We start from the raw sequence: 43084 nt of genomic DNA on the forward strand, positions 1-43084 counted from the left end.
GCTTGCCCTCGGTGAGCGCAAGCGCCGTGGCGGACAGCATCACGGCCATTCCGACGGCTTCCGGCCAGCCGAAGGCCTCGTTCGCGAAGGCGACACCGACGGCGACCGCCACGACGGGGCTGACGAACGAGTAGAGCCCGGCCCGGAAGGCGCCCCAGTCCCGCACGAGCCAGAGATAGATCGAGAATCCTCCGAGCGAGCCGCCGAGGACCAGGATGGTGAGGCCCATGATCGCCCGTCCGTCGGTGAGCCCCGCGAAATAGGCAGGATCATACCCTTCGACGAGAAGCGACACGGGGATTAGGCCAAGTGCCCCGATACCCGTCTCCCAGAAGGCGAGGCTGATCGGGTGCATCGTCCGCATCAGCGGCCGGCTGACCACACCGCCCCAGGCATAGCTCAGGGTTGCCAGGGCGACAGCAGCGAGGCCGAGCAGGGCGCCATTCTGCGCCGTGCCTGTTCGCCCGGAGAAGAGCATCACGAGCCCTAAGACGCCCAGGGCAATCGCTCCCAGCCTGCGGGGCGTAATCCGCTCCTGCCCGTAGAGTGCGCCGACCAAGATCAGGAAGATCGGCATGAGCGAGAGGTTGACGATCGACGACAGGCCGGTCGGTGCACGGGCTACGCCCCAGAACAGCAGGCTGTAGCAGCCGGTCGTGATCAGAAGCGACGCGACGATGACACGCCACGGCTGCTCCATCCTCAACGGCAGTCCCTTGACGAGAATGAACGCGAGGTAGCAGAGGGCCGCGAGCAGGAAACGCATCATCGCCAGAAAGATCGGCGGCACAGCCTCGGAGGCGATCTTCATGGGAAGCCAGGTCAGGCCCCAGATCAGCGCCATCGCGGTAAAGGCCGCGATATGTCCCGCTCCGCTGCCTTCACGCTGTCCCATCGCTCACTCCCGGCCGCACGCGCGTCAGACTAGTGAAGCGCAGCGCAGCGGGAAAGCTCCAAACGGCTCTTATTGTTGCGGGGCACCTGGCCCATAGGCTGCAAAGAAGACGCGCAGGGCATTCTCCACATTCTTCTGGATCTGCTCTTCGGTCGGCGGTTCGCCGACGGAGAAGAGCAGGCGGCGCAGCATGCCGGAGACGCAGAGGTCGAGGAAATGCTGGGCGGCGACGCCGGTGTCCTCGATGGACAGCCGCCCCGCCTCGACCTGCCGATCAAAATAAGCCTTGAGCCGGGCAATACCCTGGGTGGGGCCGGCTTCGTAGAAGGCTTGGCCCAGACGGGGGAACTTCTCGGCCGCGCCCATGACCATCCGGATCGAGGAGATATGCTCTGGCTTGCCCATGCGGCGCAGGTAGCTCAGGCCGAGGGTTCTCAGAACGCCGCGAACGTCGGGATTTTCCGGGTCGAGCTTGAACAGAACTTCTGCCAGACCCCGCTTCTCCTCCGTCGTCAAGGCTTCGAACAGGCTCTCCTTGCTGTCGAAATAGACATAGAGGGTGCCTTTCGAGACGCCGGCCACCTTGGCGATCTCGCCCATGCTCGCGCCGTCGAAGCCCTGCGCCAGGAACACCTTGCGGGCGCCTTCCAGGATTTGCCGGCGCTTGGCGCTCTCGGCACTCTCCTCGGTGGTTGGGGAGGGTTCTTGAGCCCGGATGCCGTCATGCAAAGCGGTCATGGCTTCCATAACTTCCTTTATTATCCATTGACCGAACGGTTCGGTCAACTCATATATGGCAGGCAGACATCGCAGATCAAGCCCTGTCCGGCCGTTCAATGCATACGGATTCTACAGGTCTTGCAGAGGTTTAACATGGCTTATCGGGAAGAGTTCGGGCAGGGCGGCAAGAGCGGCTCGGAAGGTTCTGTCGAGGCGCCGGCGGCCCAGGCGGGGCAGGGTGCTCCGGAAGCAGCTGCGCCTGAGGCCAGGAAGAAGGGCCTCGGCAAGACGCCGCTGATCCTGGCTGTTGTAGCCGGTGCGCTCGCCTTCGGCGGCTATGAAGGCCACGAATGGTGGACTAACGGCCGATTCATGGTCTCGACCGAGGACGCCTACGTGCAGGCGGACATCACGATCCTGTCGGCCAAGGTGTCCGGCTATGTGCAGTCTGTCGCCATCACCAACAATCAGAGCGTCAAGGCGGGCGACCTGATCGCCAAGATCGATGACGGCGATTACCGCTTCGCCCTCCAGTCGGCCAGGGACAAGCTCGCCACACAGCAAAGCGCCGTCACGCGCATCGGTCGCCAGATCGAGGCGGGCCGCGCTTCCGTAGCGCAGGCGCAAGCGCAGATCGCCGCCGCAAAGGCCGAGGCCGAGCGTGCCGAGAGCGATTATGCCCGCCAGCAGCAACTCGCTCGCTCCGACTTCACCAGCCGGGCCGCGCTCGAGAACGCCAAGGCCGCCCGCGATCGCGCGCAGGCCAATGTGCAGAGCACTGAGGCCGCGCTTGCCGCCGCCAAAGCCAATGTCGATGTTCTTGCCGCGCAACAGAACGAGGCCCAGCGCGTCGCCGCCGAGCAGCAGACTGCTGTCGAGAAGGCGGAGCGTGACCTCACCTTCACGGAAATCCGCGCGCCGGTCGATGGCGTCATCGGCAACAAGGCCATGGAGGTCGGCACCTTCGTGCAGCCCGGCGCTCGCCTCGCGGCCCTCGTGCCCATGACCAGCGTGCATGTGGACGCCAACTTCAAGGAGACGCAGCTCGCGTCCCTGAAAGTCGGTCAGAAGGTGCATATCGAGGTCGATGCCTTCCCGGATGCCGATGTGGTCGGAACGGTCGAAAGCGTCTCGCCGGCCTCCGGTGCCGTCTTCAGCCTGCTGCCGCCGGAAAATGCCACCGGCAACTTCACCAAGATCGTTCAGCGCGTGCCCGTGCGCGTCTCCGTCAACCCGGAGATCGTCCAGCAGGGCATCCTGCGCCCCGGCCTCTCTGTGGTCGTCGACGTGGATACGCGCACCTCGGCCGATACTGAAAAGACGGCCAGCCTGAAAGAGTAAGGAACCATGGCTGCATCGGCTGCCATCCCGAACAAGCTGCAAGGCTCCATGCCGGCCGCAAAGCCGGCGCCCACGAGCGGGCGCCGGACCTTTGCGTTCTTCTGCATGGTCTTCGGCATGTTCATGGCGATCCTCGACATCCAGATCGTCTCCGCGTCGCTTGCCGAGATCCAGGCTGGCCTCTCCGCATCGTCGGAGGAAATCTCCTGGGTGCAGACGAGCTACCTGATAGCCGAAGTGATCATGATCCCGCTGTCGGGAACGCTCTCCCGCGTGCTCTCCACGCGCTGGATGTTCGTGATCGCATCAGGCGGGTTCACGTTCATGAGCTTCATGTGCGCGACGGCCACCACCATCGATCAGATGATCGTCTATCGCGCGCTGCAGGGCTTCATCGGCGGCGGCATGATCCCGACCGTCTTCGCCTCGGCCTTCACGATCTTTCCGCCCGAAAAGCGCCCGGTGATCTCGCCGATCATCGGCCTCGTGGCGACGCTCGCGCCCACCATCGGGCCGACCCTCGGCGGCTATCTCACGGACCTGTTCTCGTGGCACTGGCTGTTCCTGATCAACATCGTGCCTGGGATCTTCGTCACGATCTCAACCTATCTGCTGGTGGATTTCGACGAGCCTGATCTCAGCCTCTTCAAGAGCTTCGACTGGGCGGGCCTCGGCTTCATGGCTGCCTTTCTCGGCAGTCTCGAATACGTGCTCGAAGAGGGGCCGCTGAACGACTGGTTCCAGGACGAGCTGGTGCTGATCCTTACCATCGTTTGCGTGGCCGGCGGCCTGGGCTTCTTCTACCGGGCCTTCACCGCAAAGCAGCCGATCGTCGACCTGCGCGCCTTTGCCGACCGCAACTTCCTCGCAGGCTCGTCCTTCAGCTTCGTCATGGGCATCGGGCTCTATGGCCTGACCTATCTTTACCCGGTCTATCTCGGCAGCGTGCGGGGCTATTCGTCCCTGCAGATCGGCGAGACCATGTTCGTCTCGGGCGCGGCCATGTTCCTGACGGCCCCAGTGGCGGGTGTTCTGTCGCGCAAGATGGATCCGCGCCTCATGATGGGCGTCGGCTTTGTCGCTTTCGCACTCGGCACCTGGATGATGAGCGGGCTCACAAAGGACTGGGATTTCTGGGAGCTCTTCGTGCCGCAGGTCCTGCGCGGCTTCGGCCTGATGATCTGCATGGTTCCGATCAACAATATCGCGCTCGGAACGCTGCCGCCGGACCGGATCAAGAATGCCTCGGGGCTCTACAACCTCACCCGTAACCTGGGCGGTGCCGTGGGCCTCGCGGTCATCAATACGACCTTGAACGACCGCCTGGACCTTCATCTCCAACGGCTGCGCGAGAGCGTCAACTGGGGTCGGTCGACCGCCGTTGAAACGCTCGATGCCATGACCCTGAAGTTCCAGTCGCTGGGCGCCGATGCCGGCACGGCTGCGATCAAGACCCTGTCCAACATGGTGCATCGCGAGGCGATGGTCATGTCCTTTGCGGATGTGTTCCTCCTGCTGACCGTACTGTTCCTGGGCCTGATCCTCGCCCTGCCGTTCATCAAGAAGCCCCGCCCGGCACCCGCCGGTGCCGGCGGCGGACACTAGATCAACCTCTAAAAACCTCAGCCCGGCCGCAAGCCGGGCTTTCTTTTGCGGCAGTGGAGGAATGTCCTCTACCGCATCGGCAAAAGGATGCCGGTGGGTGAGGGTGGGCGAACGGCGCAAAGTGTGGGGACGCGGGGATTTTAAGCTGTTGTTCTTGCATCCCAAACATCCTAGTTTGCGCCCTGGTTTTTCTCAGACAGGTGAAGTTCAAGCATCTTGCCTCCTCCAACCCGTCAATCCGCCTCCGTCGGTGCCGTGCGCCGCTCCTTCGCCCCGTGGGCGAACCCCGACGCCAAACCGCTCATCCGCTTCGAAAACGTCACGAAACGTTTCGGCGAGTCCACAGCGGTCGATCATCTCTCCCTGGACATCTTCGAAGGCGAGTTCTTCTGCCTGCTAGGCCCCTCCGGCTGCGGCAAGACGACCTTGATGCGCATGCTCGCCGGCTTTGAGTCCCCGACCGAGGGCACGATCACCTTAGGCGACCAGAACCTGGCAGGGGTGCCGCCCTACCGGCGACCCGTGAACATGATGTTCCAGTCCTACGCGCTCTTTCCACATATGAGCGTGGAGAAGAACATCGCCTTCGGCTTGAAGCAGGACGGGATGCCGAAGGACCAGATCGCCGACCGGGTCGGCGAGATGCTGCGCCTCGTCCAGCTCGAGAAGCTCGCCCGCCGCTATCCGAGCCAGCTCTCCGGCGGCCAGCGCCAGCGCGTCGCGCTCGCCCGCGCTCTCGCCAAGAAGCCCAAGGTCCTGCTCCTCGACGAGCCGCTCGGCGCCCTCGACAAGAAGCTGCGCGAGGAGACCCAATTCGAGCTGATGGACATCCAGCACGACCTGCACATGACTTTCGTGGTCGTCACCCACGACCAGGAAGAGGCTATGACCATGGCCGACCGGATCGCCGTCATGGACCACGGCCGGATCGTGCAGGTCGCCACGCCCGGCGAGATCTACGAGCAGCCCAAGACCCGCTTCATCGCCGAGTTCGTCGGCGACGTGAACATCATCGAAGGCCATGTCCAGGGGCAGGAGAACGGCCTCTGGCGGGTGAAGACGTCTTCGGCCGAAGTGCCGCTCACCATCGACGATCCCGACGAGGTGCTGCATTCCGGCCAGGCCGTGGCGATTGCCGTGCGTCCGGAAAAAATGGTGATCCAGCGCGACCTGCCGGGGCCAGGCGCCATCAACGTGCTCACCGGCGAGGTGTGGGACATCGGCTATCTCGGCGACTGGACCGTCTACCGGGTGAAGCTCGCCACGGGCGAGATCCTGCGCGTCACCCGCGCCAACGCCTCCCGCTTCGTCGAGAATCCCATCGAATGGGACGAGCAGGTCTATGTCACCTTCGCGCCGGATGCGGCGGTGATCCTAGCGGAATAGCCATGATGGAACGCTCCCTCACGCGGCGCCTCTCCGCAGGTCTCGTGCCTGCCGTGCCTTATCTCTGGCTCGGCGTGCTCTTTCTCGTGCCGTTTCTGATTGTCCTTAAGATCAGCCTCTCGGACCCGGCGGTGGCCCAGCCGCCCTACAAGCCGGTCTTCGAGTGGAGCGACATTGCCGGCTTTTTCGGCGGGCTCGATCTTGAGAACTTCACCCTGCTGATCGAGGACGATCTCTATTTCCGGGCGACGCTCTCGTCGGTGCGCATCGCCGCAATCTCCACATTGCTGCTCCTGCTCGTGGGCTTTCCCATCGCCTATGGCATGGCGCGTGCGCCGGAGCGCTACCGGGCACTTCTGGTCGCAGCGATCATCCTGCCGTTCTGGACGAGCTTTCTCATCCGCATCTATGCCTGGGTGGCGATCCTCAAGCCCGAAGGGCTGCTGACCCAGGCGCTCATGGCGGTCGGCCTGATCTCCGAACCGCTGGACATCCTCAACACCGAGACGGCGGTCTATATCGGCATCGTCTATGCCTATCTGCCCTTCATGGTGCTGCCGCTTTACGCGACGCTCGAGAAGATGGACGACACGCTGCTCGAGGCGGCGCTCGATCTCGGCTCCACGCCCTGGCGCTCGTTCTGGACCATCACCGTGCCGCTCGCCATGCCGGGTATCATTGCGGGCTCGCTCCTGTGCTTCATCCCGGCTGTGGGTGAGTTCGTCATTCCGGATCTGCTCGGCGGTTCCGAGACCCTGATGATCGGCCGCCAGCTCTGGAGCGAGTTCTTCTCGAACCGCGACTGGCCGCTGGCCTCCGCGGTTGCGATCCTGCTTCTGATCGTCCTCGTCGTCCCCATCGTGATCTACCGCGATGTGGAGGCCCGGCGCGTGGAGACACAGCGATGACGATGCGCCGCCTCAGTGTCTTCAACGTCACCTCGCTCGTGATCGGCTTCGCCTTTCTCTACCTGCCGATCCTGCTGCTGGTGCTCTATTCCTTCAACGCCTCGCGGCTCGTCACCGTATGGGGCGGCTTCTCCACCCAGTGGTACGGCGCGCTGTTCCGCAACGAGGCACTCATGGAGGCGGCCTGGGTGACGCTGCGCGTCGCATTCCTGTCCGCAACGCTCGCCACCGTTCTCGGCACGCTTGCGGCGCTCGCACTCACCCGCTATGGGCGCTTTCCCGGGCGGACGCTGTTCACCGGTATGGTCTATGCGCCCATGGTCATGCCGGAGGTCATCACCGGCCTGTCGCTGCTGCTGTTCTTCGTGGCGGTCGATTTCGATCGGGGCTTCTGGACCATCACGCTCGCCCACACCACGCTTACCATGTGCTTCGTGACCGTGGTGGTGCAGTCGCGCCTCATGACCTTCGACAGGTCACTTGAGGAGGCGGCCATGGATCTCGGCGCTCCGCCGCTGCGCACGTTCTTCTCGGTAACGCTGCCGCTGATCGCGCCTTCGATCGTGGCGGGCTTTCTGCTCGCCTTCACCCTGTCCATGGACGATCTGGTAATCGCGAGCTTCAACGCGGGTCCCGGCGCCACCACACTGCCGATCAAGATCTACAGCGCGGTGCGGCTCGGGCTCTCGCCGGAGGTCAATGCGGCCTCGGCCATCCTGATCGGGATCGTGACGCTGGGGGTGATTTCAGCGACCCTGCTGAGCAAGCGCTCGGTTTTGCGCTCGCGCAGGAATGCTCACTGAGCGGTGGCCTGCGGGCCCTGCTCGCCGGCCGGAACACGCTGCGACGGGAAGAGCGGCTTGGCAGCGCCCGAGCGTTCGATGAGTGAGCGGACCTGAGGCGAGATGGCGACATTGTCCCAGTCGCCCGTGACATCGAAAGCGAGGGCAGGGGCTTGCCCGGCCTGTGCATCGGCGGGCGTGATGCCCGCCGTCACCTGGAGCGTCCGGTCGACCAGCAGCACCTGACCGCGAAGCTGGGCCTGGACCGCCGACCCTTTCAGCTTGCCTTCGGCGATCTGGCCGATGCCGTCCTGCATCACGATCTGGGCTTCGGCTCTCTCGAAAGCCGTGCGGCCGCCTTTCCAGTTCAGGGATGCGAGGAGAGGCCGCTTGTCCACGCGGCGAAGGGCGTCCTCAAGATTGATCCCCATGAGCTCTCCGTCCGTCAGCTCGATCGAGGAGCGGCCTGCCGCCTGACGGACCACGTCGGCGGGGTTCCGGCCATGGCCGTCGAAGCTGAACTGTCCCCGGGCCCGGCCCGTGATCCAGCGTGGCTCCCCGACGGCTGTGAGGAAGGGGGCGATCTTCACGCCCGAGAACGTTCCCTGGCTCTTGAAGTCGACGAGGCCGTTCTCGGCCGCCAGCAAGAGCCTTCCTTTCAGGGTGCCGTCATAGAAGTCGGCCCGCCCGATGGAGGCCTCGATGCGGCCGGGCTGGATGAGAACGCTGGCAGCCATATCGTCGAGGCTCACGCGCCCGAGACTGGCGGTTGCAGCCGAGAGGCGAAGGTCGAGGTCGGCGCCTGTGGACCCAGCCAAGTCGATCGCCTCCTCGCTCCACGCGCCTGAGGAGGTGCGGGTCTGGTTGAAGGGGGCGAAGAGGTCGGACAGGTTGAGCGTATCGGCCGCAAGGGTACCGGCAATGACCGGCCGTTCCGTATCGAAACGGACGCCCAGGGTACCCTCCAGCTTGTCCGAGCCCAGGGTAATGGCGACGGCAGGCCAGGACAGGCGGCGGCGATCCAAGGAAAAATCGCCGCTGATCGAGAGACCGCCCAGCAGAGATCCGAAAGGAAGCTCCATTCCGCTCCAACGGGTGAAGTCGCGAACCGATGCGGTCTTGATGGTGCTTTCCCCCGTAATGCGAGGCCCGTCGCCGATCTGCGCCTCACCCTCGGCCGTGAGGCGGGCGCCGGGGGAGGACAGGGTCAGGGAGAACGGGCTGATCTTGTTGGAGGCCAGCAGGTCCGGGAAGATCGAGGCCTGCTCCAGGGAGACAAGCTCGTCGCGCCAGTGGGCGGACCCCGACACCGTCAGGGGTTCGGACGGATCCACCCAGCGGATCATGGCATTGAGCCCGTCAAGGTCGGCGTTCTTCAGGTCGGTCCAGCGCATCGAGGATTTCGTCACCACCAGCCGGCGGGCATGGTTTTCCGTCGCGCTATCCTTGAAGATCTCCGTCCATTTGACAGCCTGGAGCTTCTGGGCCGAGGCCGTGATCCGGGTTTCCGTCAGGTCGAAGTCGGAAAGGTCGATCCGCCCGAAGAGCAGCGGCAGGATGCGCAGCTCGCCCCTCAAGATGCCGCCTTCGGCCTTGAGGGCCCCATCGGGAAACTCAAGTACCACATCCTCGAACTTCACCCGCGGGATGGGCAGCACCGCGAAGGTGCTCCGGCCCCTGACCGTCAGGTCCAGGCCGTAGCGCTCTCTGACGTGCTCCCTCAGTTCCGCCGACAGGCCGCCTCCGGGCAATGTCCAGGGGGCGGCCGCCGTCCCGAGAACGGCAAGCGAAATCAAGGCGATGAGAAAGACAACGCGGCGGGACATGGAATGAATGTTGTAAACCTTGGGCGCTGCCTCGCAAGCGGTGAAGAGGGGGATGTCCTCAGGGCAGGGCCGACTTCATGAAACCTTTCCATATATCCATACGAAGGGATTGTCTAAATTGAGGCCAAGTTGCAGGGTGCCGCCATTCGAACCGCGACACTTCGAACGGGCACGCACCTGCCCAAGGAGAGGATTTGATGGATAAGGTTTACAGCGACGCAAGCTCGGCGCTGGCTGGCCTGGTCAAGGATGGCATGACCATCATGGCCGGGGGCTTCGGCCTCTGCGGCATTCCGGAGGCGCTGATCGAGGCGATTCGTGATTCGGGGGCGAAGGAGCTGACCTTCATCTCCAACAATGCGGGCGTGGACGGGGTCGGGCTCGGCCGCCTTCTGGAAACCCGCCAGATCCGCAAGATGATCTCGTCCTACGTCGGCGAGAACAAGCTCTTCGCCCAGCAGTACCTCTCCGGCGAGTTGGAGCTTGAGTTCAACCCGCAAGGGACGCTGGCCGAGCGCATCCGCGCCGGCGGCGCCGGCATCCCGGCCTTCTACACCAAGACCGGTGTGGGCACCCTCATCGCCGGGGGCAAGGAAGTGCGCGAGTTCAACGGCGAGAAATACGTCATGGAGACCGGGCTCTTCGCCGACATCTCCATCGTCCACGCCTGGAAGGGCGACACGGAAGGCAATCTCGTCTACCGGAAGACCGCCCGCAACTTCAATCCGATGATGGCCACCGCCTCGCGCATGACCATCGCCGAAGTCGAGCATCTGGTGCCGGCCGGCGAGATCGACCCGGATTGCATGCACACGCCGGGCATCTTCGTGAAGCGCATGGTGCATGTGCCGAACCCGGTCAAACATATCGAGCAACGCACGACCCGCAAGCGCGCGGAAGCCGCCGTGCCGGCGGCCGCAGGGGAGGAAGTCTGATGCCTTGGACCCGTGAACAGATGGCTGCCCGCGCGGCCAAGGAGCTGCGCGACGGCTTCTACGTGAATCTCGGCATCGGCATCCCGACGCTCGTGTCCAACTTCATCCCGAAGGGCATGCGCGTGCAGCTCCAGTCGGAGAACGGCATGCTGGGCATGGGTCCGTTCCCCTTCGAGGGCGAGGAGGACGCGGACCTGATCAATGCCGGCAAGCAGACGATCACCGAGTTGCCGACCACGAGCTATTTCTCGTCGGCCGATTCTTTCGGCATGATCCGCGGCGGCCATATCGACCTGTCGATCCTCGGCGCCATGCAGGTGGCCCAGAACGGCGATCTCGCCAACTGGATGATCCCCGGCAAGATGGTGAAGGGCATGGGCGGCGCCATGGACCTCGTGGCGGGCGTCAAGCGCGTCGTCGTGGTCATGGAGCACGTGGCGAAGGCCAAGGACGGCTCCGAGGACCCGAAGCTCCTGAAGGAATGCAACCTGCCGCTGACCGGCACCGGCGTGGTCGATCTGGTGATCACCGATCTCGGCGTCTTTTCCATCGACAAGAAGGGCGGCTCCGGCATGACCCTGATCGAGCTCGCTGACGGAGTGACGGTCGAGGAGATCAAGGCCAAGACGGCGGCAGACTTCAAGGTCGCGCTGAACGGCCGACAGTCGAACGCAGCGTGATCTGAAGCGAAAACGAAGATGAAGGCGGCCCCGACGGGGCCGCTTTTTTATGGGCTTGAACTGCCTGAAATGTTTATGGCATCCGCTGCCGCTTTCGGCCGGGCCTCGGCGCTGCGCACCAGCTGGAGCACGGGAACGAGTCCGACCAGCACGATCACGAGGGCGGCGAGCGACCCATCCTCGAAGCGCCCGCGCGACGCATAGGTATAGACGAGCGTCGAGAGCGTTTCCGTATTGAGGGGCCGCAGCAGCAGGGTCGCGGGCAGTTCCTTGATGCAATCGACGAAGATCAGCAGGGCGGCGCTGGCGAGAGCCGGCCGCATGAGCGGGATCTGAATCTTCCAGACCATCTCCCGCCGCGAGGCGCCGAGCGTGCGCGCTGCATCCTCAAGGCTTGGAGACACCCGGTCGAGGCCCGCCGACAAGGAGCCCGTCGCAATCGACAGGAAGCGGATCACGTAGGCGATGATGATGCCGCCGGCAGCCCCCATGAGCAGGAGGCCGAGGCGCTCGCCAGTGAGGTGGCGCCAGATCGTGCCGATCAGGTTGTCGAAACCTACCAGCGGCGTCATGAGGCCCAGGGCCAGTACGGTGCCCGGCAGGGCATAGCCGAGCCCCGCTGCAAGGAGGGCTCCCTTGGTTAGAGTGTTCTTGGATAGACGTGCCGCCGAAACCAGCATGACTGCTATGGCCAGCACTGCAATGGTCGCGATCACCGACAATCCGATGGTCGTCATGAAGTGAGCGAAGAAGTCCGTGTCGAACTGATCGAAGAGGCCGCCGCGAAGCGTTTCCCGCAGCAGGAATCCCGTCGGCAGGATGAAGCCCAGGAGGACCGGCAAGGCGCAGAGCAGGGACGCGGTCCAGGCGCGTCCACCTTTGAGGGCAACGGGATGCACCGTGCGATGGCGTTTCGGCGACAGCGCATAGCGCCTGTCCCGGCGGCCATAGCGTTCGATCAGGATCAGGCCGACGACAAAGGCCAGCATGACGCAGGCGATCTGCGCCGCGCCTGCAAGGCTGCCCCGGTTGAGCCAGGTGTTGTAGACCGACACCGTGAGGGTGCGCACGCCGAGATACTCGCTCGCGCCGATATCGTTGAGGGCTTCAAGCAGCGCCAGCGATAGGCCGACAGCCAGCGCCGGGCGGGCAAGCGGCAGCGCGATGATGCGAAAGAGCTTAATGCGGCTCGCACCCAGGGTGCGCGCCACCTCGAGCATGCTGGCGCTCTGTGTCAGGAACATCGCCCGCGCGGCGATGTAGATGTAGGGGTAGAGCACCGCCGACATGACGAGGATACAGCCGGGCAGCGAGCGGATTTCCGGAAACCAGTAGTCGGACCGCGACCGCCAGCCCATGACGTCGCGCAGGGCCATCTGCACGAGGCCGGCGGAGTCGAAGATCTCCACGTAGATATAGGCCGTGATGTAGGTGGGCACGGCCAGCGGCAGCGGCAGGAGCCACACCAGGATATTACGACCCGGGAAGCGATGCGCGGTGACGAGCCAGGCCGTCGTGATGCCCATGGAGCCTGCGACGATGGCGACTCCGATCAGCAGGGCGAGCGTGTCGATCGTGCTGGTCGGCAGCACATTGGCGATGAGATGCGGCCAGATCTCCGCATCGCCCTCGGCCGCAATGCCGAGAAGGGCGCCGACGGGCAGAAGCACGAGCAGACCGGCAGCCGCCACGGCGGCGGACAGCCACCAGGGGAGACGCCTTACCATCGTCCGGGGCGAAAAGCCGATTGCAGTCTGGGTTTTGGCGATCACGGTCAAAAGGAAACGGCGCCACCGTTGCCGGCAGCGCCTCTCTGAACAGGAAGAGGGCGGCTGAAGGAGCCGCCCTTTGTCTTATTGGTCGAAGCCAACCTTGTCGACCAGCTCGCTGGCCTTCTTGCGGAGCTTGGCGATCTCGGCGATCTGCACGTTGTCGGCCTTGAGCTCGCCGAAGGAGGCGATGGTCGGATGGATCTTGATGCCGGCCTTGATCGGGTACTCGGAGTTGGCCTCGGCATGAATGCGCTGGGACTCGTCCGAGACCATGTACTCCATGAACTTCACGGCGTTCGCCTTGTTCGGAGCGTTCTTAGCCAGCGCGAGGCCGGAGATGTTCACGTGCGTGCCGCCGCCCTCGAAGGTCGGGAGGATCACGTTGACCGCCTGGCCCCACTTCTTCTGCTCCTCGTCCTTGCCGTTGAGCATGAGCGAGACGTAGTAAGTGTTGCCGACGGCGATGTCGCAGACACCGGCCAGGATGTCCTTGGCCTGCTCGCGGTCGCCGCCCGAGGGCTTCTTGGCGAGGTTCGCCTTCACGCCCTTCAGCCATTCCTCGGCCTTCGCCTCGCCCTTATGGGCGATCATCGCGGCGATCAGGCTGATGTTGTAGAGGTTCTGGCCCGAGCGGATGCAGACCTTGCCCTTCCACTTGGGATCTGCAAGCTCCTCATAAGTGATCTTGTCCTGCTTCACGCGCTCCTTCGAGGCGTAGACCACGCGGCCACGCAGGGCGATGCCGAACCAATGGCCTTCCGGATCGCGGTAGGCTGTCGGAATGACCTTCTCCAGCGCTTCGGACTTCACGGCCTGTGTCACGCCGTAGTCCTTGGCGGCTGCCAGGCGGCCGATATCCACCGTGATGATCACGTCGGCCGGGCTGTTGGCGCCCTCGGTGCGGATGCGCTCCTCAAGGCCGTTGTTGATGAAGATCGTGTTGACCTTGATGCCGGTCTCTTTGGTGAACTCGTCAAGCACGGGCTTGATCAGGCCGGGCTCGCGGGTGGTGTAGATGTTCAGCACTTCCTCGGCCGAGGCGGAGAGGCTTGAGCCGGCCAGAGCACCAAGAGCAGCCGCCCCGCAGAGCAGACCGCGCGCAAACGAGATGTTCGCCATCATGAGTTCCTTCAGAATTGATCATGGGCGGCGTGGTGCCGTGTCCCATTGATGCTGCAAGAACCACGATCGCACTTTGCGGTCAATTAAAAAGCAGATAAAAAACAATAGCTTATAAGAATTCTAAACTGACATTTCTTGTAATTCTTCTAAGCTGAAGCGGCTTTCCGCACCGTCTCGACCTCCGGCAGGGCGGCGCGAAGACGGACGATCTCCTCCTCCATCTTTTCCATGTTGTTAAACAGCCGCTCGCTGGCGAGACGCAGGAAATAGAAGCCGAACTGGGGATTCTGGAAATAGAGCTGGCGCACCTCGTCGTAGGAGATGCTCAGCACTTCTCCGGCCTCGATGCACTCCAGGGTCTGCGTGCGGGTGTTATCAGGCGAGAGAAAGCCCATCTCGCCGACCACTTGGCCCTGGACCAGCTCGATCCCCATCTCCTTGAGCCGATAGCGACCGGAGATCGTGTAGAACATGCAGGTGGCGGCATCGCCCTTGGCGAACAGCACCTCGCCGACCTTTGTGGTGCGGCGCGTCATGAAGGGCTTGAGCCACTCCATGGACAGGTCGCTCTTCGAGGCCTGCTTCACGCGCTTGATCAGGCCGAGCATCTGATAGAGCCGTACGCTGTTGATCGGCAGCAGGATCAGGTTGGCCACAACGCCTGGAATGTTGCCCAGATAGGCCGAGACGATCAGGGAACAGATATTGGCTCCGATCCCGATGCAGCGCAGCGGGATGATCGTCTTCATCGCGCAACCCGCAATCGCCAGCGTTGCCCCCAGCCAGCCGATGGCCTCAACCCACGTGATGGACCAAGTCATGGAATTTCGCCCGCGTTCCTATCTCACGATAGGGCATATACCATCGGAATAGGAATCTGCGCCAGCTACGCATTGGCGCAGGATTGAGGGCTGCGAGTTGCTCCCCTGGCAGGATCAGGAACGGGGCGAGGCGGGCGGGCCCGGCACGCTCAGCGTCCGGCGCTGAGCCGTCGTGCGAGCGCTCCCGCCGGCGGCGTTGTCCCGTGAGGCTTGACCGGAGACGGAAGGCGGGGGCGGAACAGGATCGCGAGGCAGGACACCGACGGGACCTGTGGAGGCGACACAGCCGCCCAGGGTGAAGCCGCCAAGAAGGAGTGCGGAAACGGTGACGATGGTACGCATGCGTGCCTCCACAAGAATCGATGCAGAAGCTAGACCATACGTAAGGGAAGTCGAGTCCTGCACGATTCTTGCGCGATCCAGTCTTGCGCGATCCAGGAAAGTTGCAGCTCGGGTCTCCTCGGCGCGGGCGCGAAGCCTAGTTATGAATCACAGCCTTGAGAGGGCCCCATGGAGGAATGTGAGTTCGTGCAGATCAGGGCGTCTTCCCTGGCGGCGGGGGCGTGGAGCCGGGTCATCGGAGGCCTCGTCCTCCTTGTTCTCTGCGCAGCCCCTGCAGCGGCCAAGTGTCAGGATGCGCCGGGTCCGGGTGCCGATTGGTCCGGATGCTCCAAGGCCCGCCTCGTCCTCACCGGGGAGGATCTGACCGGAACCATTTTCCAGCGCTCCCTGCTGACCTTGAGCGACTTCGCGTCGTCGAAGATGGCAGGAGCCAACCTGAGCGAGACTGAAGTGAGCCGCACCCGCTTCGAGGGAGCGGATCTGTCGCGCGCCGACTTCACCAAGGCTCTCGGCTGGCGCGCCAATTTCGGGCAGGCCAATCTCACCGGAACCGTGTTCGTCTCGTCCGACATGAGCCGCTCCAACTTCGCCCAGGCCAAAGCGGCAGGAGCAAACTTCAACAAAGCCGAGTTGAACCGATCCGACTTCAGCGGCGCTGATCTGACAGGGGCGAACCTGGCCAAAGCCGAGCTTGCCCGCGTGCTCTTTCAGAGCGCCAGGCTGACCGGCGTGGATTTCAGCTACTCGAACCTGTCCCGCGCGCGCCTCATCGGGCTCGATCTCCAGGGGGCGAATTTTACCGGGACCTACATGTTCCTGGCTCAGATCGGCGGCTCGGACCTGAGCCGTGCGACCGGCCTGACCCAGGCCCAAATCGACATCGCGTGCGGCACGGCGCAGACCAAGCTTCCGGACAGTCTGTCCCAGCCGAAATCCTGGCCCTGCAAGGAAGAGGAGGACTGATCGCCCGGCCTTTGCTGAAACCAAGCCTGAGCGTGGCCGTTATTCCATTGACGAGCGTTCGGACTGCAGGCCGGGAATCTGTTTTCTTGCAAGCCGTCCTTGTCCCTGAAGGAGTGCGTTCGATTTGACCACGCTCAAGGAATTCGAGGATGCCCTGCGCGAGCAGGGAATGCACATGGCGCTGGCCATCCTGCAGAAGCTGCGGGATCGTGACCGCACGAAGCGTTCTGTGGCCCCTGCGCGACGCATCGCCGGGCGCAAGATGACGCCGGAACTGGCGAGGCGCATCCTGGAGCTGCACGCGACCACCGAGATGACCCAGCAGGAGATCGCCTTCCAGCTTGGCGTCAATCAAGGCCGCGTCAACGAGGTGATCAAGCGCGGGAAGTGGCTGGACGACAACCCGGCAGCCCCGGAGGCCGTCGCAAGGGATAAGGCGAAGGCCCGGATGGCTGATCCAAGTGCCCGAAAGCGCGCGGAGAAGCGGGACGTTCGAGCCTCCGCGTCTCCCGACAAGAAGCGCCCAAGCCCGAAAACAGGCAGTCCGGCTCAATTGCTGCTTGGTGACCTGTAGATTTACCGGTTCGCTTTCGGCGAGATTTCCAGAAAAAACCCCGCCCGGTGGGGCAGGGTTGAGTGATCTCCTCGCCTTCGGTTGTTAAGCCGAAAACATAGGTATTAGGACATTCGCGAATAGCAATGTCAATCCATTTTAAATAGTTTGTTAAGAGACTTATTTTCACGTTCTATAGATAATATTCTCAATTGCGAAGGTAGTAATACTTTTTTGCCACTTGAATACTTGAGGTTTTATCAACTGTTGCTGGTTTGCCATAGCATTCCCGTAGGTAAGGAGCGTAAGTTTTGCCCGTTGATCCTCACATCAAGGGGTTACGGTCATGAGAAAACGCGTACTGAGTCTCCTGACAGGGGTTGCCGGCGTGACGCTTGCTGCAGCCGCTGCCTCTGCTGCGGACCTCCCGGCCCGCGCAGCACCGCCTCCGGCTCCTTTTGTCGCGGCGGCCCCGATTTTCACCTGGACCGGCTTTTACGGCGGCGTGAATGCCGGTTGGGGCTGGCGCGGTGATGATGAGGAATCGGTCGTTCTCGGCGGCGCAACCCCCGGAACCCTGGTCTTTCCAGATAATGGGGATGGTGGTTTCACGGGCGGCGCCCAGATCGGTTACAACTATCAGATCGGGTCCTTCGTGATCGGTCTCGAGACGGACATCCAATGGGCGGACACCGACGAGGCCGAGGACGTCAGGTTCTTCCCGGCCGGTGCTCCCGGTACTTTCGTGCCTGGTGAATTCGACAACAACCTGTCGGATTGGTTCGGCACTGTCCGGGCTCGTGCAGGCGTCGCGTTCGACCGCGTCCTGATCTACGCCACAGGTGGCCTTGCCTACTCGGATGATACTACCGGTTGGGTGGCGGGCGGCGGCGTGGAATGGGCGCTTCCCGTCAACTGGTTCGGCTCTGCGGCGGTCACCTTCGGCATCGAGGGATTGTGGCTCAGCTTCGATGAGGACGATGACGACTTCAACGGAGTGGTGGGAACCTTCACGCCTGCTGGCGGAGGCGCGGCCATTCCGGTGGTAGCTCCGACACGAGGGGACAACGAGAACGACTTCTTCGTTGCCCGCGCAAAGCTGAACTTCAAGTTCGGCACGTTCTGAGGCGACACTGGCCTGTGGCCGACGGGGTTCGGGAAACCCGGGCCCCTTTTCATTACGAGCCGGCAAAGCCCGTAAAGGGTCCCAAAAAGAAATAGCCGCGACCCGTCCTTAAAGGATCTGTGGTCGCGGCTCCGGCCCGTAGTTGCCCCCACGGGAAGCTCAGCTCTAGAGCCGGAAAACGTGACCTCATTGAGGCGCTGTTCCGGCTACAAAAATTTTTCAAAAAAGTTTGGAACCAACTTTCGGCGCCAGCGTTATCAGGCATCTCCGGTCATTTTTGCCCCTACGGCCGGACACCTTAGAGCACCCTTTCGGGTGCTCTTTCTTTTTGTAATCCCTTATCTTTTTCGAAATTCCGAATCACTGTCGAGCTTGAGCTTAAGAACTGCGAGTCAGGCGTTCAAGGCGTGTAAGCTTGGCTGTCATTGCAGCCGCGCAAAGCCGAATTGCCGGAATGAAAGCGAAGCAGTTCAATCATACTTGCGCTCGTCGGCAATGACCTTCCCGTCGTTCGGCAGGCCCCCGGGCGCGGCAAAGGTCACGTTGCCCTTCAGCTTGGCAACGCTGAGCAAGGTCGCGCCGACGGCAGCGGCGAGGTCGTCGCTCGGTGTTGCTGTTTCCGCTGCCAGGGTCATCACGTCCGTTTCGCCCTCGCGGGTCACGATCAGGCGGAGGCGCCCCAGTTCCGGGTGGCGGCGGCCGATCTCGGCCACCTGCTCGGGTCGCACGAACATGCCCTTGACCTTGGTGGCCTGATCGGCCCGGCCCATCCAGCCCTTGATGCGCATGTTGGTGCGCCCGCAAGGGCTCGCGCCCGCCATGACGGCCGTGAGGTCGCCGAGGGCAAGGCGAATGAAGGGGTGGTGCGGATCGAAGGTAGTGACGACGATCTCACCCACCTCTCCCTCAGGCACTGGATCGCCGGTTCCGGGCCGGACGATCTCCACGATGATGTCCTCGTTGACCACGAGCCCTTCGCGGGCGGAGGTCTCATGGGCGATGAAGCCGAGATCCGCCGTGGCATAGGCCTGATAGGCCTCAATGCCCTTTGAGGAGAACTCCTCCTGCAGCGATTTTGGAAAGGCTGCACCCGACACGAGCGCGCGTCTGAGCGATGAGATGTCTCGTCCCCCCGCGGCTGCGCCGTCGAGCAGGATCTTGAGAAAGTCCGGCGTGCCGCAATAGGCTACCGGACGATAGGCCTCGATGAGTTCGAACTGCTGCTCGGTGTTGCCGGGTCCGGCCGGAATGACGGCGCAGCCCAAGGCCCGCGCACCGGAATCCATGATGAATCCGCCCGGCGTCAGGTGATAGCTGAAGGTGTTGAGCACCACATCGCCGCGCCGGAAGCCGGCGGCGAAGAGCCCGCGGGCCGACCGCCACGGGTCGGCGGCGTCCGGCTCGGGTTCGAAGATCGGGCCCGGCGAGGTGAAAAGACGCCCGAAGGATCCGGGCGCACCGGCCACAAAGCCGCCGAAGGGCAGGGCGCCTTTTTGCAGCCCCGGCAGCTCGGCCTTGCGCAGCACGGGCAAGGCTGCCAGAGCCTCGCGGCTCGTGATGCCGGCAGGATCGATCCCCTTCAGCCGCTCGGCATAGGCTGGCGAGCGGATAGCATGCCGAAGGATTTCGGGGAGCCGCGCAAAGAGCGCAGCCTCGCGCTCGTTGGGATCACGGGTTTCGAGAGCGTCGTAATGATCCGCCAAGAGCGCGTCTCCCGTTCAACAGAATGCTTTCGGGAGATCGTCGGACAAGCCCGACGATCTCACCATGAATGTGCCAGCGCCGGCAGCGTTTCAAGCGCGGACCATGTGTGCGTTTGAAATTGATGCCTGCATCGGATCCGGCCCGAACTGGTTCGGCCCAACGGTGCCGCGCTGGCAGAAGAACACGATAAGCACGACCGCGCCAACAAACGGAATGAGGCCAAGCAGGAGCCACCAGCCCGACCTGTCGGTATCGTGCAAGCGGCGCACACCCGCAGCGATGCTGGGAACCAGAAGAGCCAGCGTGGCGATCAGGTAGAGAAGCGGGATGTCGCCGAAGATCACGGAGTCCAGAACGCTGGCGACGATGTTCGCGATTACCATGAACAGGAAGAAGTACCAGTACTCCGAACGCTGAGCCCGCCCGGAGAAGGTGGCGTATTTGTTGAGACAGGTTTTGATCGCTTGAGAAAAGTCCATTGAGTGCCCCCAGTAAGGAATGACGCGAGCTGTTCATCGCTCACATCGGACCCTAAGAAAAGCTATGACGTAACGTCAAGTGCGGTTCGGCACATCCCCGGCTTCACGCCAGCCAACGCTTGCGCCGCTTGTAGCTTTTCACGGCGCGGAACGACTTGCGGTCGCCCTCTGATACGCCGAGGTAGAACTCCTTCACGTCCTCATTCTCGCGCAGCATCTGCGCCGGCCCGTCCATCACCACGCGGCCGGTCTCGAGGATGTAGCCGTAGGTCGCGTATTTGAGCGCCATGTTGGTGTTCTGCTCCGCGAGCAGGAAGGACACGCCTTCCGTGGCATTGAGCTTGCGCACGATCTCGAAGATCTCCTCCACGATCTGTGGCGCGAGGCCCATGGAAGGTTCGTCCAGCAGGATCATCGAGGGCTTGGACATCATGGCGCGGCCGATAGCGCACATCTGCTGCTCGCCGCCAGATGTGTAGCCCGCCATGGAGGTGCGCCGCTGCTTAAGGCGCGGGAAGTATTCGTAGATGGCCTCGATGTCGCGCCGGATGGCGGCATTGCCGTCCTTGCGCGTGAAGGCGCCGGTGAGCAGGTTTTCCTCAATGGTGAGATGGCCGAAGCAGTGGCGGCCCTCCAGCACCTGGATGCAGCCGCGCCGGACGAGTTCGTTCGGGGACAGCTTATCGACGCGCTCGCCGTTGAACTCGATCGAGCCCTTTGTCACCTCGCCGCGCTCGGCGCGCAACAGGTTGGATATGGCCTTGAGTGTCGTCGTCTTGCCGGCGCCGTTCGCGCCGAGCAGCGCCACGATGCCTCCCTTGGGCACGTTCAGCGAGACGCCTTTGAGCACGAGGATCACATGGTCGTAGACGACCTCGATGTTGTTGACCGTGAGGACGGTTTGGGTCGCCTGCGGTTGCATCTGAACGGCGCTGCTCATGTGCGCTTCCTGTCAGGAGGAGGGGAGGCATGCGGGCACCCCGCCCGCATGCCCTCAGTGCATCAGCTCGCCTTGTCGCAAGCCTCAGTCCGCTTGGGCCAGCCGGCGTTCTTCTCGGCATAGTCCTTCGCGGCGGCTTCGAGCTGACCTTTCACGCGATCGGTCATCGGCTCGATGGGGTTGGAGATCTTCACCCACTTGGTGCCATCCCATTCCTGCATGAAGGCGGCGCGGTGGCCATTGTGGTCCGAGCAGGACAGCACGAGCTGGTCGGTGAAGCCTTCGAGCCCAAGCTCCTTCAGGCGAGCCGGATCGAGCTTGATGTTCTCCATGCCACGGCGCACGTCCTCACCGGTCACGACCTTCTTGCCGGTGACCTTCTGCGCCTGGGCAATGCCCTCGGCAATCAGCAGGGAGTTGTAGACGCCGCGGTTGTAGAGAAGCTCGCCGACCTTGTCCTTCGAAGCCTTGGAGAGGCCCTTGTCGACCACGTGCTTCTGGATGTCCTGGATGGCGGGGAAGTTCGTTCCCACCGCATGCCAGTTGAGCATCTTGAAACCCTTCGCGCCGGCGCCGCCCGCACGGGCGTCGTCCTCACCCGGCCACCACACCGAGTAGAACTTGTCCATCGGATAACCGGACCGGACAGCTTCCTTCACGGCTGCGCCGTTCATGGAGCCCCAGCCCCACATGATCATATAGTCGGGCCGGTCGCGGCGGGCGCTGAGCCATTGCGAAGACTGGTTCTGCATGTCCTGCGCGGCGACGGGGTAAAGCGCGACTTCGAAGCCGATATCCTTCGCCAGCTCCTGGAGCAGCGGCACCGGCTCCTTGCCGAAGGCGGCGTCGAGATGCAGGAAGCCGATCTTCTTGCCCTTCAGCTTCTCCAGTCCGCCTTCCTTCTCGCCGATGTACTTGACGATCATCGACAGGCCATCCCAATAGGTGGCCGGCGGGTTGAACACCCAGGGGAAGATGTCGCCACGGGCCGAAGCCGAGAGGCCATAGGCCATGGACAGGATCGGGATCTTGTCCACGGAGGCGCGCGGGATGAGTGGCAGTGTGATGCCCGTCGACCATGGGTTCACGATGACCGGGTTCTTGCCCTTGACGGATTCATAGCATTCGACGCCCTTCTTGGTGTCGTAGCCGGTCTCGCATTCCTCAAGCACGAGCTTCACGCCGCCGATGCCCCCGTCGCGCTCGTTCAGCATGCGCAGGTAATCGTGCATGCCGTCGGCGATGTGGGTACCGGATCCGGCGAAGGGTCCGGTGCGGTAGGTGAAGAGGGGAACATAGACCGAGTCCTGCGCGAAGGCAGGCAGGGCCATGCCGGCGAGCATAGTCGCGGCGGCTAATCCAAGACCTAATTTGCGAAACGACATTCGTTTCCTCCCGTTGTATCGGCTAAAGAGCCGAATTGTTGTTACGTCTGTCTCCTTGCGACCCGCCGTCAGTAGGGGAACGGCCAGACCAGGAGCTTCTGCTTGCCGATCTGCCAGAGCCGCGCGAGGCCGTGCGGTTCGACGATCAGGAAAAAGATGATGAGCGCACCCACGATCATGAAACGCAGGTGCTCGATCACGTCGGCACCCACCGAGATACCGAAGGGCGACATAATTGCCGGCAGCACGATGCCGAGCACGATCGGCAGGATGAAGATGAGCGCGGCGCCGAAGAACGAGCCGATAAGGCTCCCCAAGCCGCCGATGATCACCATGAACAGGATGAAGAAGGATTGGTTGATGTTGAACACGTCGTATTCGGCGCCGCCATACCAGAGGAACACGAGGAGCGCGCCGGCGACGCCGCAATAATAGGACGATACGGCAAAGGCCAGGAGCTTCGTCTGCAGCGGCCTGATGCCCATGAGCTCGGCCGCCAGATCCATGTCCCGGATCGCGATCCACATGCGCCCGATGCGGCCATGAACGAGGTTCGAGGCGAGCCAGGTGAGCAGGATCACGATGGTGAGCACCACGAGGTAACGGGTCTGCGGCGTGGCGTTCGGACCCATGATCGGGGTGCCGAACAGGGTGCGCAGCGGCGCATCGAGGGCTCCCGAGACATTGTAGTTCACCAGCCACGGGATGCGGATGAAGCACCATTGCAGGAAGAATTGCGCGGCGAGGGTCGCGACTGCGAGATAAAAACCTTTAATGCGCAGCGAAGGCAGCCCAAACAGCGCGCCGATGGCGGCGGAAAAGAAACCGGAGACGAAGATCCAGACGATGACGTTCACCTCCGGGAAGGCCGTCATCAGCTTGTAGCAGGCATAGGCGCCCACGCCCATGAAAGCGCCGGTGCCCAGCGACAGCAGGCCCGTGTAGCCCGTGAGGATGTTCAGTCCGATGGAAGCCAGCGAGAACACCAGGAACGGGATCATCACCGCCTGCAGCAGGAAGCTGTTGCCGAGGAAGGCCAGTGCATAGGCGGCAATGATGATGAGGCCAAGCCCAATCCTGTCCTGGCGCAGGGGGAAGATTGCGCTGTCCGCCACATAGTTGGTCTTGAACTGGCCGGCCTCACGGTAGAGCACTGAACAATCCTTCTTAAATCCGTTCGATGATCTTTTCGCCGAACAGACCCTGCGGCCTGTAGAGCAGGAAGAGCAGGGCGATCACGTAGGCGAGCCAGGTCTCGACGCCGCCGCCCACGAGCGGTCCCCAGTAGAACTCGCCGATCTTCTCGCCTACGCCGATGATGAGCCCGCCGATGATGGCGCCGGGGATAGAGGTGAAGCCGCCGAGGATGAGAACGGGCAACGCTTTCAGCGCGATGATCTGGAGCGAGAAGGACACGCCCGATCGGGCGCCCCACATGATGCCCGCCACCAGCGCCACGATGCCGGCGGCAAACCACACGATCACCCAGATCTGGTTGAGCGAGATGCCGACCGAAAGCGCCGCCTTGTGGCTGTCCGCTACGGCGCGCAGCGCCCGACCGATGCGGGTCTTGGAGAAGAACACCGCCAGCAGGCCGATCATGATCGACGCAATGACGGCGGCGGCGATGTCGAGATGCTGGAAGCGCACCATCCCGCCCAGCATGTCCAGTTCCGTCGTGCCCTGGGGCAGGAACAGTGCGTCGGTGATCATTTCCTTCGGGTTGCCGCCGAAGATGAGCTCGCCGAAGCCGATGAGGAAATAGGTGAGCCCAAAGGTCGCCATGAAGAGGATGATGTCGGGCTGGTTGACGAGGGGCCGCAGCACAACCCGCTCCACCACGACGGCGAGAACGAGCATGACGAGCACCGCGAGGATGAGCGCCAGGAAGGCCGGCACGCCCTTCTCGTAGAGACCCACCAGAGTCAGGGCCGCGAACACGACCATGATGCCTTGAGCGAAGTTGAACACGCCCGATGCCTTGAAGATGAGCACGAAGCCGAGCGCGATCAGCGCATAGAGCACGCCGGAGACGAGCCCTTCCCAAAGGGTCTGGATCAGAAGATCCGGCGCCTCGCCCATGAACACGAAGGGCTCGATGAAAATCTTATAGAGAATGTCCATCGCCCGTCCTCAATGCGCCACGCCGAGATAGGCATCGATCACGCGCTGGTCGCCCTTGACCTCGGACGGCGTGCCATCGGCAATCTTGCGCCCGTATTCCAGCACCACGACCCGGTCGGAGAGATCCATCACCACACCCATGTCGTGCTCGATGAGGGCGATGGTGGTCCCGTACTGCTGGTTCACCTCCAGGATGAACCGCGACATGTCTTCCTTCTCTTCCAGGTTCATGCCCGCCATGGGCTCGTCGAGCAGCAGAAGCTCCGGCTCCATGGCCAACGCCCGACCGAGCTCGACCCGCTTCTGCAGGCCATAAGGAAGGCGTCCCACCGGAGTCTTGCGGATGTGCTGGATCTCAAGGAAGTCGATGATCTCTTCCACGAATCGGCGGTGCTCGACCTCTTCCTTCATGGCCGGGCCATGGCGGAAAAGCTGCCAGAAGAAGTTAGAATGCATCTTGATGGAGCGGCCGGCCATGATGTTGTCGAGCGTCGACATGCTCTTGAAGAGAGCGACGTTCTGGAACGTGCGGGCGATGCCGCCGCGGGCCGCCTCGTAGGGGCGCATCTTTGGGCGCTTCACGCCCTTGAAGGTGATGCGTCCTTCGGTCGGGTAGTAGAAGCCGTTGATGCAGTTGAGCATCGAGGTCTTGCCGGCACCGTTCGGCCCGATGATGGCGCGGATCTCGCTCTTGCGAATGTCGAAGGACACATCGGTGAGCGCCTTCACGCCGCCGAAGCCCAGCGACACGTTCTCTACCGCGAGCAGCACGTCGCCCTTGGCAAAGACGGGATTGTCGGGTGCTCTCATTCCGCAGCCTCCAGTACATGCCCGTTCTCGGCCGGATAGAGCTTCATGTCCTTGATCTTGACCCGTGCGGAGATCACGCCCTTGCGGCCGTCCTCGAAGGTGACTTCCGTCGAGATGTCCGCCTCGGTCGAGCCGTCATAGAGCGCCTGGATCAGGGGAGCGTAGCGGTCGGCGATGAAGCCGCGGCGCACCTTCTGCGTCCGGGTGAGCTCGCCGTCGTCGGCATCAAGCTCCTTATGCAGGATCAGGAACCTTTTGATCTGTGCGCCGCCCATGCGCGGCTCGGAGGCGAGTGAACGGTTCACCTCGTCGACGTGCTTGTCGATCATGTCGTAGACACGCGGATGACCAGCGAGCTCCTGGTAGGAGGCATAAGTGACGCCGTTGCGTTCGGCCCAGTTGCTCACCGCCACGAGGTCGATGTTGATGAAGGCCGCCACATAATCCCGGCCATCGCCGAAGCAGACCGCTTCCTTGATGTTGGGATAGAACTTCAGCTTGTTCTCGACGTATTTCGGCGGGAAGAGTGCGCCGTCCCGCATCTTGCCCACATCCTTGGCGCGGTCGATGATCTTGAGGTGGCCGTTCTGGTCGAAGAAGCCGGCATCACCCGAATGCACGAAGCCGTCGGGCGTTTTGGTCTCTGCGGTCTTCTCGTCGTCCTTGTAGTAGCCGACGAAGACGCCGGGCGAGCGATAAAGCACCTCGCCGTTATCGGCGATGCGGATCTCCACCTGCGGCGCAGGGCGGCCCACCGTGTCGGCGCGGATCTCGCCGTCAGGCTGCATGGTGATGTAGACGCTTGCCTCCGTCTGCCCGTAGAGCTGCTTCAGGTTCACCCCGATGGAGCGGTAGAAGCGGAAGATCTCAGGGCCGATGGCTTCGCCCGCCGTGTAGCCCACCTTCACCCGCGTCATGCCGAAGCGATTGCGCAAGGGCGCGTAGACAAGCACGTTGCCGAGCTTCCAGAGCAACCGGTCCCAGGCGCTGACGCCCGGCTCCCGGTTCAGGATTTTCTCGCCGACCTTGTTGGCGTGGTTGATGAAGTAGTGGAACATGCGCCGCTTCAATGCGCTCGCATCCTCGATGCGCACCATGGTGAGGGTAAGCATGCTCTCGAAGATGCGCGGCGGGGCGAAGACGTAAGTAGCGCCGATCTCGCGCCGGTCGTCCGCCACCGTTTCCGGGCTCTCGGGGCAGTTCACGCATAAGCCGGCGAGAAATGCCTGCGCATAGGAGAAGATGTGGTCGCCCACCCATGCGATCGGCAGGTAGGCCATGATCTCGTCGCTCTCGTCGAGCTTGTCGAAGTCGCAGCCGATCGCGGCTGCCGCGATCACCGCGTTGGAGGTGAGCATCACGCCCTTGGGGCGGCCCGTGGTGCCGGAGGTGTAGAGAATGATCGCGAGATCCGCGCCCTTGCCGTCCTGAAGTGCGCGTTCAATGACCTCCGCCTCCTGGGCATCCGCGAGCCGGGCGCGGCCTTCCTCAACCACGGATTCGATGGAGTGCAGGCGGCTGTGGTCGTAATCCCGCAAGCCCTTCTGCTCGTCATAGAGCACATGCTGAAGCTGGGGCAGTTGCTCGGACACGGAGAGAAGCTTGTCGACCTGCTCCTGGTCCAGCACGGCTGCGTGAGTGACCTCCGCATGGGCCAGCACATAGGCCATCTCGTCGGCGACAGAGTCAGCATAGACCGGGATCGGGATCGCCCCGATCCATTGGGCCGCGGCGATGCTCCAGTAGAGATAGGGCCGGTTGTAGCCGACGATGGCGATCTTGCCGCCACGCTTCAACCCGAGCGATTGCAACCCGCTGGCATAGGCGCGCACGATCTCGTGCACCTCGCCCCATGTCCAGGATTGCCAGATTCCAAGGTCCTTGTGCCGAAACGCGGTGCGGTTCGGGCGCGTGCGCGCGTTGCGCACGAGCAGTTTTGGAAATGTATCCGCGCGCGCATCTGCTGCCGTCGTCAAAGACGTCAACCTCCCTGGCACCCGCGCGTCTTCTGGCGCGGTATGGCTACGTTCCCTCTTGATGCATGGCCGTACCGGCTCATGCACCTGCCGGTCTTTTTGCCGGCGTCGTTAGGGAAGCATTCTGTCGCGCCCGTCAGGGGAGGGCAAGGGCCATGATCCGCTACCATGGGCTAATGGCCCATGCGGGCGATTTCCCGCAGCCGTGGAAGGTCCGAAGATTCGATTCAGGCTTTTTAGGGAACGGCCGTGAGGGCTGCCGGCTCGATCTCATCGGCCCTGACGAGGCGCTCGATCCCCACCGTGTTCTTGACCCGATAAACCGCATATCCGTCCGACTTCGACACCAAGCAAACGATGCAGTAGGTGCGGTGATCCGCATAACCTGAGACTGGTCTGCTGATCCGGACAAGCTGTCCGATATGGAATGCCTCGTTCATGGGCGCCTCCACCATCTTCGACGCGAACGGAGGGAGCTTGAATATGCCTACGGGAGCGCCATGCGATCTCCCAATGTGGCTGCCAAGCTCGAACGTCAGCCCGCGCTCTTCCACGCTTTGACCAGATCAGGAAGGAGGGCTGCGGCAAAAGAATGACGGTTTGTCCCTTTGGCCCTCGCCCGCGACATGATGCCGTCCCCATCCGGACATGACAGGCGTTAGGAGACCGCAGGTCCTATACGGTCGCATTAACATGGGATAGACCCAAGGCGCGCTAGTGTCGCCGCCTCGGGAGCGCTCCAGATCTCGGATGATCGTTCAGCCTACTGCGCAGGCGGCCCGGCCGGGCGGCTGGGGACGGTGGGGTTGGCGGGTGTCGTATTGGCCGGCTGGTTGTTTTTGTCCGTGCTTCCGGTCTGGTCCGGACCATCGTCGCCGCAGGCGGACAGGGCGAGGAGGGCAGCCAGAGGCAGGATGAATTTGAGGCGCATGATGGTCTCCTTGTTGGGTTCTGTTCAACTCCCACCCCTTCAGGAGGTTCACCAATCGCATTGCGGATCAGCTCTGTTGAATTGGCATGGTCACCACGAAACGGGCCCCGGAGGGAGAGTTCGGACCCGGTTCCACCTGGGCCTGCAATTGCCGGGCGATGTTCACGATCAGGCGTGATCCGAGGCTCTTGCGATGCTTGGAAAACTCGAACCCACCCGGAAGGCCGACACCCTGGTCCGCCACCTCCAGCCGAAGCTCCCCGCCGCTCGCGGAGAGCCGCACCTCGACGGGTCCGCCGCCGCCTTCTGGATAAGCGTATTTGAACGCGTTGGTGACGATCTCGTTGAGGAGCAAGCCTAAGGAAATCGCCCGGTCGGTCGTGATCATGACCGAATGGCCATGAAATTCGAGCCGATGTTCCATGGCCGTTTCCTGAAGCTTGTGACAGAGGTCGTTCAGGAAGCCGCAAAGGTCGACGCTCTGGGCATCGTATTGCCGCCAGAGCCGGTCGTGGATCTGTGCGATGGTCTGGACCCGCGCATAGGCATCTTCCAGGGCCTGTCTGGCCTCGGGATTGGTGGTTGAGCGGGATTGAAGCCCGAGCAGGCTCGCCACCAGCGCCAGGGAATTCTTGACCCGGTGGCTGACCTCCTGGGTCATCAACTGGTTCCGTTCTTCCGCCTCGCGCTGCTCGGTCACATCGGTGTTGGTGCCGAACCAGCGCAGGATCCGGCCGGCGCTGTCGCGGATCGGCAGGGCGCGGGAGAGAAACCAGCGGTAGGATCCATCCTGGCCACGGAGCGGAAAGGTATCCTCCCACGGCTCGCCGGTCTCGAAGGAGCGGCGGATGCGTTCCACCACCCGCTCCAGGTGGTCGGGGTGGTGCAGGGAGCGCCAGCCCCACCCCTTGATCTCCTCGAAGTCCAAACCTGTGTAGTCGAAGATGCGCTGGTTGTACCAATAGATCGACCCGGAAGCGTCGGCCATCCAGGCGAGCTGCGGAATGGAATTGGCCAAGGTGCGGAAGCTCTCCTCGCTCTCCTGCACCGCCTGCTCGACCCTGACGCGCTCCATGGCGACGCCCAGGATATTGGCCACACCCTGCAGAAAGGCGATGTCAGCCTGGGTGAACTTGTTCTCCTGCGGGCTGTCGGCTTCAAGCACGCCGAAGGACCAGTCGCGCCCGCGGATCGGCACGTTGATCGCCCGTCGGACGCCATGCTCGACCATCACCTGGGAGGCGCGGAACCGATCTTCGCCCTCGGCGGCAGGCGCGCCAAGATGGCTGGAGAGCACGGCCTCGCCGGTGCGGAAAGCATAGCCTGCCGCAGATCCCAAATCGGCAGACGCACGAGCATGCCCGACCACACCGGGCCGCCAGCCGATGCCGGCCCGCAGGAGGAGCTTGTCCTCGTCCGGGCGGTATTCCAGCACTTTCGACAGCTCGCTCCCGAGGCCAATGGCACTGATCCTGCAGGCCTCCTGCAGAAGGGCGTCGAGGTCCATGGCCTGCAGGGCGAAGAGGCCGAAGCCTGCCAGCACCTCCTGCTGCCGGAGCCGGTATGCCAATTCTTCGGATCGATGCGACACGGGGAGGAGTTCGGCTCCTCTGGACGGTGATGGGCTGCTGCTCACAAGCCGGACTCATGACAAGATGTGAAAAAACTAACCTGTCGAAACGTGCGTCTGCGAAGCTCTGTTCCCGCGCCTGTCCGCGGACACATGGCTGCCCCTCGTCCCGCGGCCGGAACAGCCGCCGGTATGGCGAATTGACTCGATCTGAAGCCTTGTCCTGCTACCGAGGAGACTGGGATGTTGAACGGCTTGCGTGTTCTCGTCGTCGAGGACGATCCTGCCATCGCTACGGACATCAGCGATCTGGTCGAGCGGGCTGAAGGGGAGGTCATCGGTCCGGTTGGATCGCTCCGCGAGGCCAAGCAGACCGTCAAGGCTGATCAAGGCATCGACGCAGCGGTGCTTGATGTCAATCTTAGTGACGGGGACATCACGCCTGTGCTGGAGTCCTTGCGGGCCCGGAAGGTCGGCGTCGTGGTCTACACCGGAAGCGGCGGGTTGCCCTCGGGCGTGGGCGAGCGCCATCCCGATATCGTCGTGCTTCAAAAGCCTGTACAGCCCGGCCGTCTCGTGGGTGAAATCCAGCGTGCCTGTCGCAGCGTGAGCGTTTGAGAGGTCACACCATCAGCGAAGGGCGATGGTGTGGAAGAAGCTCCCCGTCACGAAACCATTGCGGTGACCTGCAAAGCCGAGGTCGTTGTCCTCTGCATCCGCGATTCTAGCAAAAGCCGTTTCCGCTGACCTGTCGCATTGTGTGACGGAGGCATAGTGGAACTCATGGCCCACAAGGCGCGCCCCTGCTCGTCCAAGCACGCCGCCGTGGAGCAGATCCGCAACCCGGTAGCCGAGATGCATCTTGCGCTTGGCATAGCTCGTCTCGACCGGCAGGAGGCCAGCCATGGCGTGGACATGCCCCTCACCATCCTCAAGGGACATTCCTAAGACCATGTAGCCGCCGCATTCCCCGTGAACCGGCCAGCTCTCTGCAAAGCTCTGCAGGCCTTCGAGAAAGCGACTGGCATTCGCGATGCGTCCTGCGTGAAGCTCCGGGTAGCCTCCTGGCAGCCAGCAGACGTCGCAGTCTGAAGGCGGAGGTTCATCGGCAAGAGGCGAGAAGGTCATGATCTCGGCCCCTGCTTCCCGCCATCCGGCGAGTACATGTGGGTAGACGAAGGAGAAGGCCTGGTCCGACGCCAGTGCGACCCGCTGACCCGGCGGGGGCAGGGGAATGATGGGATCAGAGCCGTCGAGCTGAGTCGGGCGGGCGAGAGCCATGAGCCGGTCGAGATCGACGGCGCCTTCCACCGCATCCGCCAGACGCTCCAGCCGTGCGTCGAGTTCCTCGGTCTCGCCTGCCTGGACGAGGCCGAGATGGCGCTCCGGCAGGGTGAGGTCCGCGTTGCGCATGAGTGCGCCGAGAACAGGCAGGCCGATGCGGGCCATGCCGTCCTCCACCAGCCTGCGATGCCGTTCGCTCGCGACCTTGTTCAGCACCACCCCGGCCACGTCGATCCGCGGATCGAAGCGGGCGCAGCCGAGGGCGACGGCGGCGGCCGATTGCGCATGTCCCGACACGTCCAGAACCAGGATCACCGGCCAGCCGAGGAGAGCGGCGATGTCGGCGCTCGCGCCCGTGCGGCCGATCTCCTGTCGGATGCCGTCGAAGAGGCCCATGGAGCCTTCCCCGATCACGAGATCCGCATTGCTGGCGGCTTGCGATGCAATCGCCCCGAGCAGGGGTCGGTTCATGGCAAAGCTATCGAGATTGAAGCTTGGGGCGCCGGTGGCGGCTTCGTGAAAGGCCGGGTCGATGTAGTCGGGGCCGCATTTCACGCCGCGCACGTTGAGGCCCCGGCGGGCGAGCGCCCGCTGGAGGCCGAGTACGATGGTCGTCTTGCCTGAACCTGAGCGGGGCGCGGCGACGAGCAGGCCGGGGCCGAGGCTCACTGGGCGGCCTCGCTGCCGAACTCGAGGAGGTGATTGGCGATGGCCGATCGGAAGGCTGCGATGGCGCCGATGGCCACGATGGCGGGCGAGCGGATGAGCCCATCCTCCGCGAGCTTCGGCAGGGTCGCGAGCGTTCCCTCCACGACGCTTTCCTTCGCGGTCGTCGCGCCATGGACCACGAGCGCCGGCGTGTCGCCTGCGAGTCCGCCTTCCATGAGGCCCTGCACGATGGAGGGAAGGTTCGACACCGCCATGTAGAGCACGATGGGCGCGCCCGTGCGGGCCAGCGACGCCCATTCGATCTCCGCATCCGGGGCAGGGTGGCCGGTGGCCAGGATCACCGCGTGGTTCGTCTTGCGCATGGTCGCCGGCACGCCGTGGATGGCGAGCGAAGCAAGGCCGCTCGACACGCCCGGGATGATGCGGAAGGGGATTCCCGCCTCGGACAGAGCCAGCGCTTCCTCGCCGCCGCGCCCGAAGATGAAGGGGTCGCCTCCTTTGAGCCGCAGCACCCGCTTGCCTTCACGGGCGAGCTGGACCAGCCGCTCGCAGATGTCCCGCTGAACCGCCGAAGGCTTGCCGCCGCGCTTGCCGGCAAATTCCAGGGCAGCACCTTCCCGAGCGAAGGAAAGAACGGCCGGATCGATGAGGGCGTCGTAAACAATGACATCCGCCTTCGCGAGGGCGTTCAGGGCATGGATCGTGAGCAGGCCGGGATCGCCCGGGCCCGCGCCGACGAGCCAGACCGTGCCGGGCGCGAAGGGCGGCGTGAGACGGGAGAGGGCGGTCATGCGGGTCTCCCAGCGTGACTGGCCATCCCGAGATGGCTGTTGGAATTCATGGGGACGTTGTAAGAGAGCTTATGGACGAGAGTAAACCCGCTGGAACCTTGCGCCGTGGCTGGACCACGGGCGCCTGCGCCACGGCGGCGGCCAGGGCGGCCTATCTGGGATGGCAGACGGGTGAATGTCCCGATCCCGTCGAGATCGTGCTGCCCGGTGGTGCACGGCCGGCCTTCTCCCTGGCGCTCACGGAGACCATCGAAGGCGGCATGCGGGTCGGCATCGTCAAGGATGCGGGCGACGATCCGGATGTGACCCATGGCGCGCTGGTGATCGCAACCGTTCGGGCGGGTGCGCCGGGCTCCGGCGTGTCGTTCCGGGCCGGCGAGGGCGTCGGCACCGTCACCCGCGCAGGCCTGCCCCTGCCGCTGGGAGAGCCCGCCATCAATCCGGTGCCGCGCCAGATGATTCGCGACAATCTGGAGGAGGCGGCGCGCAGCATCGGAGGTCCAACGGATATCGAGGTGGAAATCTCCATCCCGGGCGGTGAGGCCATTGCCCAGAAGACCCTCAACCCGCGCCTCGGCATCCTGGGCGGCTTGTCGATCCTCGGCACCACAGGCGTGGTGGTGCCCTATTCCTGCGCTGCCTGGATCCACAGCATCTATCGCGGCATCGATGTCGCCCGTGCCGGCGGTCTCGACCATGTGGCGGGCGCCACGGGATCGACCTCCGAGAAGGCCGTGCAGGCGCTCTACAACCTGCCGGATCATGCCCTCATCGACATGGGCGATTTCGCCGGCGGCATGCTGAAATACCTGCGCCGCAATCCGGTGCCGAAGGTCACCATCGCGGGCGGCTTCGCCAAGATGACCAAGCTCGGTCAGGGCCTGCTCGACCTGCATTCGCGCTCCGGCGCGATCGATCTCGCATGGTTGTCCGAGCGCCTGCGCGAAGCCGGTGCCGAGCCCTCCGTCGCCGAGCAGGCGCGTGGCGCCAACACCGCGCTCGAAGTGCTGGAGACGGCCAAGCGTCTCAGCCTTCCGCTGGCCGACGTGGTGGCGCAGCATGCGTGGCAGACGGCCTCCAAGGCCCTGCGGGGTGCCGAGATCGCGCTCGAAATCATCGTGTTCGACCGAAACGGCCAACTCGTTGGCCGCGTGCCGTTCCATCCGGTGGCCTGACGCCGCGTGCCTCATTGGCCATCCTCGCGGGCGCTGGGGCGGAAGCGCCGGTCGTAATCGGCCGAATAGAGGGCGCTCTCGCGAAAATCCTTTGCCTCCAGGGTGCGCCCCACCAAGATCAGCGCCGTGCGTTCCAGCTTCTCGGCGCGAACCATGGCGGCGATCGTGCCGAGCGTGCCCTTGATCACCCGCTCGTCCGGCCAGGAGGCGCGCCAGACCACGGCCGTAGGACAATCGGCGCCGTATGCCGGCACAAGGTCCTCCACCACCCGCTCGATCACATGGATCGACAGGTGAATGGCAAGCGTCGCCTTGGTCTGCGCGAAGGTTGAAAGCCGCTCCGTTTCCGGCATGGCGGAAGCGCGGCCCGAGGTGCGCGTAAGCACCACCGACTGCCCGACCTCCGGCACGGTCAGCTCGCGCCCGATTGCGGCGGCGGCCGCTGCGAAGGCGGGAACGCCCGGTGTGATCGTATAGGGGATCCCAAACGCATCGAGTCGCCGCAGCTGCTCGCCCATGGCACTCCAGATCGAGAGATCGCCGGAATGGAGCCGCGCCACGTCCTCACCGCGCTCGTGCGCGCGCACGTATTCGGCCGTGATGGCTTCAAGATCGAGGGGAGCCGTGTCCACGAGCCGTGCGCCGGGTGGGCACCAGGAGAGGATTTCCGGCGGCACGATGGAGCCGGCATAGAGGCAGACAGGGCAGCGCTCGATGAGCGAGCGTCCGCGCACGGTGATGAGATCGGGAGCACCGGGACCTGCTCCGATGAAATGAACGGTCATGGGCCTGTCTCCGGACGTGCGAGGGCGCAGGTGGCGGAGGCCGAGGTTATGCGCTCCAGGATAAGTCTCGGGTGCGGCCCTGCGGCGGCAAGCGCCGCGGCTTCGGCGACCGATCCGACCCCATGCGCGGCGATGGAGCGGGCCGATTTCGTGCGAACATGCGGGGCTGATGCCGAGAGAGCGTCTTGTGCAACAGGTGTCACCGGAACATCAAGCCGACGGGCGGCTTCCGTGAAAGCGGGCAGGATCGACAGAGCCTCAACGGTCGCAAGTTTGGTCAGGTCGTCACGCGCAAGCGACGCATGCTCCAAAGCCTGCTCGACGAGCGCTACGATCTCGTCGGCCTTGACGCTATGCCTCAATCCCACACCGGCCACGATCATGGCTTCACCACCACCCATTGCATGACGGGCATCGCCGCCCGCCAGCCATGCATGCCGCCGACGGCCTCCAGACGCGAGAACGCCAAGCGCCGCATGGCACCGCCATGCTGCGCGTAGAGCGCGCCGAGCAGCGTCTCGGTCTCCAGCGTCACGGCGTTGACGACGAGGCGGCCTCCGGGTTTCAGCGCCGCCCAGGCAACATCGAAAACACCGGGCTGGGATGCGCCGCCACCGATGAAGACGGCATCCGGTGCCGGCAGGTCGGCCAGGGCCTCGGGTGCCTGACCAATGCGGATGTCCAGCGCCGTTGCGCCGAGTTCGAGAGCATTGCGCCGCGCTCGCTCGGCGCGCTCCGGGCGCTCCTCGACGCCGATGCAACGATTGCGCGGATGGCGCAGGCACCATTCGATGCCCACCGAACCTGCGCCCAGGCCGATATCCCACAACAGTTCACCGGCCTTCGGCGCAAGGGCTGCCAAGGTCAGCGCACGTATCTCCGCCTTGGTGAGCTGACCGTCATTCTCGAACCAAGAGTCGGGAAGACCGGGCGTGAGGGGAACGACACGCGCATCACGTGATGCCGCGACCTCGATCGCGACAGTGTTGAGCGGATCAAGATCGGCAATATTGAACGTGTCTGCAATCGCATGGCGGATGCGTTCGCGCGGGCCGCCCATAGCTTCCAGCACGGAGATGGTCGAGGCGCCCATGCCGCGCGCTTCCAGCAACTCCGCGAGCTTGCCCGGGGTCGAACCGTCCCACGACAGGATCAGAATGCGGGCACCCGGCTGCAGGTCGGGAATGATCCGCTCCAGCGCCCGGCCATGCAGGCTGACGCACTCGCAATCCGGCAGCGACCATCCCAGGCGCGCAGCCGCGAGGCTGAAGGCGGAGGGCTGCGGATGGCAGATAATCTCGTCCGCCGGAACGAGACGGGCGAGTTCGGCCCCGACCCCATAATGGAACGGATTGCCCGTCGCCAGTACGCAGGTGGGTTGTCCCCGACGCGCCAGGATCACCGGGTAGCCTTCCGCAAAGGGGCTCGGCCAGGTCTGCGTGTCGGCGCGCAAGGGTGCCGCAAGTTCAAGGTGACGCGCGCCGCCGATCACGAACTCCGCCCGGTCGAGCGCATCCTGAGCCGCGGGAGAGAGGCCGGCGCGTCCGTTCTCGCCGATGCCGATGATGGTGAGCCAGGGAGCTTTCGTCATGCTCGACTCCGTCTCAGAATTCAGGGAAAAGGAGCGCATGCGCATTCTCATTCTGGGCGGCACGACGGAAGCCTCCGCGCTCGCAAGGCTTCTTTCCGGCCGATCCGAGTTCAGCCCGCTCCTGTCCATGGCCGGGCGCACCAGCGACCCACGGCCCCTGCCGATTCCAACCCGCATCGGTGGCTTCGGCGGCGTGGAGGGGCTTATCCGTTTCCTGGCGCAGGAACGGATCGAGGCGGTGATCGACGCAACCCATCCCTTCGCCGCTATGATGTCGCGCAGCGCTGCGGAGGCCTGTGCGAGCGCGTGCGTTCCGCTGCTCGCCCTGCGCCGTCCGCCCTGGGCTCCGCAGGAGGGTGACCGATGGATCGAAGTCGGCTCGACGGGAGAAGCGGTTCGAGCGTTGGGCGATGAGCCCCGCCGGGTCTTTCTCACCGTGGGCCGCCTCGAACTGCCGCCCTTCGCGGCCGCGCCGCAGCACACCTATCTCGTGCGCACCATCGGGCCCATTGGCGATGCACTGCCGGTTCCGAACGTCATCGCCATCCAGGATCGCGCACCTTTCAATGAGGCGGCCGAGCGGGCACTGATGGAACGCGAGCGCGTCGAGATTGTCGTGACGAAGAATTCCGGTGGGGCTGCGACCTACCCGAAGATCGCGGCGGCGCGGGCTCTCGGAGTGCCCGTCATCGTCGTGGCACGGCCGGAGAAGCCTCGCGGCATCGAGGAGGTTGCGAGCGCGGACGCCGCCCTGGAGTGGCTCGAGCGCCGTCACGGCCGCACCCCGTAAAAGCGCGGCGTGTAGACATAAGGCATTTCGCCATCGGGCCGCTCTATGAGCTTGGTGGTGCTGGCGCCGATGATCACGATTGTGGACATGTCCGCCATCGACGCCTCCACCTCGGAAAGCGGAACAATCCTGATTTGCTCGTCCGGTCGCATGACGGCCCGCGCGAGAATGATCGGCGTGTCGGGGCCACGCGTCTCCGCCACGATCTTGAATGCCGCGCCGAGCTGCCAAGGCCGGGCTGAGGAGATCGGGTTGTAGAGCGCCACCACGAAATCGGCGCTGAGCGCCGCGCGAAGTCGCGCCTCGACCACCTCCCAGGGCTTCAGATTGTCCGACAGCGACATGGCGCAGAAATCACCGCCGAGCGGCGCGCCCACGCGGGCCGCTGCCGCGAGCATCGCCGTGATGCCGGGCTCGACGCGGATGTCGAGGCTGCGCCACGCCGGATCACCGCCGTCGACGGCCTCGAACACGGCCGCCGCCATGGCGAACACGCCGGGATCTCCCCCGGACACCACGGCCACGCGAGCTCCCTTCGCCGCAAGCTCCAGTGCGAAGCGCGCACGGTCGAGTTCGACCCGATTATCCGAGGTGTGCCGCTGCTGGCCGGGCCGCTCCGGCACGCGGTCCACATAGGGGCCATAGCCGACGAGGTCGGTGGCCGTGGCGAGCGCCTCGGCGGCTGCGGGCGTCAGGAAGCGCGGATCGCCGGGGCCGAGGCCCACAATCGTGAGCAGGCCCGTCATACGCGCCTCCCTTGCCCCGGCACGATGATGAGCGAGAAATAGGGAGCGTCGAAAACTTCGGGTAGTTCGTGCAGTGGGATAATCTTTTCCTGCGCCATGGTGGCGCGCTCCACATAGATCGCGCGCTCCAGGAGGCCTGCGGTGGCGAGTGCTGCCCGCACCTTCGGCAGGTTGCGTCCCAGCTTCATCACCACGGCGGCGTCGGTGCCCGACAGTTGTCGCGTCAGCTCCATCTCGGGCAGCGTCCCCGGCACCACTGTGAGCACGTCGTCGCCCCAGGTGATCGGCGCGCCAGCGCGGGTCCAGGCGCCCGACATGCCGGAGACGGCGGGCACGACTTCCGTCGGCACCTTGTCCTTGAGGCGCCACCAGAGATGCATGAAGGAGCCGTAGAAGAAGGGGTCGCCCTCGCAGAGGACCGCGACCGTGCGGCCGGCCTCGATCTCGGCGAGAAGCCGTGATGCTGCTTCCTCGTAGAAGGGGTTAAGAGCGGCGGCGTAATCCGGGTGGTCGGCGGGAATTTCGGTGGTCACGGGGTAGACGAGTGCGATCTCCCGCTCAGGGTCTGCGCCAACGATGGCATCGGCGATGGTGCGCCCATTGCCGCGCCGTCCGCGTTTGCAGAAATGAGCCAGCCGATCAGCCGTTTCCAGCACCTTGCGGGCACGCACGGTCATGTAATCGGGATTGCCGGGGCCTAGTCCTAAGCCGAAGAAGCGGATGGTGTCGTTCGCCATAACCACCTCACTCCACCGGGTTCGCGAGCGCATTGACCGCTGCCGCCGCCATGGCGCTGCCGCCGCGCCGTCCGTGCACCACGAGGTGGGGCACGCGTCCGTCGCGGGCGAGCGCCTCCTTGGATTCTGCCGCCCCAATGAACCCGACCGGAATGCCGATCACGGCAGCAGGCTTCGGTGCGCCGGCGTCAAGCATCTCGAGCAGGTGAAACAGCGCGGTGGGCGCATTGCCGAACACCACGAGGGCGCCTTCGAGGCGCTCGCGCCAGAGCTCCATAGCGGCGGCCGAGCGGGTGCTGCCGAGTTCCGCCGCGAGCACTGGGACGCGCGGATCATCCAGGGTGCAGATCACCTCGTTACCTGCCGGCAGCCGCGCGCGGGTGATGCCGTTCGCCACCATCTTGGCGTCGCACAGGATCGGCGCGCCGCGTTTGAGGGCGGATTCAGCCGCTTCAGCGAAGTCGGGGGAGAGGTCGATGTCTTTCGGCAGGTCCGTCATGCCGCAGGCATGGATCATGCGCACTGCGACACGCTCGGCGGTGCCGGAAAAGCGCGAGAGGTCCGCCTCCGCGCGAATGATCGCGAAGGAGCGGCGATAGATTTCTGCGCCCTCGCGGATGTAGTCGCGGGACGCGCTCATGGCTGACGCTCCGGGGAGGCGCGGCGCAGGCCATTTAAGGTGTTCAAGGGCGATAAACGGAGCATGATCTCGTCAATGGAGAGATGAAGGAAAGAGGCGTCGCGGGTGGATCCGTTCGGGACGACGTCGTAGCCGCCATCGCTACGGCCGACCAGCGTGAGATCCGCCTTGCCGGGATGGGCGCACCCTTTCGGGCAGCCCGAGACATGAAGCGTTGCGCCTTGTCGAAGCAGATCCCCACAGGACTCCGCAATGCGCAGGGCGTCAGCAGGAGCGGATGTCAGCGCGCTGCCGCAATCCGGTCTACCAGGGCAGGCCATCAAACACAGGCGAATGTCGTCCGCCTCGGTGATGAAGCCGGCACGGCCCGCCTCGTCGATTAATGCGGAGACGTGCTCGCTTGCGATCATCGGCAGCAGGATGCCCCGCGTGACGGACAGGCGAATTTCGCCGCTGCCGAAGCGTTCGCTCCAGTTGGCTACTTGAACCAACTGCTCGGCGCGGCAGCGGCCGAAGGGCAGGGCGAGGAGAACGGCCTGCCCGTTGCCGTGAGATATGACACCAGCTCGTGGAGCCGCCGGTCGCCGTTCCGGCGCTGCGGCTGGATGGAGGTCTGCGCGTGCGACCAGCTCTCGAATCAAATCGGGCTCAAGATCGCGCAGACGCCGCGCCTCGCTCATGCCCTTGCGTCGCAGATTGCAGAAGTCCGAGAGGATTGAGTGAACGGCATCCGGCGTACGGGTGAGATCAGAAGTCCCCATCCAGTGCAGGCCACTGGAAGAGGGCATCCCGAATGCGATGCTCCTATCACCCAATGCGACGAGATGAAGATCGGCCCCGAGTTCATCGAGGGGCATCGTGCCTCCGCCATCGATGGCGACAAAGAACTTGGCTGGCAGGCCCTTGATGGCGCCCGCCGCATTCTCGATGTGCCGTGCCAGAGCGATGGTGTCGAACTGATCGCGTGGATCAAGACCGGCGAGGGGCGACAGCACCGTCAGGCGGTTCGGACCATCACCCTCGGGCTCGGCGAGGCCTTCACGCTCAAGAAGGGCGAGCAGGGCGGGATAGGTGGCCTCGCTCACGCCGCGGATCTGCAGGTTGCCGCGGGCCGTGATGTCGAGATGGCCGTTGCCGTGCTCGCGCGCCGCCTGCGCCACGAGGCATGCTTGATCGGCTGAAAGCCTGCCGCCGAACGGATGTAGGCGCACGAGCAGGCCGTCGCCGGTGGCCATCGGGCGGCGCACGCCCGGGCACCAGCCTCGGCGCTTGATATGGCCTTGCGCGCTCATTCGGCGGCCTCCTTCCGGTCATCCTCGAACAGGGCTGCAACGGAATTGAGGCGGCTCTCCCACAGGCCCCGCCGGCGCGCATCGGCCAACCGGTCCCGGATCGCCTGCGCGGCGGCCGGGTTGGCAGCCGAAATCTGCTGCCAGATCGGCTCATCAGCGATCAGGGCTGTGAACACGAGATCGAGAGAGGCGGAGGAAACGGCGTTCGTGGTTGCCGCGAAGGTGAAGAGCGCATCGATCCCTTGGGCGATCTCGGCCGCGCCACGCCAGCCATGACGCAGCTGGCCCGCGATCCAGTGCGGATTCGTCAGGCGGCCGCGCACGAGGCGGTCGATGTCTTCCACGAGGATTCGGGCTTTGGGTGCTTGCGGGCGGCTTGTGTCGAGGCTGTAGACGGCAGGCGTCGTGCCCAAGGCCTCCGCGGCCGCCGCGAAGCCTCCGATCGCATCGGCGGCGGAATCGCCGTCGAGGATGTCGCGCTCGGCCACATCACTCACATGCACGAAGGCTTCCGCCCGTTCCACACGCTGCGGGAAGCTCTCGTCGGTGCGCGCCTCGCCGCCACTGCCGAAGGCATGAGATGTGCCGGAGAGGTAGGTGCGGCCAAGATCGTTCTTGGTCGACCATTCACCCTCGAGCGCCCGCGATGAGACCCCAGCGCCGTAGGTGCCGGGCGCAGAGCCGAACACGCGGGAGAGCGCCTCGCCGCGCCGGTGCGCGGCGGCAAGCTCGTTCCACTCGTCATCCTCGTTGAGCGCCGCGACCGCACGGGCTGCCTGGTCGAGCAGGGCGAGCTGGTCCGGGAAGGTGTCGCGGAAGGCGCCGGACACACGGATCGTCACGTCCGCACGGGGCCGGTCGAGAAGCGGCTGCGGCACGATCTCGAAGCCGGTCACGCGGGTGGAGGCATGGTCCCAGGTCGGGCGAACGCCCATGAGGGCGAGCGCATGGGCGATGTCCTCGCCGCCGGAGCGCAGCGTCGGCGAGGCCCAGAGATCCATCACGATGCGACGCGGCCAGTCGCCCTGCTCCTGCAGGTGGCGGCGCACCACTTCGGCCGCCGCGCGCTGCCCAAGTTCGGTGGCGGCGCGGGTGGGGATCGCGCGCGGATCGAGTGTCGCGAGGTTGCGGCCCGTGGGCAGCACGTCCGTCTGCCCACGCGAGGGGGAACCGGACGGGCCGGGGACGACGAAGCGTCCGTCCAGAGCGCGTAGCAATCCCTCGCACTCACCGGCTGCGCAGGCCTCGAAACCATCGAGCGTGCCGCCGAAAACGTGCAAGCCGTCGCGGACCGTCACCTCGCCGAGATCGCACAGGTGAGCATCGAGACGGGTGAGCGCCTCGTCCATCGGCATAAGTTCATCGACACCGCAGGCGGCAGCGAGACCGCTCGCTTGAGCGCGCTCAAGAATTTCCGTTGCCACTAGCTCCGCGCGTCCGGGATGTAGCACCTGGGCCGAGGAAAACTCTTCCACGAGCTCACGCAGCGCCGCAGCCTCGCCGTTTAGGCCAGCTTCGCCGGTCGGGGGCGTGAGATGCCCGATGGTGACAGCGCTGATCCTGCGCTTCGCTGGGGCTGCCTCGCCGGGATCGTCAACGATGAAGGGGTAGATCACCGGCACTGTACCGATAGCGAGGCGCGGCCAACATTGCGTGGAGAGCGCCACCGCCTTGCCGGGCAGCCATTCGGTGGTGCCGTGGGTGCCGAGATGCACGAGGGCGTGGATATTTTCCAGAGCCTTCAGGCCGACATAGAACGCGAGGTAGCCGTGGCTCGGGGGGCATTCGGGATCGTGGTAGAAGCCCTTGCGATCGTGTCCGTGACCACGATCCGGTTGCAAGGCGACAAGCACGTTGCCGGCGCGCACGGCGCGGAAGCGGAAAGCGCCGTGCGACAAGGCAGGATCGTTTTGGGCGCTGCCCCAGCGCTCATCAATGGCATCACGCTGTTTGCTCGGCAGCGTATCGAGCCATGTGCGGTAAGCGGCAAGAGGAACCTCGAAGGTCTCCTCGCCTTCCGTGAGTCGCGGCATGAGGTCGTCTGCCGTGAAATCCCGTTCGGCCGCGTAGCCCGCGTCGCGCAGCAGATCGAGGATCGCGCAGGCGCTGGCCGGTGTGTCGAGCCCGACCGCAAAACCGGCGCGGCCGCCGCGTGCCGGGTAATCGGAGAGAACCAGCGCCAGCCGCCGCTCACGGCGTGGCGTGCGGGCGAGGCGCACCCAGGCAGCGGCCATGTCGGCCACGGCGTTGATCCCGGCTTCATCCGGCGCCTGCACCCGGCGGGAGAAGGCGAGGGCCGGATCGGCGGGCTCCTCGGCCTTGAACGATACGGGACCTGCAGCAATGCGGCCGTCGAACTCAGGGAGAGCGATCTGCATGGCGAGATCGGCGGCGGAGAGGCCGCGCGGCGAGGCCTCCCAGGCGTCTTTCGTACTGCCGACGGGGATCGCCTGCAAGATCGGGCAGTCGGCTTCGTCGAGCACGAAGCTCTCATCGTCTCGCGCCGAGAAAGCCGTTGTCGTGACGATGATGTCGGGACGGCGCGCCTGGATCGCGCATCGAACGACCGCCACGGCTTCCGGGTCTTTCAGGCTCGATACCGCGAGCACGAGGGTTTCGATGCCGCGTTCGCGGAGCGCTGCCGACAGATTCTCGACGGCCTGTGTGTCGCCTGAGAGAACGGCGGAGCGATAAACGAGAAGATAGGCGAGGGGGCGGTCACCGGAGAGGTGTGCGAGAGCGGCCTCAGGGTCGACGATGCCGCCGCCTCCGATCCCACAGACCTCATCCTGAGGAGCAGACGAAGTCTGCGTCTCGAAGGATCCAGTGCTCTCTGGAACCTCCTTCGAGACGCCGCTGCCGCGGCTCCTCAGGATGAGGTCGGAGAA

At 64.3% G+C, this 43084-nt stretch carries 41 protein-coding genes; 13 read left to right on the plus strand and 28 right to left on the minus strand.

Annotated elements, in window-relative coordinates:
• Nucleotides 1-895, minus strand: an 895-nt coding sequence (locus JQC81_RS22395; protein ID WP_203274029.1) for a DMT family transporter, incomplete at its 3' end; no start/stop codon positions are given.
• 69 nt (nt 896-964) lie between these two features.
• Complete coding sequence (locus JQC81_RS22400; RefSeq protein ID WP_246520597.1) at nt 965-1633, minus strand: TetR/AcrR family transcriptional regulator; 669 nt, start codon at nt 1631-1633, stop codon at nt 965-967.
• Nucleotides 1634-1768: 135 nt separating this feature from the next.
• Here JQC81_RS22400 and JQC81_RS22405 point away from each other — a divergent pair, with 135 nt between their 5' ends.
• From JQC81_RS22405 to JQC81_RS22425, 5 genes are all read left to right on the plus strand, one after another.
• Nucleotides 1769-2956, plus strand: a complete 1188-nt coding sequence (locus JQC81_RS22405) for an HlyD family secretion protein (protein WP_203274030.1) — start codon at nt 1769-1771, stop codon at nt 2954-2956.
• A 6-nt stretch (nt 2957-2962) separates the two neighbouring features.
• The gene (locus JQC81_RS22410) at nt 2963-4561 is read left to right on the plus strand and encodes a DHA2 family efflux MFS transporter permease subunit (RefSeq protein WP_203274031.1); all 1599 of its coding nucleotides are present in this window, start codon (nt 2963-2965) and stop codon (nt 4559-4561) included.
• Between the two features lie 216 nt (nt 4562-4777).
• The gene (locus JQC81_RS22415) at nt 4778-5947 is read left to right on the plus strand and encodes an ABC transporter ATP-binding protein (protein ID WP_203274032.1); all 1170 of its coding nucleotides are present in this window, start codon (nt 4778-4780) and stop codon (nt 5945-5947) included.
• Between the two features lie 2 nt (nt 5948-5949).
• A complete protein-coding gene (locus JQC81_RS22420) occupies nt 5950-6855 on the plus strand; it encodes an ABC transporter permease (RefSeq protein WP_376772436.1) in 906 nt (301 codons plus the stop codon).
• 2 nt (nt 6856-6857) lie between these two features.
• The gene (locus JQC81_RS22425) at nt 6858-7658 is read left to right on the plus strand and encodes an ABC transporter permease (RefSeq protein ID WP_203274068.1); all 801 of its coding nucleotides are present in this window, start codon (nt 6858-6860) and stop codon (nt 7656-7658) included.
• On the opposite strand, the gene JQC81_RS22430 is transcribed toward JQC81_RS22425, so the two are convergent.
• Nucleotides 7652-9463, minus strand: coding sequence for an AsmA family protein (locus JQC81_RS22430; RefSeq protein ID WP_203274033.1), 1812 nt, complete (start codon nt 9461-9463; stop codon nt 7652-7654). The genes JQC81_RS22425 and JQC81_RS22430 overlap by 7 nt on opposite strands.
• A gap of 197 nt (nt 9464-9660) precedes the next feature.
• Between JQC81_RS22430 and JQC81_RS22435 the strand changes: the two genes are divergently transcribed.
• Nucleotides 9661-10398 carry a CoA transferase subunit A gene (locus JQC81_RS22435; RefSeq protein ID WP_203274034.1) on the plus strand — a complete coding sequence of 246 codons (738 nt, stop codon included), beginning with the start codon at nt 9661-9663 and terminating at the stop codon, nt 10396-10398.
• Nucleotides 10398-11078: a 3-oxoacid CoA-transferase subunit B gene (locus JQC81_RS22440; RefSeq protein ID WP_203274035.1), complete on the plus strand. Its 681-nt coding sequence runs from the start codon at nt 10398-10400 to the stop codon at nt 11076-11078. The genes JQC81_RS22435 and JQC81_RS22440 overlap by 1 nt, the downstream gene beginning before the upstream one ends.
• Nucleotides 11079-11125: 47 nt before the next feature.
• Here the strand turns inward: JQC81_RS22440 and JQC81_RS22445 are convergent, their stop codons facing one another.
• From JQC81_RS22445 to JQC81_RS22460, 4 genes are all read right to left on the minus strand, one after another.
• Complete coding sequence (locus JQC81_RS22445) at nt 11126-12805, minus strand: ABC transporter permease (protein WP_210347246.1); 1680 nt, start codon at nt 12803-12805, stop codon at nt 11126-11128.
• 126 nt (nt 12806-12931) lie between these two features.
• Nucleotides 12932-13972, minus strand: a complete 1041-nt coding sequence (locus JQC81_RS22450; protein ID WP_203274036.1) for a Fe(3+) ABC transporter substrate-binding protein — start codon at nt 13970-13972, stop codon at nt 12932-12934.
• Between the two features lie 146 nt (nt 13973-14118).
• On the minus strand, nt 14119-14793 hold the full coding sequence (locus tag JQC81_RS22455; protein ID WP_203274037.1) for a Crp/Fnr family transcriptional regulator: 675 nt from the start codon (nt 14791-14793) through the stop codon (nt 14119-14121).
• Nucleotides 14794-14907: 114 nt separating this feature from the next.
• Complete coding sequence (locus JQC81_RS22460) at nt 14908-15135, minus strand: hypothetical protein (RefSeq protein ID WP_203274038.1); 228 nt, start codon at nt 15133-15135, stop codon at nt 14908-14910.
• Between the two features lie 168 nt (nt 15136-15303).
• Here JQC81_RS22460 and JQC81_RS22465 point away from each other — a divergent pair, with 168 nt between their 5' ends.
• The 3 genes from JQC81_RS22465 (at nt 15304) to JQC81_RS22475 (ending at nt 17777) form a co-directional block, all read left to right on the plus strand.
• Nucleotides 15304-16098, plus strand: a complete 795-nt coding sequence (locus JQC81_RS22465) for a pentapeptide repeat-containing protein (protein ID WP_203274039.1) — start codon at nt 15304-15306, stop codon at nt 16096-16098.
• 124 nt (nt 16099-16222) lie between these two features.
• On the plus strand, nt 16223-16672 hold the full coding sequence (locus tag JQC81_RS22470) for a sigma factor-like helix-turn-helix DNA-binding protein (RefSeq protein WP_203274040.1): 450 nt from the start codon (nt 16223-16225) through the stop codon (nt 16670-16672).
• Between the two features lie 325 nt (nt 16673-16997).
• Nucleotides 16998-17777, plus strand: a complete 780-nt coding sequence (locus JQC81_RS22475) for an outer membrane protein (RefSeq protein ID WP_203274041.1) — start codon at nt 16998-17000, stop codon at nt 17775-17777.
• A 470-nt stretch (nt 17778-18247) separates the two neighbouring features.
• Here the strand turns inward: JQC81_RS22475 and JQC81_RS22480 are convergent, their stop codons facing one another.
• The 11 genes from JQC81_RS22480 to JQC81_RS22530 form a co-directional block, all read right to left on the minus strand.
• Nucleotides 18248-19480: a phenylacetate--CoA ligase family protein gene (locus JQC81_RS22480; protein ID WP_203274042.1), complete on the minus strand. Its 1233-nt coding sequence runs from the start codon at nt 19478-19480 to the stop codon at nt 18248-18250.
• Nucleotides 19481-19570: 90 nt separating this feature from the next.
• Nucleotides 19571-19960 carry a DUF805 domain-containing protein gene (locus JQC81_RS22485; protein ID WP_203274043.1) on the minus strand — a complete coding sequence of 130 codons (390 nt, stop codon included), beginning with the start codon at nt 19958-19960 and terminating at the stop codon, nt 19571-19573.
• Nucleotides 19961-20063: 103 nt separating this feature from the next.
• The gene (locus JQC81_RS22490) at nt 20064-20900 is read right to left on the minus strand and encodes an ABC transporter ATP-binding protein (RefSeq protein ID WP_203274044.1); all 837 of its coding nucleotides are present in this window, start codon (nt 20898-20900) and stop codon (nt 20064-20066) included.
• A 62-nt stretch (nt 20901-20962) separates the two neighbouring features.
• On the minus strand, nt 20963-22285 hold the full coding sequence (locus tag JQC81_RS22495; protein ID WP_203274045.1) for an ABC transporter substrate-binding protein: 1323 nt from the start codon (nt 22283-22285) through the stop codon (nt 20963-20965).
• 68 nt (nt 22286-22353) lie between these two features.
• Nucleotides 22354-23439: a branched-chain amino acid ABC transporter permease gene (locus JQC81_RS22500; RefSeq protein ID WP_203274046.1), complete on the minus strand. Its 1086-nt coding sequence runs from the start codon at nt 23437-23439 to the stop codon at nt 22354-22356.
• A 13-nt stretch (nt 23440-23452) separates the two neighbouring features.
• Nucleotides 23453-24409 (minus strand): branched-chain amino acid ABC transporter permease, encoded by a 957-nt coding sequence (locus JQC81_RS22505; protein WP_203274047.1) that lies wholly within the window; start codon nt 24407-24409, stop codon nt 23453-23455.
• 9 nt (nt 24410-24418) lie between these two features.
• Nucleotides 24419-25219: an ABC transporter ATP-binding protein gene (locus JQC81_RS22510; RefSeq protein ID WP_203274048.1), complete on the minus strand. Its 801-nt coding sequence runs from the start codon at nt 25217-25219 to the stop codon at nt 24419-24421.
• Entirely contained in the window at nt 25216-27195 is a 1980-nt protein-coding gene (locus JQC81_RS22515; protein ID WP_246520598.1) for an AMP-dependent synthetase/ligase, read from the minus strand. Before JQC81_RS22515 ends, JQC81_RS22510 begins: the two co-directional genes overlap by 4 nt.
• A 236-nt stretch (nt 27196-27431) precedes the next feature.
• The gene (locus JQC81_RS22520; protein ID WP_203274050.1) at nt 27432-27635 is read right to left on the minus strand and encodes a hypothetical protein; all 204 of its coding nucleotides are present in this window, start codon (nt 27633-27635) and stop codon (nt 27432-27434) included.
• Nucleotides 27636-27958: 323 nt separating this feature from the next.
• Nucleotides 27959-28126: a hypothetical protein gene (locus JQC81_RS22525; protein ID WP_203274051.1), complete on the minus strand. Its 168-nt coding sequence runs from the start codon at nt 28124-28126 to the stop codon at nt 27959-27961.
• A 67-nt stretch (nt 28127-28193) separates the two neighbouring features.
• A complete protein-coding gene (locus JQC81_RS22530) occupies nt 28194-29717 on the minus strand; it encodes a sensor histidine kinase (protein ID WP_203274052.1) in 1524 nt (507 codons plus the stop codon).
• 222 nt (nt 29718-29939) lie between these two features.
• Here JQC81_RS22530 and JQC81_RS22535 point away from each other — a divergent pair, with 222 nt between their 5' ends.
• On the plus strand, nt 29940-30314 hold the full coding sequence (locus tag JQC81_RS22535; protein ID WP_203274053.1) for a response regulator: 375 nt from the start codon (nt 29940-29942) through the stop codon (nt 30312-30314).
• A 12-nt stretch (nt 30315-30326) separates the two neighbouring features.
• Here the strand turns inward: JQC81_RS22535 and JQC81_RS22540 are convergent, their stop codons facing one another.
• Together JQC81_RS22540 and cobA are read right to left on the minus strand one after the other, a co-directional pair.
• On the minus strand, nt 30327-31649 hold the full coding sequence (locus JQC81_RS22540) for a cobyrinic acid a,c-diamide synthase CobB (protein ID WP_203274054.1): 1323 nt from the start codon (nt 31647-31649) through the stop codon (nt 30327-30329).
• Nucleotides 31646-32440, minus strand: coding sequence for a uroporphyrinogen-III C-methyltransferase (gene cobA / locus JQC81_RS22545; protein ID WP_203274055.1), 795 nt, complete (start codon nt 32438-32440; stop codon nt 31646-31648). Before cobA ends, JQC81_RS22540 begins: the two co-directional genes overlap by 4 nt.
• A 71-nt stretch (nt 32441-32511) precedes the next feature.
• On the opposite strand from cobA, the gene JQC81_RS22550 reads away from it, so the two are divergent.
• A complete protein-coding gene (locus JQC81_RS22550; protein ID WP_203274056.1) occupies nt 32512-33615 on the plus strand; it encodes a cobalt-precorrin-5B (C(1))-methyltransferase in 1104 nt (367 codons plus the stop codon).
• A gap of 11 nt (nt 33616-33626) precedes the next feature.
• Here JQC81_RS22550 and cobM read toward each other — a convergent pair whose 3' ends face one another.
• Genes cobM through cbiE form a run of 3 tightly spaced genes read right to left on the minus strand, consistent with a single transcriptional unit; the run spans nt 33627 to nt 35991 of the window.
• Nucleotides 33627-34400, minus strand: coding sequence for a precorrin-4 C(11)-methyltransferase (cobM, locus tag JQC81_RS22555; protein ID WP_203274057.1), 774 nt, complete (start codon nt 34398-34400; stop codon nt 33627-33629).
• Nucleotides 34397-34783 carry a cobalamin biosynthesis protein gene (locus JQC81_RS22560; protein WP_246520599.1) on the minus strand — a complete coding sequence of 129 codons (387 nt, stop codon included), beginning with the start codon at nt 34781-34783 and terminating at the stop codon, nt 34397-34399. The genes cobM and JQC81_RS22560 overlap by 4 nt, the downstream gene beginning before the upstream one ends.
• On the minus strand, nt 34780-35991 hold the full coding sequence (cbiE, locus tag JQC81_RS22565; RefSeq protein ID WP_246520600.1) for a precorrin-6y C5,15-methyltransferase (decarboxylating) subunit CbiE: 1212 nt from the start codon (nt 35989-35991) through the stop codon (nt 34780-34782). The genes JQC81_RS22560 and cbiE overlap by 4 nt, the downstream gene beginning before the upstream one ends.
• A gap of 37 nt (nt 35992-36028) precedes the next feature.
• Here cbiE and JQC81_RS22570 point away from each other — a divergent pair, with 37 nt between their 5' ends.
• Nucleotides 36029-36781, plus strand: coding sequence for a cobalt-precorrin-6A reductase (locus tag JQC81_RS22570; RefSeq protein ID WP_203274060.1), 753 nt, complete (start codon nt 36029-36031; stop codon nt 36779-36781).
• On the opposite strand, the gene cobJ is transcribed toward JQC81_RS22570, so the two are convergent.
• From cobJ to cobN, 5 genes are all read right to left on the minus strand, one after another.
• The gene (gene cobJ / locus JQC81_RS22575; RefSeq protein ID WP_203274061.1) at nt 36763-37527 is read right to left on the minus strand and encodes a precorrin-3B C(17)-methyltransferase; all 765 of its coding nucleotides are present in this window, start codon (nt 37525-37527) and stop codon (nt 36763-36765) included. The two genes, JQC81_RS22570 and cobJ, sit on opposite strands and share 19 nt — an antisense overlap.
• Nucleotides 37524-38264: a precorrin-2 C(20)-methyltransferase gene (locus JQC81_RS22580; RefSeq protein WP_246520601.1), complete on the minus strand. Its 741-nt coding sequence runs from the start codon at nt 38262-38264 to the stop codon at nt 37524-37526. The genes cobJ and JQC81_RS22580 overlap by 4 nt, the downstream gene beginning before the upstream one ends.
• A gap of 7 nt (nt 38265-38271) precedes the next feature.
• The gene (locus JQC81_RS22585; RefSeq protein ID WP_203274063.1) at nt 38272-38904 is read right to left on the minus strand and encodes a precorrin-8X methylmutase; all 633 of its coding nucleotides are present in this window, start codon (nt 38902-38904) and stop codon (nt 38272-38274) included.
• Complete coding sequence (cobG, locus tag JQC81_RS22590; protein WP_203274064.1) at nt 38901-40196, minus strand: precorrin-3B synthase; 1296 nt, start codon at nt 40194-40196, stop codon at nt 38901-38903. The genes JQC81_RS22585 and cobG overlap by 4 nt, the downstream gene beginning before the upstream one ends.
• Nucleotides 40193-43084, minus strand: a 2892-nt coding sequence (gene cobN, locus JQC81_RS22595) for a cobaltochelatase subunit CobN (RefSeq protein ID WP_203274065.1), incomplete at its 5' end; no start/stop codon positions are given. The genes cobN and cobG, both read right to left, overlap by 4 nt.

The sequence above is a fragment of the Microvirga arabica genome, from assembly GCF_016811235.1.
In the GTDB taxonomy this organism is placed as follows: Bacteria; Pseudomonadota; Alphaproteobacteria; order Rhizobiales; family Beijerinckiaceae; genus Microvirga; species Microvirga arabica.

Coding starts and splice junctions, on each gene's coding strand:
- JQC81_RS22420 (WP_376772436.1), top strand. CDS start 5,950: ATGATGGAACGCTCCCTCACGCGGCGCCTCTCCGCAGGTCTCGTGCCT.
- JQC81_RS22570 (WP_203274060.1), top strand. CDS start 36,029: ATGCGCATTCTCATTCTGGGCGGCACGACGGAAGCCTCCGCGCTCGCA.
- cobG (WP_203274064.1), bottom strand. CDS start 40,196: ATGAGCGCGCAAGGCCATATCAAGCGCCGAGGCTGGTGCCCGGGCGTG.
- JQC81_RS22580 (WP_246520601.1), bottom strand. CDS start 38,264: ATGGCGAACGACACCATCCGCTTCTTCGGCTTAGGACTAGGCCCCGGC.
- JQC81_RS22465 (WP_203274039.1), top strand. CDS start 15,304: ATGGAGGAATGTGAGTTCGTGCAGATCAGGGCGTCTTCCCTGGCGGCG.
- JQC81_RS22550 (WP_203274056.1), top strand. CDS start 32,512: ATGGACGAGAGTAAACCCGCTGGAACCTTGCGCCGTGGCTGGACCACG.
- JQC81_RS22585 (WP_203274063.1), bottom strand. CDS start 38,904: ATGAGCGCGTCCCGCGACTACATCCGCGAGGGCGCAGAAATCTATCGC.
- JQC81_RS22405 (WP_203274030.1), top strand. CDS start 1,769: ATGGCTTATCGGGAAGAGTTCGGGCAGGGCGGCAAGAGCGGCTCGGAA.
- JQC81_RS22450 (WP_203274036.1), bottom strand. CDS start 13,972: ATGATGGCGAACATCTCGTTTGCGCGCGGTCTGCTCTGCGGGGCGGCT.
- JQC81_RS22485 (WP_203274043.1), bottom strand. CDS start 19,960: ATGGACTTTTCTCAAGCGATCAAAACCTGTCTCAACAAATACGCCACC.
- cobA (WP_203274055.1), bottom strand. CDS start 32,440: ATGACCGCCCTCTCCCGTCTCACGCCGCCCTTCGCGCCCGGCACGGTC.
- JQC81_RS22510 (WP_203274048.1), bottom strand. CDS start 25,219: ATGAGAGCACCCGACAATCCCGTCTTTGCCAAGGGCGACGTGCTGCTC.
- JQC81_RS22410 (WP_203274031.1), top strand. CDS start 2,963: ATGGCTGCATCGGCTGCCATCCCGAACAAGCTGCAAGGCTCCATGCCG.
- JQC81_RS22525 (WP_203274051.1), bottom strand. CDS start 28,126: ATGCGCCTCAAATTCATCCTGCCTCTGGCTGCCCTCCTCGCCCTGTCC.
- JQC81_RS22495 (WP_203274045.1), bottom strand. CDS start 22,285: ATGTCGTTTCGCAAATTAGGTCTTGGATTAGCCGCCGCGACTATGCTC.
- JQC81_RS22455 (WP_203274037.1), bottom strand. CDS start 14,793: ATGACTTGGTCCATCACGTGGGTTGAGGCCATCGGCTGGCTGGGGGCA.
- cbiE (WP_246520600.1), bottom strand. CDS start 35,991: ATGACGAAAGCTCCCTGGCTCACCATCATCGGCATCGGCGAGAACGGA.
- JQC81_RS22445 (WP_210347246.1), bottom strand. CDS start 12,805: ATGGTAAGGCGTCTCCCCTGGTGGCTGTCCGCCGCCGTGGCGGCTGCC.
- JQC81_RS22505 (WP_203274047.1), bottom strand. CDS start 24,409: ATGGACATTCTCTATAAGATTTTCATCGAGCCCTTCGTGTTCATGGGC.
- JQC81_RS22535 (WP_203274053.1), top strand. CDS start 29,940: ATGTTGAACGGCTTGCGTGTTCTCGTCGTCGAGGACGATCCTGCCATC.
- cobM (WP_203274057.1), bottom strand. CDS start 34,400: ATGACCGTTCATTTCATCGGAGCAGGTCCCGGTGCTCCCGATCTCATC.
- JQC81_RS22435 (WP_203274034.1), top strand. CDS start 9,661: ATGGATAAGGTTTACAGCGACGCAAGCTCGGCGCTGGCTGGCCTGGTC.
- JQC81_RS22460 (WP_203274038.1), bottom strand. CDS start 15,135: ATGCGTACCATCGTCACCGTTTCCGCACTCCTTCTTGGCGGCTTCACC.
- JQC81_RS22475 (WP_203274041.1), top strand. CDS start 16,998: ATGAGAAAACGCGTACTGAGTCTCCTGACAGGGGTTGCCGGCGTGACG.
- JQC81_RS22425 (WP_203274068.1), top strand. CDS start 6,858: ATGCGCCGCCTCAGTGTCTTCAACGTCACCTCGCTCGTGATCGGCTTC.
- JQC81_RS22440 (WP_203274035.1), top strand. CDS start 10,398: ATGCCTTGGACCCGTGAACAGATGGCTGCCCGCGCGGCCAAGGAGCTG.
- JQC81_RS22400 (WP_246520597.1), bottom strand. CDS start 1,633: ATGACCGCTTTGCATGACGGCATCCGGGCTCAAGAACCCTCCCCAACC.
- cobJ (WP_203274061.1), bottom strand. CDS start 37,527: ATGACGGGCCTGCTCACGATTGTGGGCCTCGGCCCCGGCGATCCGCGC.
- JQC81_RS22490 (WP_203274044.1), bottom strand. CDS start 20,900: ATGAGCAGCGCCGTTCAGATGCAACCGCAGGCGACCCAAACCGTCCTC.
- JQC81_RS22430 (WP_203274033.1), bottom strand. CDS start 9,463: ATGTCCCGCCGCGTTGTCTTTCTCATCGCCTTGATTTCGCTTGCCGTT.
- JQC81_RS22520 (WP_203274050.1), bottom strand. CDS start 27,635: ATGAACGAGGCATTCCATATCGGACAGCTTGTCCGGATCAGCAGACCA.
- JQC81_RS22560 (WP_246520599.1), bottom strand. CDS start 34,783: ATGATCGTGGCCGGTGTGGGATTGAGGCATAGCGTCAAGGCCGACGAG.